61 protein-coding genes and 1 other RNA gene (2 of these 62 only partly in view) are annotated in these 53,913 nt (G+C 68.0%); 44 read left to right on the top strand and 18 right to left on the bottom strand.

What is annotated here, in order from left to right; genetic code table 11:
• The 4 genes from Q0044_RS01175 to Q0044_RS01160 form a co-directional block, all read left to right on the top strand.
• Positions 1-194: the 3' portion of a DUF6468 domain-containing protein gene (locus Q0044_RS01175; RefSeq protein ID WP_298158463.1), read on the top strand. 442 nt of this gene lie to the left of the window's left edge; only the last 194 of its 636 coding nucleotides appear in the window; its start codon lies off the left edge, out of view; the stop codon is at positions 192-194.
• Between the two features lie 21 nt (positions 195-215).
• Complete coding sequence (locus tag Q0044_RS01170) at positions 216-1,145, top strand: MotE family protein (RefSeq protein WP_298158461.1); 930 nt, start codon at positions 216-218, stop codon at positions 1,143-1,145.
• Between the two features lie 162 nt (positions 1,146-1,307).
• Positions 1,308-2,081 carry an SDR family oxidoreductase gene (locus Q0044_RS01165; RefSeq protein WP_298158459.1) on the top strand — a complete coding sequence of 258 codons (774 nt, stop codon included), beginning with the start codon at positions 1,308-1,310 and terminating at the stop codon, positions 2,079-2,081.
• 65 nt (positions 2,082-2,146) lie between these two features.
• On the top strand, positions 2,147-2,410 hold the full coding sequence (locus Q0044_RS01160) for a DUF3297 family protein (protein WP_298158457.1): 264 nt from the start codon (positions 2,147-2,149) through the stop codon (positions 2,408-2,410).
• Between the two features lie 192 nt (positions 2,411-2,602).
• Here the strand turns inward: Q0044_RS01160 and Q0044_RS01155 are convergent, their stop codons facing one another.
• The 7 genes from Q0044_RS01155 to lgt form a co-directional block, all read right to left on the bottom strand.
• On the bottom strand, positions 2,603-3,226 hold the full coding sequence (locus tag Q0044_RS01155; protein ID WP_298158455.1) for an IPTL-CTERM sorting domain-containing protein: 624 nt from the start codon (positions 3,224-3,226) through the stop codon (positions 2,603-2,605).
• Between the two features lie 174 nt (positions 3,227-3,400).
• Positions 3,401-3,682, bottom strand: coding sequence for a hypothetical protein (locus Q0044_RS01150; RefSeq protein ID WP_298158453.1), 282 nt, complete (start codon positions 3,680-3,682; stop codon positions 3,401-3,403).
• A gap of 77 nt (positions 3,683-3,759) precedes the next feature.
• Positions 3,760-4,761, bottom strand: coding sequence for an IPTL-CTERM sorting domain-containing protein (locus tag Q0044_RS01145; protein ID WP_298158451.1), 1,002 nt, complete (start codon positions 4,759-4,761; stop codon positions 3,760-3,762).
• A 101-nt stretch (positions 4,762-4,862) separates the two neighbouring features.
• Positions 4,863-5,699: a helix-turn-helix domain-containing protein gene (locus Q0044_RS01140; protein ID WP_298158449.1), complete on the bottom strand. Its 837-nt coding sequence runs from the start codon at positions 5,697-5,699 to the stop codon at positions 4,863-4,865.
• 373 nt (positions 5,700-6,072) lie between these two features.
• The gene (gene pgeF, locus Q0044_RS01135) at positions 6,073-6,846 is read right to left on the bottom strand and encodes a peptidoglycan editing factor PgeF (protein WP_298158447.1); all 774 of its coding nucleotides are present in this window, start codon (positions 6,844-6,846) and stop codon (positions 6,073-6,075) included.
• Positions 6,843-7,916: a class I SAM-dependent methyltransferase gene (locus Q0044_RS01130; protein ID WP_298158445.1), complete on the bottom strand. Its 1,074-nt coding sequence runs from the start codon at positions 7,914-7,916 to the stop codon at positions 6,843-6,845. Before Q0044_RS01130 ends, pgeF begins: the two co-directional genes overlap by 4 nt.
• 1 nt (position 7,917) lies before the next feature.
• Positions 7,918-8,793: a prolipoprotein diacylglyceryl transferase gene (gene lgt / locus Q0044_RS01125; RefSeq protein ID WP_298158443.1), complete on the bottom strand. Its 876-nt coding sequence runs from the start codon at positions 8,791-8,793 to the stop codon at positions 7,918-7,920.
• A gap of 173 nt (positions 8,794-8,966) precedes the next feature.
• On the opposite strand from lgt, the gene Q0044_RS01120 reads away from it, so the two are divergent.
• The 3 genes from Q0044_RS01120 to Q0044_RS01110 all read left to right on the top strand — a co-directional run bounded on the left by Q0044_RS01120 (position 8,967) and on the right by Q0044_RS01110 (position 10,589).
• Positions 8,967-9,254, top strand: a complete 288-nt coding sequence (locus tag Q0044_RS01120; RefSeq protein ID WP_298158441.1) for an accessory factor UbiK family protein — start codon at positions 8,967-8,969, stop codon at positions 9,252-9,254.
• 79 nt (positions 9,255-9,333) lie between these two features.
• Positions 9,334-9,837, top strand: a complete 504-nt coding sequence (locus tag Q0044_RS01115) for a type III secretion system chaperone family protein (RefSeq protein WP_298158440.1) — start codon at positions 9,334-9,336, stop codon at positions 9,835-9,837.
• Positions 9,838-9,845: 8 nt separating this feature from the next.
• A complete protein-coding gene (locus tag Q0044_RS01110) occupies positions 9,846-10,589 on the top strand; it encodes a pyrroline-5-carboxylate reductase family protein (RefSeq protein ID WP_298158438.1) in 744 nt (247 codons plus the stop codon).
• Here the strand turns inward: Q0044_RS01110 and Q0044_RS01105 are convergent.
• The 3 genes from Q0044_RS01105 to Q0044_RS01095 form a co-directional block, all read right to left on the bottom strand.
• Entirely contained in the window at positions 10,566-11,057 is a 492-nt protein-coding gene (locus Q0044_RS01105; protein ID WP_298158436.1) for a hypothetical protein, read from the bottom strand. The two genes, Q0044_RS01110 and Q0044_RS01105, sit on opposite strands and share 24 nt — an antisense overlap.
• A gap of 118 nt (positions 11,058-11,175) precedes the next feature.
• Entirely contained in the window at positions 11,176-12,519 is a 1,344-nt protein-coding gene (locus tag Q0044_RS01100; RefSeq protein WP_298158434.1) for an ATP-binding protein, read from the bottom strand.
• 1 nt (position 12,520) lies between these two features.
• Complete coding sequence (locus tag Q0044_RS01095; protein WP_298158432.1) at positions 12,521-13,240, bottom strand: response regulator; 720 nt, start codon at positions 13,238-13,240, stop codon at positions 12,521-12,523.
• Positions 13,241-13,322: 82 nt separating this feature from the next.
• On the opposite strand from Q0044_RS01095, the gene Q0044_RS01090 reads away from it, so the two are divergent.
• From Q0044_RS01090 to Q0044_RS01080, 3 genes are all read left to right on the top strand, one after another.
• Positions 13,323-14,201: a branched-chain amino acid aminotransferase gene (locus Q0044_RS01090; RefSeq protein ID WP_298158430.1), complete on the top strand. Its 879-nt coding sequence runs from the start codon at positions 13,323-13,325 to the stop codon at positions 14,199-14,201.
• Positions 14,202-14,352: 151 nt separating this feature from the next.
• Positions 14,353-15,624 (top strand): NupC/NupG family nucleoside CNT transporter, encoded by a 1,272-nt coding sequence (locus tag Q0044_RS01085; RefSeq protein ID WP_298158428.1) that lies wholly within the window; start codon positions 14,353-14,355, stop codon positions 15,622-15,624.
• 16 nt (positions 15,625-15,640) lie between these two features.
• Positions 15,641-16,261: a glutathione S-transferase family protein gene (locus Q0044_RS01080; protein WP_298158427.1), complete on the top strand. Its 621-nt coding sequence runs from the start codon at positions 15,641-15,643 to the stop codon at positions 16,259-16,261.
• 8 nt (positions 16,262-16,269) lie between these two features.
• Here the strand turns inward: Q0044_RS01080 and Q0044_RS01075 are convergent, their stop codons facing one another.
• Positions 16,270-16,704 (bottom strand): PaaI family thioesterase, encoded by a 435-nt coding sequence (locus Q0044_RS01075; protein WP_298158425.1) that lies wholly within the window; start codon positions 16,702-16,704, stop codon positions 16,270-16,272.
• Between the two features lie 47 nt (positions 16,705-16,751).
• Here Q0044_RS01075 and Q0044_RS01070 point away from each other — a divergent pair, with 47 nt between their 5' ends.
• The 10 genes from Q0044_RS01070 (at position 16,752) to flhA (ending at position 27,216) form a co-directional block, all read left to right on the top strand.
• A complete protein-coding gene (locus tag Q0044_RS01070) occupies positions 16,752-17,072 on the top strand; it encodes a DUF3253 domain-containing protein (protein WP_298158423.1) in 321 nt (106 codons plus the stop codon).
• Complete coding sequence (locus Q0044_RS01065; protein ID WP_298158421.1) at positions 17,056-17,652, top strand: uracil-DNA glycosylase family protein; 597 nt, start codon at positions 17,056-17,058, stop codon at positions 17,650-17,652. The genes Q0044_RS01070 and Q0044_RS01065 overlap by 17 nt, the downstream gene beginning before the upstream one ends.
• Positions 17,649-18,638, top strand: a complete 990-nt coding sequence (locus tag Q0044_RS01060) for an alpha/beta fold hydrolase (RefSeq protein ID WP_298158420.1) — start codon at positions 17,649-17,651, stop codon at positions 18,636-18,638. The genes Q0044_RS01065 and Q0044_RS01060 overlap by 4 nt, the downstream gene beginning before the upstream one ends.
• Before the next feature lie 470 nt (positions 18,639-19,108).
• On the top strand, positions 19,109-20,755 hold the full coding sequence (fliF, locus tag Q0044_RS01055) for a flagellar basal-body MS-ring/collar protein FliF (RefSeq protein WP_298158418.1): 1,647 nt from the start codon (positions 19,109-19,111) through the stop codon (positions 20,753-20,755).
• On the top strand, positions 20,755-21,792 hold the full coding sequence (fliG, locus tag Q0044_RS01050; RefSeq protein ID WP_298158416.1) for a flagellar motor switch protein FliG: 1,038 nt from the start codon (positions 20,755-20,757) through the stop codon (positions 21,790-21,792). Before fliF ends, fliG begins: the two co-directional genes overlap by 1 nt.
• Position 21,793: 1 nt before the next feature.
• Complete coding sequence (locus Q0044_RS01045) at positions 21,794-22,456, top strand: FliH/SctL family protein (protein WP_298158414.1); 663 nt, start codon at positions 21,794-21,796, stop codon at positions 22,454-22,456.
• The gene (gene fliN, locus Q0044_RS01040) at positions 22,456-22,785 is read left to right on the top strand and encodes a flagellar motor switch protein FliN (RefSeq protein WP_524536143.1); all 330 of its coding nucleotides are present in this window, start codon (positions 22,456-22,458) and stop codon (positions 22,783-22,785) included. The genes Q0044_RS01045 and fliN overlap by 1 nt, the downstream gene beginning before the upstream one ends.
• A 38-nt stretch (positions 22,786-22,823) precedes the next feature.
• Positions 22,824-24,218, top strand: coding sequence for a sigma-54-dependent transcriptional regulator FlbD (gene flbD, locus Q0044_RS01035; RefSeq protein WP_298158410.1), 1,395 nt, complete (start codon positions 22,824-22,826; stop codon positions 24,216-24,218).
• Positions 24,215-25,102 (top strand): class A beta-lactamase, encoded by an 888-nt coding sequence (gene bla / locus Q0044_RS01030; protein ID WP_298158408.1) that lies wholly within the window; start codon positions 24,215-24,217, stop codon positions 25,100-25,102. The genes flbD and bla overlap by 4 nt, the downstream gene beginning before the upstream one ends.
• 14 nt (positions 25,103-25,116) lie before the next feature.
• Entirely contained in the window at positions 25,117-27,216 is a 2,100-nt protein-coding gene (flhA, locus tag Q0044_RS01025) for a flagellar biosynthesis protein FlhA (RefSeq protein WP_298158505.1), read from the top strand.
• Here the strand turns inward: flhA and Q0044_RS01020 are convergent.
• On the bottom strand, positions 27,213-27,929 hold the full coding sequence (locus tag Q0044_RS01020) for a hypothetical protein (RefSeq protein WP_298158406.1): 717 nt from the start codon (positions 27,927-27,929) through the stop codon (positions 27,213-27,215). The two genes, flhA and Q0044_RS01020, sit on opposite strands and share 4 nt — an antisense overlap.
• 114 nt (positions 27,930-28,043) lie before the next feature.
• On the opposite strand from Q0044_RS01020, the gene Q0044_RS01015 reads away from it, so the two are divergent.
• From Q0044_RS01015 to Q0044_RS00995, 5 genes are read left to right on the top strand one after another with little or no spacing between them, the layout of a single operon-like run.
• The gene (locus Q0044_RS01015; protein WP_298158404.1) at positions 28,044-29,576 is read left to right on the top strand and encodes a sensor histidine kinase; all 1,533 of its coding nucleotides are present in this window, start codon (positions 28,044-28,046) and stop codon (positions 29,574-29,576) included.
• Positions 29,573-29,998, top strand: coding sequence for a response regulator (locus tag Q0044_RS01010; RefSeq protein ID WP_298158402.1), 426 nt, complete (start codon positions 29,573-29,575; stop codon positions 29,996-29,998). The genes Q0044_RS01015 and Q0044_RS01010 overlap by 4 nt, the downstream gene beginning before the upstream one ends.
• A complete protein-coding gene (locus tag Q0044_RS01005) occupies positions 29,995-31,035 on the top strand; it encodes a sensor histidine kinase (protein ID WP_298158401.1) in 1,041 nt (346 codons plus the stop codon). Before Q0044_RS01010 ends, Q0044_RS01005 begins: the two co-directional genes overlap by 4 nt.
• Positions 31,032-31,523, top strand: coding sequence for an NUDIX domain-containing protein (locus Q0044_RS01000; RefSeq protein WP_298158399.1), 492 nt, complete (start codon positions 31,032-31,034; stop codon positions 31,521-31,523). The genes Q0044_RS01005 and Q0044_RS01000 overlap by 4 nt, the downstream gene beginning before the upstream one ends.
• 45 nt (positions 31,524-31,568) lie before the next feature.
• Positions 31,569-31,748 (top strand): CsbD family protein, encoded by a 180-nt coding sequence (locus tag Q0044_RS00995; RefSeq protein ID WP_298158397.1) that lies wholly within the window; start codon positions 31,569-31,571, stop codon positions 31,746-31,748.
• 59 nt (positions 31,749-31,807) lie between these two features.
• On the opposite strand, the gene Q0044_RS00990 is transcribed toward Q0044_RS00995, so the two are convergent.
• From Q0044_RS00990 to Q0044_RS00980, 3 genes are all read right to left on the bottom strand, one after another.
• Complete coding sequence (locus tag Q0044_RS00990) at positions 31,808-32,296, bottom strand: hypothetical protein (protein WP_298158395.1); 489 nt, start codon at positions 32,294-32,296, stop codon at positions 31,808-31,810.
• Positions 32,297-32,363: 67 nt separating this feature from the next.
• Entirely contained in the window at positions 32,364-33,542 is a 1,179-nt protein-coding gene (locus Q0044_RS00985) for a vWA domain-containing protein (protein ID WP_298158393.1), read from the bottom strand.
• A 21-nt stretch (positions 33,543-33,563) separates the two neighbouring features.
• Positions 33,564-34,097: a GNAT family N-acetyltransferase gene (locus Q0044_RS00980; protein ID WP_298158391.1), complete on the bottom strand. Its 534-nt coding sequence runs from the start codon at positions 34,095-34,097 to the stop codon at positions 33,564-33,566.
• Between the two features lie 109 nt (positions 34,098-34,206).
• Here Q0044_RS00980 and Q0044_RS00975 point away from each other — a divergent pair, with 109 nt between their 5' ends.
• The 7 genes from Q0044_RS00975 to dxs all read left to right on the top strand — a co-directional run bounded on the left by Q0044_RS00975 (position 34,207) and on the right by dxs (position 39,823).
• On the top strand, positions 34,207-35,127 hold the full coding sequence (locus Q0044_RS00975; RefSeq protein WP_298158389.1) for a histone deacetylase family protein: 921 nt from the start codon (positions 34,207-34,209) through the stop codon (positions 35,125-35,127).
• Between the two features lie 92 nt (positions 35,128-35,219).
• Positions 35,220-35,807, top strand: coding sequence for a histidine phosphatase family protein (locus tag Q0044_RS00970; protein ID WP_298158387.1), 588 nt, complete (start codon positions 35,220-35,222; stop codon positions 35,805-35,807).
• 67 nt (positions 35,808-35,874) lie between these two features.
• A complete protein-coding gene (locus Q0044_RS00965; RefSeq protein WP_298158385.1) occupies positions 35,875-36,126 on the top strand; it encodes an exodeoxyribonuclease VII small subunit in 252 nt (83 codons plus the stop codon).
• Positions 36,126-36,491: a tRNA-binding protein gene (locus tag Q0044_RS00960; RefSeq protein WP_298158383.1), complete on the top strand. Its 366-nt coding sequence runs from the start codon at positions 36,126-36,128 to the stop codon at positions 36,489-36,491. The genes Q0044_RS00965 and Q0044_RS00960 overlap by 1 nt, the downstream gene beginning before the upstream one ends.
• The gene (locus Q0044_RS00955) at positions 36,491-37,399 is read left to right on the top strand and encodes a polyprenyl synthetase family protein (protein ID WP_298158381.1); all 909 of its coding nucleotides are present in this window, start codon (positions 36,491-36,493) and stop codon (positions 37,397-37,399) included. The genes Q0044_RS00960 and Q0044_RS00955 overlap by 1 nt, the downstream gene beginning before the upstream one ends.
• Positions 37,400-37,467: 68 nt before the next feature.
• Positions 37,468-37,890: an endonuclease domain-containing protein gene (locus Q0044_RS00950; RefSeq protein ID WP_298158379.1), complete on the top strand. Its 423-nt coding sequence runs from the start codon at positions 37,468-37,470 to the stop codon at positions 37,888-37,890.
• 16 nt (positions 37,891-37,906) lie between these two features.
• The gene (gene dxs / locus Q0044_RS00945) at positions 37,907-39,823 is read left to right on the top strand and encodes a 1-deoxy-D-xylulose-5-phosphate synthase (RefSeq protein ID WP_298158377.1); all 1,917 of its coding nucleotides are present in this window, start codon (positions 37,907-37,909) and stop codon (positions 39,821-39,823) included.
• Between the two features lie 148 nt (positions 39,824-39,971).
• On the opposite strand, the gene panD is transcribed toward dxs, so the two are convergent.
• Positions 39,972-40,328 carry an aspartate 1-decarboxylase gene (gene panD, locus Q0044_RS00940; protein WP_298158375.1) on the bottom strand — a complete coding sequence of 119 codons (357 nt, stop codon included), beginning with the start codon at positions 40,326-40,328 and terminating at the stop codon, positions 39,972-39,974.
• A 220-nt stretch (positions 40,329-40,548) separates the two neighbouring features.
• On the opposite strand from panD, the gene sppA reads away from it, so the two are divergent.
• From sppA to Q0044_RS00925, 3 genes are all read left to right on the top strand, one after another.
• Positions 40,549-42,324: a signal peptide peptidase SppA gene (sppA, locus tag Q0044_RS00935; protein ID WP_298158373.1), complete on the top strand. Its 1,776-nt coding sequence runs from the start codon at positions 40,549-40,551 to the stop codon at positions 42,322-42,324.
• Positions 42,325-42,442: 118 nt separating this feature from the next.
• A complete protein-coding gene (locus tag Q0044_RS00930; protein ID WP_298158371.1) occupies positions 42,443-42,760 on the top strand; it encodes a hypothetical protein in 318 nt (105 codons plus the stop codon).
• A 20-nt stretch (positions 42,761-42,780) separates the two neighbouring features.
• Positions 42,781-43,542, top strand: a complete 762-nt coding sequence (locus Q0044_RS00925; protein WP_298158369.1) for a peptidoglycan recognition protein family protein — start codon at positions 42,781-42,783, stop codon at positions 43,540-43,542.
• Here the strand turns inward: Q0044_RS00925 and Q0044_RS00920 are convergent.
• Both Q0044_RS00920 and Q0044_RS00915 read right to left on the bottom strand, forming a co-directional pair.
• Positions 43,539-43,838: a type II toxin-antitoxin system RelE/ParE family toxin gene (locus Q0044_RS00920; RefSeq protein WP_298158503.1), complete on the bottom strand. Its 300-nt coding sequence runs from the start codon at positions 43,836-43,838 to the stop codon at positions 43,539-43,541. The two genes, Q0044_RS00925 and Q0044_RS00920, sit on opposite strands and share 4 nt — an antisense overlap.
• The gene (locus tag Q0044_RS00915; RefSeq protein ID WP_298158367.1) at positions 43,835-44,020 is read right to left on the bottom strand and encodes a hypothetical protein; all 186 of its coding nucleotides are present in this window, start codon (positions 44,018-44,020) and stop codon (positions 43,835-43,837) included. Before Q0044_RS00915 ends, Q0044_RS00920 begins: the two co-directional genes overlap by 4 nt.
• Positions 44,021-44,097: 77 nt before the next feature.
• On the opposite strand from Q0044_RS00915, the gene rnpB reads away from it, so the two are divergent.
• From rnpB to Q0044_RS00870, 9 genes are all read left to right on the top strand, one after another.
• An RNA gene (gene rnpB, locus Q0044_RS00910) (RNase P RNA component class A) lies at positions 44,098-44,471 on the top strand.
• Between the two features lie 393 nt (positions 44,472-44,864).
• Positions 44,865-45,332, top strand: a complete 468-nt coding sequence (locus Q0044_RS00905; RefSeq protein WP_298158365.1) for a division/cell wall cluster transcriptional repressor MraZ — start codon at positions 44,865-44,867, stop codon at positions 45,330-45,332.
• Complete coding sequence (rsmH, locus tag Q0044_RS00900) at positions 45,329-46,279, top strand: 16S rRNA (cytosine(1402)-N(4))-methyltransferase RsmH (protein ID WP_298158363.1); 951 nt, start codon at positions 45,329-45,331, stop codon at positions 46,277-46,279. The genes Q0044_RS00905 and rsmH overlap by 4 nt, the downstream gene beginning before the upstream one ends.
• Positions 46,276-46,698, top strand: coding sequence for a cell division protein FtsL (gene ftsL / locus Q0044_RS00895; RefSeq protein WP_298158361.1), 423 nt, complete (start codon positions 46,276-46,278; stop codon positions 46,696-46,698). The genes rsmH and ftsL overlap by 4 nt, the downstream gene beginning before the upstream one ends.
• Positions 46,699-46,781: 83 nt before the next feature.
• Positions 46,782-48,431 (top strand): peptidoglycan D,D-transpeptidase FtsI family protein, encoded by a 1,650-nt coding sequence (locus Q0044_RS00890; RefSeq protein ID WP_298158501.1) that lies wholly within the window; start codon positions 46,782-46,784, stop codon positions 48,429-48,431.
• On the top strand, positions 48,428-49,879 hold the full coding sequence (locus Q0044_RS00885; RefSeq protein ID WP_298158359.1) for a UDP-N-acetylmuramoyl-L-alanyl-D-glutamate--2,6-diaminopimelate ligase: 1,452 nt from the start codon (positions 48,428-48,430) through the stop codon (positions 49,877-49,879). The genes Q0044_RS00890 and Q0044_RS00885 overlap by 4 nt, the downstream gene beginning before the upstream one ends.
• Positions 49,872-51,293, top strand: a complete 1,422-nt coding sequence (locus Q0044_RS00880) for a UDP-N-acetylmuramoyl-tripeptide--D-alanyl-D-alanine ligase (RefSeq protein WP_298158357.1) — start codon at positions 49,872-49,874, stop codon at positions 51,291-51,293. The genes Q0044_RS00885 and Q0044_RS00880 overlap by 8 nt, the downstream gene beginning before the upstream one ends.
• Before the next feature lie 37 nt (positions 51,294-51,330).
• Positions 51,331-52,440, top strand: a complete 1,110-nt coding sequence (mraY, locus tag Q0044_RS00875) for a phospho-N-acetylmuramoyl-pentapeptide-transferase (RefSeq protein ID WP_298158355.1) — start codon at positions 51,331-51,333, stop codon at positions 52,438-52,440.
• A gap of 4 nt (positions 52,441-52,444) precedes the next feature.
• Positions 52,445-53,913, top strand: partial view of a Mur ligase family protein gene (locus Q0044_RS00870; protein WP_298158353.1) — the 5' portion only. Its footprint extends 73 nt past the window's final position; 1,469 of the gene's 1,542 nt are visible here — the first part of the coding sequence; the start codon lies at positions 52,445-52,447; its stop codon lies beyond the right edge, outside the window.

Here is a 53,913-nt window from a genome sequence, read left to right as displayed (position 1 = left end):
CGGACGACCGCGCCTTCCGCATGGCCGCCCTGGCCGAGCGCATCCACGGCATGGCCGCTCCGGTCCCTGCCGCGGCGGGCGCGGGCAACGTCCAGGCCATCCTGCACGCCCTGACCGCTAACCAAGCCGCGAAGCAAACCCTCAACCGTGCGCGCGTAAATCTCGCCACCGACGACGACATGTTCGCCGCGTAATCTTCCGGATCTCCTGACCCCATGGCCAAGCTTCCCCGCCTCCTGCCCCTGATCGCCGTCGCCATCGGCGGGGTCGTGGCCGTGCGCGCCGTCGGCGCCGGGCCGGACCTGTTCCAGGGCGCGCGCGCCTGGGCCGAGGAAGCCACCGCTGCCGTGAGCGAGACTGTCGCAGCGCCCGCCGCCGCCCGCACGCCCCCGGCTGTCTGCGCCCTGACGCCGGAGCAACTGGCCCAGCAGGCCGGCATCTCGCCCGCCGAGCTGCGCATCATCCAGTCGCTCAGCGCCCGCCGCACCGAGCTGGACGCCCGTGACGCCGACTTCGCCACCACCCTGCCGCTGATGGTCGCCGCCGAACAGAAACTGGACGCCAAGATCACCGCCCTCAACGCCATCAAGGCCGAGGTCCAGGCCCTGCTGGGCCAGGTCGACGAGCGTGAGGCCGCCGAGACCGCCCGCCTGGTCGCCGTCTATTCCGCCATGCGCCCGCGCGAGGCCGCCGCCGTCTTCGCCACCCTCGACGACAGCGTCCGCCTGCCCATCGCCGCCGCCATGCGTCCGCGCGGCCTCTCGGCCATCCTGGCCCAGATGCCGCCCGCCGCCGCCCGCGAGCTGACCGAGAAGCTGGCTCGCCGCTTCCAGGCCCAGCAGCTGGCGGCCCGCGCCGCCGCCGCCTCGGCCCCGGCGACCCCCGCCCAGACCGCGGCGACGCCCCCGGCGCCGAACGCCCCGACCCAGACTGCTGCGCCCGCCGCCACGACCCCGCCGGCCGCCCAGCCGGCCGTCAACCGCGCCCCGGCCCGCACGCCGCCGCGGACCCCGGCGCGTCAGACGCCGCGCGCGACACCCCGGGCCGCAACGCCTCCCGCGCCGGCCGGACCCCAGCCCTACGCCCCGACCCCGGCCGCCTCCGGCGCCGCCAACCCGGCTGCGCCGCGCCAGTCGGTGCAGTAGTCCCGACTGCCGTGCGCCTTGGCGAAGGCCGGGCCGGGATCGCGGATTCTGACCCCCGGGATGTGGCACAGCGTCCCCTGATCGCCTGAGCGAGTTTTCCATCTGGACCCCGGCCTCCGCCGGGGTGCACGGTGGCGGAAACAACACCCAGGGAGGGGCTCTATGGCGTTCGATTTCACCGGCAAGACCGTGATGGTCTTCGGCGGCACGTCCGGCATCAATCTCGGCATCGCCAAGGCCTTCGCGAAGGCCGGCGCGAAACTCGGCGTCGCCAGCCGCAGCCAGGACAAGGTCGATGCGGCGGTGGCCAGCCTGTCCCATGACACGCCGGCGCTCGGCTACAGCCTCGACGTCCGCGACTTCGAGGCTGTCAAGGCCGCGATCGCCGACTTCCGCGACAAGCGCGGCACGATCGATGTGCTGGTCTCCGGCGCGGCGGGTAACTTCCCGGTCCCGGCCGCCGCCCTCAGCTCCAACGGCTTCCGGAGCGTCACAGACATCGACACCCTGGGCACCTTCCATGTGCTCCGCGCCGCCCACGAGCACCTGACCAAGCCGGGCGCCAGCATCATCAACATCACTGCGCCCCAGGCCTGGATCCCGATGGCCTTCCAGGTCCACGTCTGCGCGGCCAAGGCCGGGGTCGACATGATCACCAAGACCCTCGCCATCGAATGGGGCGGGGAGGGGGTGCGGGTGAACTCCGTCTCTCCGGGGCCGATCGACGGCACCGAGGGCATGGACCGCCTCGCTCCGACGCCGGAGGCCAAGGCCGCCGCCGCCCGCGCCGTGCCGCTCAACCGGCTGGGCACGGTCGACGATGTGGCCGACGTCTGCCTGTTCCTGGCGTCCGACTATGCCCGCTATGTCTCGGGCGTGGTCCTGCCCGCCGACGGCGGCTGGAGCGTCGGGCGCGGCTTCGCCGGCATGGGGTAGTCGAACGTTGTCGGATCGGGCGCGGGCCGCTATGGACCGCGCCTGTCACTTCCGAAGGCCCCGCCATGTCCGACACGCCCCCCGACCGCCTCTCGGTCAATCCGAACAACAAATACTACGACGCCGACGTGCTTCAGCGCGGCGTGGGCGTGAAGTTCAAGGGCGAGGAAAAGACCAACGTCGATGAATACTGCGTCTCCGAAGGCTGGGTCCGCCTCGCCGTCGGCAAGGCCGTCGACCGCAAGGGCAACGCCCTGACCGTCAAGCTCCAGGGCACGGTCGAACCCTATTTCCAGAGCGCCGCGGTTGAGGGCGAAGTGGAGGGGTAGGCCGTCTCGCCTGCCTTTCGGCATCTCCCGATCCCGGTTCCCTCGCGCTGAACGAGGGGTCGGATCGTCGCTTACGAAGCCGGTCGCTGGCGCCGGAAGCGGACGTGCTGAAGGTCTGGAACGGGTGGGTAACAGACAAACTAACGGCCTCGCTGTCACCAGCGAGGCCGTAAGGTTCATATGTCAATTCTGTCAGCCGAGCTGGCGACGCCGCTGAAGGTAAAGCGCGGTGCCGCCCGCGAGGATTGTCCCGAACACGATCATCGCCCACTCGGACAGAGTCGGTACAGGGGTGGGGGCAATAACAGTATAGCTTGGCAGGGTTGATGGCTCATCGATGCAGTCGGCGCCTGTATCTCGAGTACAGAACGGGTTAGCAGTATAGGTTCCGGGGGTCGAGGACGTCGTGACGCGCGTATTGGCGATTGTCACTACAATCGCTGCGTTTGCAGGTACGGACGCGCCGGGTGCCAGGCGTAATAAAACACTGTTCCCACCAAAGATTCTGCATCGGGAAAGGTTACTGCTGATATCGGTTCCGTTGGCACTTACAATGATGGACGTCGGGCACGCATTTTCGGTCCCGTCAACCATCACCAACCCCGGGAAGCCGGCGATCAATAGGGTGTTGTTGGTGGTGCCGTCCATTGCAGTCGCGATCGTATAATTGAGCGTGAGCGTCGTCGGCGACGAGGTGGCCGTGTTCGACAGGGTGACGCTGACGTTCGTCAACGTGCCCGCCTGGGCGCTGCCGGCAATGAACGCCAAGGCAATGGCGGCCCCTAAACCCGCCAATCGTCTCGAAAGTTCAAACATCTTTTGAATCCCCAAAGAAATGTCCTTTAGCTCTTAGCATCCAGCCTCCGTGCCTGACTGGCAACAGGGACGGCGGCAGATCGAGCGACTTCTTTTCGCCGCGCCGCTCATGACTGCTGTGGGGCGGGAGCGGACGGTGGCTCAAGGTGAATAGCGGACTTCTCTGGAGCAGAGTCAGTGAACTGGACGCGTATCGAGGATGTAAGGCTTCACCGCTGGCTGGCCTTCCGGGATCGCCTGACCGAAGAACGCGACGTAGCAATGGTGGGCGGAGATTTCCTCGCTCAGCCAGCAGTGCACGACGACGCCATCTTCCCAACTGCCGTCGGCCTGATTGGTCAGTCGAGCTGGCGTGCTGGGTTTTAGGTAGCGGTCCATACGCAACGTCTCGCCCGCGAGGCCCATGTCCGCAATGGTTCGGGATCGGTCATTGCCTGCCTGGCCGACAGAGGTCATCCGACGGATGCGCCGTCAGCGGACAGGCAAACGGCCCCGCCGTAGCCAGCGGAGCCGTCTTGCGGGATGCGCAGTCTTCAGCCGAACGGGTGGCGGCGATGGATGTAGATCGCTGCGCTGCCCGCCAGCATGATGCCCAACAGGATCATCGCCCATTCGCTCATGGTGGGTACGGCGAAAGCGGCCGCCGCCGCCGTGACGGAGATCTTGTAGAGGTTGGGAGATCCGCCGCCGACGCCTCCGCTGACGTACAGCGCGTTCGTTCCGTCGATCAGATAGATGCTCTCGACGCCGTTCACGGACAGGGCGGAATACTGGACAGGCGTCCCGCCGGCCGCGCCGACCGTATAGACCTTGCCCGAGCCCAGGGCGCCGCCATCCGAGATGAACAGGACGCCGGTCGAGGGCGATCGTTCCACGCCGCGCGTCGAGGTGATTCCGCCACCGCTGGCGAAGACCGTTCCCGAGCCGCAGGGCGCCGTGCAGTTTGCGGGATAGCGCATGACCCGCTGGTTGTCGGAATCGCCGACATACAGAAACCCGTCCGTGCCGATCTCAAGACCCGCTGGCGCATCCAGCCCGCTGCTGACGAAGGTTTCCGGGGAGCCCCCCGACAGGTTGGTTCGGCGTATGACGTCACCGTCATAGCCCGTGAAATAGACGTAGGAGTTCACGTTATCGACGGCGACGCCATAGACGCCGCCGCCGCCGGCGGTGTCCGCAAAATAGGCTTCTCCGCACCCTGCCTGGGTGGTGCAGTTCGCGGCGTATCTGTACACGCCGCCGTCCGTTCTGCCCGCCAGCAGGCTGCCGTCGGCCATCATCGCCAGTTCACGGAACCCTCCGCCCGAGCTGATCCGTACCGGAACGCCCGCGGGCGTGGGGAGGTAGTAGACCCCGGTGTCCGATGAGACGTAGGCCGGGCCGCCGTCGCTGAGAACGATCGTGTCGGTCGGTTGCGAAATCGCCGAAGAATACAGCGACGCCGTCTGGGCCGAGGCCGTGGCGGCCCATCCCCCCAGAACGGCCAGCGCTGCACCGCCCGCAAGGGCGACGTTCCGTAGAGACTTCGCGACCATCTTTGCCCCCGCACTCGAAGAGGGGTCACGCTTAATGGACGTCGAATATCCGGGGTATGGACACTTTTGGTGCACCTTCCCGGGCGACCGTCGCGGACGGCTCAGTCGTCCGACGGGCCTCCCAGAGCGGCGAGAAGGGCGCTGAACATGCCCACGAAATACAGTTCGTAGCCCGCGGCGAAGGCCGGCGTGAGCCTCAGCCGGGCCGAGTCCGGGCCCTCGGTAACCAGGCCCGCGTCCTGCAGTATCTTCAGGATCCGGCGCAGGTGTGTTCGCGACACGCCTAGCCTGGTCGAAAGCTGGCTGATGTTGATGTCGATCAGGCCTTCCGCCCGGGGACGCCCCGCCTCGAACGCCGCCTCGGCCAGAGCATAGGCGGTGAACAGACCCATCGACCGCCGTCCGACACCTCCGAGGGGCTCGACCAGTTGCTGATCCAGGGCCGGCGCCGCCAGATGCATCCGGGCGAGAAAGCCCACAATGCCGTCGAAGATCACCGGGTCGGCATAGGACTCGACGATGGTTTCGACGCGCGGATCGATCAGGGCGAGACTGCGCAGCTCGATCAGATAACAGGAGCGGAAGGCTTCGATCATGGTGGGCGCGGGGGCGTAGCGCCTTTGCCTGCCGCGCTGGAATTCATCCCTGGGGACAATCAGCCCGATCCTCTGCATCCGCGCCAGGATCGCGGTGGCCCGGCCCGCGCTGAACAGGTCTTTCGTCGCCTCCTGAAGTCCCCGGATGTACAGCCGGTCGATGGAATGCAGGTAGAGGGCCAGCACCCCCAGGGCATAGGTCGGAATATCGCCGATGCAGCGATAGAAGCGCGGGTCGTCGTCGAGCATGGCCAGCGGCGCGACGGTCGAATTGCGCACGGCGGCGGGAAAGCCGGGACGCGCCAGAAGTTCAGCTGGACCCGGCGACGGCAGTGAAGACATGGCGTGGCGTCCGCTCTGGCAGATGGGCGCAGGCCGATATCACAATGGTCGAGCTTGCGACAACGCCAGGCTTTGTCAGGTCGGTGCTACTGCAGCTGCTGAGCCCGGAAAGATCAGTGACCGCCGACTTCGCGAAGATCCAGATTGGCTGGTCGTTCCCGATCCACCCGCCCGAGGATTGCGAGATTGAGTATTTATTCCTGGGCTACCCTTGCGGCGGCGGCCGGCTATCCTCACCTGTACGGCAGTCCCGTCGATGCCGCGGGTCTGGATTGCACAGGGCCACGCAGTGCAATTCGAAGTTGCCGACAAGCCTCTGACTTTCCTCGAATTGCACTCAGTGGACTCGGTTTTTCCGAGTGCAATTCGGCGCTCAGTCCAGCCGGATCGCCGACATCAGCCGCCCGAAGTCCGGCTCGCCCCGCTGGAACGCCCGCCGGTTCGAATAGAAGGCGACCTCGTCCCTGCAGGTGTCGTGGCCCGTCCAGACCGCCTGTTCGACCCCCGCCTGCTCCAGCCGCCACAGGACGAAGCCGGGCAGGTCGAACATCCGCCTGTCCGACGCCGCGCCGTCGATGAAGAAGCGGCCCGAGCCCGGATCGTGGTGTTCGAACCGTTCCTTGAAATCGGCCCCGACCTCATAGCTGGCCTGCCCGATACAGGGACCGATCACGGCGATGATCCGGTCCGGCCGCGCGCCCAGCGATTCCATCGCGGTCACGGCGGAGTGCACGACCCCGCCCAGCGCCCCCTTCCAGCCGGCGTGGACCGCGCCCACGACGCGCGCCTCGGCATCCGCCAGCAGCACGGGCGCGCAGTCCGCCGTCAGCACCGCCGGGATCACCCCGACCGTCGCGGAGACCACGGCGTCGCCCTCCGGCCGATCCCCGGCCCAGGGCCCGGTCGCGACCCGCGTCAGGCTGGAATGGATCTGGTAGCAGGCGGCCAGATCGTCGGTCTGGCCACCCAGGGCCGCCGCGACGCGCCGCCGGTTCTCCTCGACCGCCGCCGGGTCGTCCGCCGACCCGAGGCCGGTGTTCAGCCCCTCGTAGAGCCCGGTCGAAACCCCGCCCTGCCGGGTGAAGAAGCCATGGCGTATGCCCGCCTTGTCCAAAAGCGGATGGGTGATCGGCGTCACCTCGGTCATGCCTCGAACCCCGGAACGGCCAGGCTGCGGGGCGAGAAGATCGCCGCCACCTTGAACAGCTCGCCCATCTGGTCCGGCGCGGTCAGGCGGGCCAACTGGCGGGCGATGACCGGTGCGGCCTCGGGCCTTCCAGTGGACAGTCGTTCGGCCCGCGCCTCGATCCCCAGCCGCCTCAGGAACTCGCCCTGTCCGATGCAGCCCGTGACGTCGGCCCCGGTCCGGATGGCCGCCTCCTGAACCGCCGGGAAGTCGGCCCACTGGGTCAGGTCCGCCTCGCCGGGCGTGGCCAGAACATCGACCTTCGCGTGTCGCCGCAAGCCCTGCAGCGTATCGCCCACGCCGGGCCGGTCCCGCCCATAGTCGATCAACAATGCCGCGCCCGAGGTCTCGTGCAGCAGGGCACCCAGGTCGCGTCCGAACGCCGCCTGCTGGTCCGACACCTCGATCACCTGGCCCGGCTCGACCTCGAACGGGGGCCGCTCGAACCCGCCCGTGATCCCCACCAGTCCGAAGGTCAGGCCGCCGTCGTCGGTGACCCCGACCCGTCGCTCTGCCCAGCCGCCGTCGGTCCGGACAAACTGCCGCGCCGGGAGACAGTCCAGCACCTCGTTGGCGATCAGGATGACCGGCGCGTCGGTATCGATCTGGTTCAGCGACCGGACCCAGCGGGGCGATACATCGGCCTGCGCCAGCCTGCGCGACTGCGCCTCTCGCAACGGGCCTGACGGCTCGATCAGCACCAGGTCGCAGGCCTCCAGGAAGCCCGGGGCGACCCGCGCGGCCCTCAACGCATCGTCCATCAGGGTTCCGTCGCCGGGCCCGACCTCGACCAGCCGGAACCGCTCGGGCGCGCCCAGCCTTTGCCAGGTCTCGACCGCCCACAGGCCGATCAGCTCCCCGAACATCTGGCTGATCAGCGGCGCGGTGATGAAGTCGCCGCCTTCGCCCAGGGCGGGCCGGGTCGCGTAGTAGCCGTCCTTCGGATCATGCAGGCAGCGCGTGACATAGTCGGCCACCGTCATCGGCCCGGTCAGGGCGATCTCACGCGCCAGTCGATCCCTCAGCGACATTTCAGCCTGCAGCGGCGACCGGCGGACGCTTCCAGGCCCGCTGGATCAGCCAGGCCCCGATCAGGATCATCGGGATCGACAGCATCATCCCCATGGTCAGGCCCAGCGGGAAATTCTCCATCCCGGCGTCGGGCTGGCGCACAGTCTCCAGCAGCGCCCGGGACACGCCGTATCCGACCATGAACAGGCCTGTGACATAGCCGGGCTTGGCCAGCAGCTTCCACTTCCAGACGGCGAGGCCGAGCACGGCGAACAGCAGGATCCCCTCGAGCCCCGCCTCATACAGCTGGCTCGGATGGCGCGGCTCGTTCCCGGCGGGGCAGAAACCGTACATCTGCTCGATGCGGGCGTTGCAGAACCGGATCGCCCACGGCACGTCCGTCGTGCGGCCCCACAGCTCCCCGTTCACGAAGTTCGCCAATCGCCCGAAGAACAGGCCGATCGGCGCCGCCGCCAGGGCCATGTCGCCGACGCTGAGGATGTTGACGCCCAGCCGCCGCGAGAACACGACGACCGCCAGGGTGCAGCCCAGCAGCCCGCCGTGGAATGACATTCCACCGGTCCACAGCTGCAGCAGCTCCAGCCGCTCAGCCCAGCTCTCGCCGGTGAACAGCTGCCCGAACATCTCGGGCTTGTAGAACAGGGCATAACCGAACCGGCCGCCGAGGATGATGCCGAGGGTGATCCACAGCACCAGGTCATCCAGCTGCGGGCCCGTGATCGGGGGCTTGCCGGGTGCCCACAGTCGCTCGGTCTTGACGATCCGCGCCGCATAGATCCAGCCCAGCACGATCCCGGCGACATAGGCCAGGGCGTACCAGCGGATGGGCAGGGGACCCAGATGGATCAGGACCGGGTCGAACTCGGGAAAGGGCAAGCCAGTCGCTCCTGCGGTGGTTTCAAAAGCCCCTTAGCAAGCGACGCTGCGTCGCGCGAGCGTGACACGTTTCGGCCCCGATTGCCCCCAATCAGGGGGTGTCTGGAAAGGTTTCATTCACCATATCAGGCAACCCTCCCTTAACGACGCCCGACACCGGGCCGGAGCCTCCGATGCAGACCCGCAATCCGATTCTCGACGAACTCGCCAGGATGTCGACCAGCGCCATGGGCCTGGCCCAGGCGGCCGGCGAAGAGGCGAAGACCGCCTTCCGCGCCCAGACCGATCGCATCGCCGCCGAGATGGATCTGGTCCGTCGCGACGAATTCGACGCCCTGAAAGCCGAGGTCGCCGCTCTTCGCGCCGAGCTGGCGACCCTGAAAGCCACCCCCGCCAAGGTCAACAAGCCTCAAAAGGGAACGTCCACGGATGGAACTCGTCTTCCGGACGCAGCCGGTTGAGCCGAATCTCCGAACACGCCTACCGTCTTTCAAACGGCGGCCTGAGTCGCCGCCCCTCCCGCGAGATCGAGTTCACCTGATGGATGCTGCCGGACCCCAAGAGGTCGACGTCCCCTACGATCCGCTGGATGTGGTCGAGCATGTGCTGAACGCCGAGAATCTTCCGTTCGACCGGACGGACGACGGTGATCTGGCCTTCGCCCTGGCCGGCGACTGGAAGGACTACGAGCTCTGGTTCGCCTGGCGTCCCGAAGGCGACTGTCTGCAACTGTGCTGCGCCCTCGATCTGCGCGCCACCAGGTCACGCCGCAACGCCGCCTATGAGCTGGTCTCCATGGTCAACCAGCGCACCTGGATGGGCCATTTCGAGGTCTGGTCCGAGGACGGCGAGATCGTCTTCCGCCACTCCCTGGCGCTTCCGCACGGCGAGCGTCCGACCCTGGCCCAGGCCGCGTCCATGATCGACGCCGCCGTCGAGGCCGCCGACCGCTACTATCCCGCCTTCGACTTCATGATCCGCGGCAACAAGAAGCCCCAGGACGCGATCGACAGCTGCCTGTTCGAGACCGTCGGCACAGCCTAGGCCGCCCGATGACGGTCGTTCTCCTTGGCCACGGCCGCCTCGGCTCCGCGATCGCCGAAGGCTGGCGGCTGACCGGGATCGTCCCCCGCCCAACCATCCTGACCCGCGCCGTCGCGCCGGTCTGCCCGCCCGAGACCCGGGCCCTGGTGATCGCCGTGAAGCCCGCCGCCTGGCGTGAGGCCGTCGGGCCATTGCTGACGACCTTGCCGGCGGGGGCCGTGATCGTCTCCGTCATGGCCGGCGTCCGCGCCGCCGACCTGTCCGCGGCCCTGCCCGGCCGGGCCGTAGCCCGGGTGATGCCGACAACTGCGGTGGCGCAAGGGCAGGGCGTTGCGGCGATCTGGTCCGATGGACCCGAAGCACGCGCCGAGGCCCACACCCTGTTCGACGCCATCGCCGACACGATCGATCTGCACGAAGAGTTCCTGATCGACGCCGCCACGGCCGTGGCCGGGTCGGCGCCGGCCTTCTTCTACGCCCTGGCCCAGGCGTTGGCGGCGGCGGGCGTGCAGGCAGGCCTCGCCCCCGAGGCCGCAGAGCGGCTGACTCGCGGCGCCCTGCGGTCCGCCGGCTCGGGCGCCGGCACGGATGCGTCACTCGAGGACCTGATCGCCCGGATCGCCTCGCCCGGCGGCACGACCCGCGCCGGGCTGGATGCGCTCCGGGACGCCGGGCTGGACGCTGCGGGCCGCGGGGCCGTTAACGCCGCCGTGGCCCGTGCGAAGGCTTTAGCGGGAGACCAGCCGGCCTGAGACCAGGTTTCTGGCCAGACGGTCGTAGGTGTGCTCGGCGTCCTGCCAGGTCGTGTAGCCGTGAACCTCGGCGATCGACGTGGAATAGTTGGAGTAGCGCACCGGCAGACGCTGACCATCGGCGGTGACGATCTCGCCTTCGACGGTCGCGCCGCCGATCGAGATACTGTCCATGATCGACAGGCCGGGCTTGTCGGCCGCCTGCTGCCAGGTGGGTCGGTTGGGCTTCAGGTCGGTCAGGACCAGGTTGACGGTGGCACCTTGCAGCGCGCCGTCGCGGGCCAGCCGGCGCTCGACGACCGACTGCAGTCGCTCCAGCTGGCGGTCCACATCGCGCTGGCCCAGCGTCTCGACCTCTTCGGTCAGGTCGCCGCCGACGGTCACTGTGACCTGCGGCGTCTGGGCCAAGGCCGGCGTCGCGAGAGCCGCGACTAGGGCAAGGGGGGCGAGAAAGGCGAAGTTGCGCATGACGATCTCCGGAAAATCCCTGTCAACGGGAAGATGGGCCGAGCGGGCCGTCTCCGCAATCCTCGACAGGATGCTTACTGAACTAAGACCCCGGCGTCTCGAAACGCCTGCGAGCGCCTTAGCCCGGCAGTCGGATCATCGCCCTGAGCCCCCCGAGATCGCTGCGCGCCAGGGTGATGTCCCCGCCGTGCCCGCGCGCCACGTCCCGCGCGATGGCCAGACCCAGTCCTACACCCTTGCGGTTCTGGTTGCGGCTCTCGTCCAGCCGGCTGAAAGGACGAAAGGCTTCCTCGTGCATGTCGTCCGGAATGCCCGGCCCGTCGTCCTCGACGGCAATCTCCAGGCCGCCTGACGGCAGGGCTCGCGCCGACAGGCGGACATGCTCCCCGTGAGATGCCGCATTGCCCGCCAGATTGGTCAGGGCCCGTTTGAAGGCCAGGGGTCGCAACGAGGCGGTCAGGTCGCTCGGCGCGGCGATCTCGACCTCCGCTCCCGCCCGCTTGACGTCCTCGCCCGCCGCCTTGAGCAGGGCCGAGACGTCGACCGGCTGCGGGGCCTCCCCGGCCTCGCCCTTCGCGAAGGCCAGATACTCGTCGATCATATGCTCCATCTCGTCGAGGTCCCCCTTCATGGCGCTCTGTCGCTTGAACTGAGGGGCCAGGGCCAGCTCGAGACGCAGCCGGGTCAGGGGTGTGCGCAGGTCATGGCTGACCGAGGCCAGCAGCGCCGTCCTCTGCTCGATATGCCGCTGGATCCGGTCGCGCATGGCGAGGAAGGCGACAGCCGCCTGCCTGACCTCTCGCGCGCCGTGCGGCTTGAATGCCTGGGAGGTTTCGCCCCGGCCGAAGGCTTCCGCCGCCTCCGCCAGCCGCTCGATGGCGCGGACCTGGTTGCGGATGAACAGGATGGCCACGCTCATCAGCAGAACGGTCGCCAGCATCAGCCACAGGACGAAGATATGCGCCTGGGTCGCTACGGCCCGCTCGCGCGGGGCGATGATCCGCAGCACCCCGTCGCGCTGCTGCACCTGGATATCGACATAGGCCGGGTAGCGGGTGGTATCGAACCAGAAGGCCTGGTCCAGCCGCGCCGCCAGCGCCGCCTCCAGCGTCCTGTCGACCACGCCGATCGGCCCGCGCCGTTGTTCTGCGGGAAGGGTCGCCCCGGGTCGCAGCGCGATCGACAGCTGCATCGACCGCTCGCCCCGGTCCGCGATGACCGCCAGGTTGGCCGCTGTCGGTTCCTCGCGATAGCTTTCGGCCGCCCAGGCCACGTCGCCCGCCAGCCCCTCGGACAGGCGCGCCGTCACCGTCTGCCAGTGCATGTCGAAGAAGGCCCAGGTCACCGCTCCCTGCATGATCAGGATCGGCAGGACGATGATCAGCAGCGACCGTCCCCACAACGACGTCGGCAACTGCCGCTTCAGAAACCGCGCCAGGACGGGGAAGGGCAGCAGCCGCATGTCAGTCGGGCGCCAGCATATAGCCGACGCCGCGGACAGTCTGGAGATAGCGCGGGTTCTTCGGATCGGCTTCGAGCTTGCGCCGCAGACGGGTCACCTGGACATCCACGGCGCGGCCGGTGATGTCGGCCGTGTCCGGCGACAGATCCATCCGCTCGACGGGCGCGTGGGCGTGCAGGGCCAGGGTCTTCAACAGTTGGGCCTCCGCCTCGGTCAGCCGCATCGGCGCGCCGTCACGGGTCAGCTCAAGCCGCTCCAGGTCGAACATCGCCGTACCGAGCCGGATCTCGCGCGGCATGATCGGTTTCACGCCCGTCCGCCTGAGGATCGCGTCGATGCGCAGCGCCAGCTCCTTCGGATCGAAAGGCTTGGACATATAGTCGTCGGCGCCGCGTGACAGGCCGTCGATCCGGTCCGACGCCTCGCCTCGCGCGGTCAGCAGCAGGACCGGCGTCTTCGACAACTGGGCCTTGGACCGGACCCATGTCGTCAGCTCCAGCCCGCTCTCGCCCGGCATCATGACGTCGAGAACGACCAGGTCGAACTCGATCAGCTCCATGAGGCGACGGGCCGCAGCCGCATGCGCGGCCCCGGTCACCCGATAGCCCTCGCGCGCCAGATACTCCTTCAGGAGCTCGCGAATCCGGTCGTCGTCATCGACGATCAGCAGGTGACGCCCCACGCCGGCGCCGGCCACAGGCCCCGAACGACTGCTGCTCATGCGAACATTCCCGCGCGCATGGCGTTGACCTTGAGCGCTTCGGGCGTTCTAACCGGCAAATCTGCGCAGGAGACGTTGTTCAATGGCCTTCATTCCTTTCGACGATCGTGACGGCTGGATCTGGATGAATGGTGAATTCGTTCCCTGGCGGGAAGCGAAAACGCACGTTTTGACCCATGCCCTTCACTACGGCTCGTCGGTGTTCGAGGGTGAGCGTATGTATGGCGGCGAAATCTTCAAGCTGACAGAGCATTCCGAGCGCCTGGCCCGGTCGGCGAACCTGCTGGATTTCGAACTGCCGTACAGCGTGGCCGAGATCGATCAGGCCTGCAAGGAAACCTGCGCAAAGATGGGGATGGAGGACGCCTATATCCGTCCCGTCGCCTTCCTCGGCCCGGAACAGGTCAGCGTCTCGGCCCTGAACAACAAGGTCCATGTCGCCATCGCCGTGTGGGACTGGCCGAGCTATTTCGACCCCGAGGTCAAGAAGAAGGGCATCAAGCTGGAGTGGGCCAAGTGGCGCCGCCCTGACCCGCTGACCGCCCCGACGACGGCCAAGGCCGCCGGCCTCTACATGATCTGCACCATGTCCAAGAACGCGGCCGAGAAGCGCGGTTTCGCGGACGCCATGATGCTGGACTGGCGCGGCTATGTCGCCGAGGCCACCGGAGCCAACGTCTTCTTCGTCCAGGACGGCGTGATCCACACCCCGGACGTGACCCACATCCTGAACGGCATCACCCGCCAGACGGTCATCGACATCGCCAAGGCCAAGGGTATCGAGGTCGTGGTGCGTCACATCCGTCCGGAAGAGCTTTCGACCTTCTCGGAATGCTTCCTGACCGGCTCGGCCGCCGAGGTCACGCCGGTCCAGTCGATCGGCGAATACACCTTCACGCCGGGCGACCTGTCGCTGACGCTGATGGATGACTACGGCAAGCTGGTTCGCGGCATCAGGTAAGCGGCTTCGACGCGCATCGAAGCAACGGCCCGGCGGCGACGCCGGGCCGTTTCGCGTTGTGGACTGCGACAAATAGGCTTGCGGCACGGCGCGCGCTGTCGTTCAAGCGACGACGGACCCGGCGACGCCGGTGTGGGGAAGATCGGTTTCCATGTTCAGCCTGCTGAATTTTCAGAGCGTGCTCGGGCTCGTCGTCATCGTCGCCGCCTGCTGGGGACTGTCGGAGAACAAGCGCGCCTTCCCGTGGAGGCTCACGCTCGGCGCCATCGGCGTCCAGGCCCTGCTGGTCCTCGGCCTGTTCGCCATACCGGGATCGCAGACCGTCCTGGCCGCCATCACCGGCGCCGTCGACGGCCTGGCCGTCGCTACCGCCGAGGGGACGAAGTTCGTGTTCGGCTACCTCGCCGGCGGAGACCAGCCCTATGCGGTGACGAACCCTGGCGGCCTGTTCACCTTCGCCTTCAACGTACTGCCCCTGATCCTGGTGATCTCGGCCCTGTCGGCCCTGCTGTGGCACTGGAAGGTGCTGAAATGGCTGACGCTGGCCTTCGGGCTGCTGTTCCAGAAGACCATGGGTCTGGGCGGAGCCTCGGCGCTCGCGGTCGCTGCCAACATCTTCCTCGGCATGATCGAGAGCCCGATCGTGATCCGCGCCTACCTCGACAAGCTCACCCGGTCCGAGATCTTCCTCATGATGGTCGTGGGCCTCGCGACCGTCGCCGGATCGACCATGGTCGCCTACGCCACCATCCTGTCCGCCACCCTGCCGAACGCCGCCGGTCACGTTCTGGTCGCCTCCATCGTCTCGGCGCCCGCGGGCGTGCTGCTGGCCCGCATCATCATTCCCGAGAAGCCGGGCGAGGGGGGAGCGGTGGCGGACTACGGCTCGGCCCTCAAATACGACTCCGCCATCGACGCGATCGTGAAGGGCACGGCCGACGGTCTGATGGTGGTGCTCAACATCTCCGCCGTGCTGATCGTCTTTGTGGCCCTGGTCGCCCTGGTGAACGTCATGCTCGGCGGCTTCTGGCTGTTCGGCGATCACATCACGGTCGAACGTCTGCTGGGCTGGCTCTTCATGCCTCTGGCCTGGCTGATCGGCATCGACTGGTCCGAAGCGGGCAAGGCGGGCTGGTTGCTGGGCGTCAAACTGACCCTGACCGAGTTCGTCGCCTTCATCCGACTGGGGGAGGTGCCGGTCGGGGAAATGAGCGAGCGCACCCGCATGCTGCTGACCTATGCCCTGTGCGGCTTCGCCAATATCGGCTCGGTCGGGATCACGGTCACCGGCCTGTCGGTCCTGATCCCCGAACGGCGCGAAGAGGTTCTGGGTCTGGTGTGGAAGGCGCTGTTCGCGGGCTTCCTGGCCACCCTGATGACCGCGGCGGTTGTCGGCGCGATGCCGGCCTCCATATTCCGCTGAACCGGAGCCCGCCCCGATGAAACTCTACGACAGCCACCGCGCTCCCAATCCCCGACGCGTCCGCTGGGTGATGGCCGAGAAGGGCATCGAGGACGTCGAGATCGTGCCCATCGACATCATGTCGGGCGAGCACAAGACGCCGGACTATCGCTCCAGGGTCGGCGTGCCCCATGTTCCGGCGCTGGAGCTGGACGACGGAACCACCATCTCGGAATCCGTCGCCATCGGCCGCTATCTGGAGTCGATGTATCCTGAGCCGAACCTGTTCGGCGTCGATGCGCGCGAACAGGCCATCGTCGAGATGTGGACCCGGCGCTGCGAATTCTACCTCGCCAATCCCATCATGCTGAACGTGCGCCTCACCCATCCGGCCCTGGCCGCACTGGAATCCGCCCAGCAGCCCCAGGTCGCCGACTACAACCGCGTCGCCGCAGAGCGTTTCATGCGCACCCTGGACCGGCATCTGGCCGACCATCCGTTCATCGCGCTGGACCGGTTCACCATCGCCGACATCGTCGGGGTCGTCGGTCTCGATTTCGCGCGGATGGTCAAATACCGGCCGCCGGAGGAACTCGTCCATCTGGCCCGCTGGCTGGAAGACTGCCGCGCCCGGCCGGCCGCCAAGGTCGGAATCTAGGCGGGGCTTCAGGTCCGCGGGGTGAACTTCCGGATGATGCCGGAATAGGTCATGAGCGTCCGGTCGCCGGTGCAGATCTGTCCACGCACGAAGATCAGCGACCCGCCTGCGCGCACCACCTCGCCTGTCGCCTCCACCAGTTCGCCGACATAGGCGCCGTCGATCAGGGTGGAATCCAGCTGAACGGTCACGCCGTTCATGCCCTCCATCTGCTGGTAGGCGGTCTGGAACAGGGCGATGTCGGCGAAGGTCATGAGGCAGCCGCCGTGCATCCGGTGGCCCGCATTCATGTGTTTGGGCTCGGCGCGGAAGGCGCAGCGCATACGGCCGTCAGGGTCCGGTTTGAAATAGAATGGGCCGACCGTCTGGTCGAAGGTGCCGTGTACGTCGTAGGTCTGCCAACCGGCGAACTCGCCTTCGGTGACTGTGATCTTGGCTACCATCCGTACCATGCCTTCTTTTTGATCTTGCAGTGCAGCATATAGGCCCGATGAGCGATCCAATCGAAGCGGCAATTTTCGAAACCCTGGCGAAAGCGGACCCCAAGGGCGTCGGCGGCAAGTCCGTCGAACCGGCGGACGTCGCCAAACACATCCAGGCCGAGCAGTGGCAGCGCGTCCTGCCCAAGGTCCGGGCCACGGCCCTGGGTCTCATGCGTCAGGGCAGGCTGACGATTACCAAGAAGGGCAAGGTCGTCGATCCGTCCAACTTCCGGGGCGTGACCCGTCTGCGCCTGCCGACCGAGGCGGAAACCGCCGCGGCCCTGGCCGCCTTGCCGCCCAAGCCCGAGGTCGATGACGACTTCGCCTGACCTCGAAGACGTCCTTTCGGACATCCGCGCCTGCCGGGCCTGTCTCGGCGAACTGCCGCATGAACCGCGCCCCGTGGTCCGGGTCTTTCCCGAGACCCGCCTGCTGATCTGCGGCCAGGCTCCGGGACGGCGGGTTCATGAGAGCGGGGTGCCCTTCACGGACCCGTCCGGCGACCGGCTGCGGGACTGGATGGGCCTGGACTATGAGACCTTCTACGCTGATCGCCGTATCGGGGTCGCGGCCCAGGCCTTCTGCTATCCCGGTACGGCGCCGAAGGGCGGCGACTATCCGCCGCCGCGTCGGTGCGCCGAGCTGTGGCGGACCCGGCTGCTGGAGGCGCTTCCCGGGATGGAGCTGACCCTGCTGGTCGGCGGCTATGCCCAGGCCTGGGCTCTGGGCGATCGGGCGAAGGCCAGTATGACCGACACCGTCCGCGCCTGGAGGGACCATGCGCCAGCCGTTCTGCCCATGCCCCATCCGTCGTGGCGGAACACCGGCTGGCTCCGGCGCAATCCGTGGTTCGAGGCTGAGGTCGTCCCGTATCTTCGCAAGAGGGTTCGGGGCATTCTGGGCTCATGATCCGCGCCCTGATCCTGACCGTGATGCTGCTGGGCCTCGCCGCCTGCGCCACACCCCATGTCCAGCCGCCGCTGACGCCACCCGCAGGGTTTGCGGGACCGCGCCTCGAACCCGGAGCCTTCGTCGTCGATGACGGGGGCCGGCTGCCCTACCTCCGCTGGGGGCCGCAAGACCCCGAGGCGATCGTCATCGGCCTGCACGGGATGAACGACCACGCCGCCGGCTTCCGGCTGGCCGGGCCCTGGTGGGCCGAGCACGGGATCGTCACCTACGCCTATGACCAGCGCGGCTTCGGAGACTCACCCGGTCGGGGCATCTGGGCCGGGGAGGCGAGGATGGCCGAGGATCTGCGCACCGTCGTCGCCCTGGTCCGCGCCCGTTATCCGAACGCCCGCATCGCCGTGGCCGGAGAGAGCATGGGCGGGGCGGTCGCCATCTCCGCCTTCGCCTCGGATCGGCCGCCGGCCGCTGACCAGCTGATCCTGCTGGCCCCCGCCGTCTGGGGCTGGTCGAGCCAGAGCCTGCCCAACCGCGCCAGCCTGTGGGCGGCCGCCCGTCTGATGGGATCGCGCTCGATCACGCCCCCCGACTGGGCCCTCCGCCGCTATCTGGCGACCGATAATCTGATGGAGCTGACGGCCAACGGAAACGACCCGGGCTTCATCCGCTCGACCCGGTTCGATTCCCTGTATGGCCTCGTCGATCTGATGGAGAGCGCCACCCTCAAGCTGGGGCAGGTGAGGGGGCCGACCATCCTCATGTACGGTGCCCACGACGAGGTCATCGAGAAGGGGCCGATGCGCCGCGCCCTGATCCGCGCCGGCGATCCGCCCAATCTGCGCACCGCCTGGTATCCCGACGGCTGGCATCTGCTGAACCGCGACTGGCAGGCCGAGGTGATGTTCCGCGATGTCGAGGCGATCCTGCGGGATCCGGATGCGCCGCTTCCGTCCGGTGCGGGGTCGGTGGTCGAGGCCCTCCGTTAATACCAGTCTTGTGGCGCGCCCCCTCAAGGCGTGGCCTCTCTCTGCTTGAGCGCTTCGTCCGTCGGTCCGGACGAAAGATACCCTGACGAAGCGGACAAAACGGACGAACCGCCCGCTGTTCGCACGCTCCGCGAACCGGGGCAGCAGTATAGGCCCGCCGGATATGAAAGCGCATTCGAGGGGCGAAACAGGCCGCAAATACAGGCGCAGTCGTGTTTCCGGGCGCCGCACAGATTTTTATCTGCGACATCGCACGCGCCCTCATTCAGGCCCCAGGCTTGGGCCAGAGCCTGAGCTACACTTCATGTGCGATCCGTGAGGCGTGGCCGCCGGACACGAAAGAATGGCCATTAACCCCGAAAATTGGCCCGCTAACCCCGACACTTAAACCGCCGTTAACCACGCGGGCGGCAGTTTCTGCCTAGCGGGGGCAGTCGGCTCCCCCGCCTTATAGTTTTGGGCGGGGACGCGTGGGCGGCTTCACGGCGGCATTGCAGAGATTCGGGATCGGGCGACTGGCCATGATCCTCGGCGTCGGGGCCGGCGTCGCCGCCATCCTCGTCGCCGTGATGATGCGCGTCGGTCAGGCGCCGGACGCCCTGCTGTACTCCAACCTCGACCTGCGGGAGGCCGGCGAGATCACCGCCTCTCTGGAGCAGGCGGGGATCAAATACTCCACCCGCGGCGACGGCTCGACCATCATGGTCAACCGCGACGACGTCGGGACGGCTCGCCTGATGCTGGCGGGCAAGGGCCTCGTGACCTCGGGCTCGGTCGGTTACGAGCTGTTCGACAACCAGTCCGTCCTCGGCCAGACCGAATTCCAGCAGCAGATTTCGGAACAGCGCGCCCTGCAGGGCGAACTGGCCCGCACGATCATGTCGATGCGCGGCATCTCCTCCGCCCGCGTCCAGATCGCCCTGCCGCGCCGCGAACTGTTCGCCCAGGACGCCGCCGAGCCGACCGCCGCCGTCGTCGTGGGCCTCGGCGGCCGCGCCCTCAGCGCCGATCAGGTCCGCGCCATCCGCAACGTCATCGCCTCGTCGGTGCCGAACCTGAAGCCGGGCAAGGTCACCGTCGTCGACGAGAGCAACCAGACGCTCGCCGCCGCCGACGACGAGGAGGGCTTCTCCTCCGCCACCGCCGAAGCCGCCAAGACCAATACCGAGGCCCAGCTTCAGGCCCGCATCAAGGACCTGGTCGAGGGTGTCGTCGGTCCGGGCGCCGCGCGGGTCCAGGTCACCGCCGACATCGACATGACCCGTTCCACCACCCAGGAGCAGAAATACGACCCCGACGGCCAGGTCGTCCGCTCGACCTCGTCCAACGGCTCCCAGTCACAGGATACCGAGGGCACGCCCGACGGCGGCGCCACGGCGGCCAACAATATCCCCGGCGGCGCGGCCCCGGCGGTCACCCCTGCGGGCTCGACCGAGAGCGTCACGGGTGAGACCACCAACTACGAGATCTCCAACACGACCACGACCACGACCAAGGAACCGGGCGAGGTGCGCAAGCTGTCGGTCGCGGTGGCCGTGGACGGAAAGCTGACGCCCGCCGCGGAGCCGGGCGGTGAGCCGACCTACGCCGCCCGCACGCCGGAAGAGATCACCCAGATCGAAGATCTGGTGAAGGCGGCCATGGGCTATGACCAGTCGCGCGGCGACCAGGTGAGGGTCACCAACGTCCGCTTCAATCGCGACGCCCTGATCTCGGCCGGCGGCACCGACGGCGGCTCGCCTCTGCTGAACTTCACCAAGAACGACATCATGCGCGGGGTCGAGCTGCTGGTGCTGCTGATCACCGGCCTGCTGCTGATCTTCTTCGTGCTGCGCCCCCTGCTGAAGTCCGCCAGCGGCCCCGGCGGCATGCCCGCCATGGCCGGCGGGGGCGGCGGCGGGGGCGGCGGCCAGATGGGTGTCACCTCGCTGCAGACCAGCCTCGTCGGCGGCCCGGCCGGTCAGCTGATGCCCCCGTCCGAAATCGATCAGAGGCTCGACATCGCCCGGATCGAGGGTCAGGTGAAGGCGTCGTCGGTCAAGAAGGTCGCGGATTTCGTCGACAAGCACCCGGATGAGTCGACCTCCATCCTGCGCGGCTGGGTACACGAAGGCTGATGGCGGCACGGATGGCCAGCAAGAAAGGGTCCGTGGATGACGCCAAGAAACTGACCGGTCCGGAAAAGGCGGCGGTCATCCTTCTGGCGCTCGGCGAGGAGCATACCCGCCTGTGGCAGGGGCTGGATGACGAGGAGGTCAAGGAGATCTCCCAGGCCATGGCCGGTCTTGGCACGGTCAGCGCCTCGGTGGTCGAGGAGCTGATGGTCGAGTTCGTGTCGGGCATGAGCGGCTCCGGCGCCGTGATGGGCTCGTTCGAACAGACCCAGCGCCTGCTGGCCGCCTTCCTTCCGCCGGAACGTGTCGATGGCCTGATGGAGGAAATCCGCGGTCCGGCCGGCCGGACCATGTGGGACAAGCTGGGCAATGTGAACGAGGCCGTCCTCGCCAACTATCTGAAGAACGAATACCCCCAGACGGTCGCCGTGGTCCTGTCCAAGGTGAAGCCCGATCACGCCGCCCGCGTGCTGACCAGCCTGCCCGAAGATTTCGCCCTGGAATGCGTCCAGCGGATGCTGCGCATGGAGCCGGTCCAGCGAGAGATCCTCGACAAGATCGAACAGACCCTGCGCACCGAGTTCATGTCGAACCTGGCGCGCACCTCCAAGCGTGACAGCCATGAGGCGATGGCCGACATCTTCAACTCGTTCGACCGCCAGACAGAGGCCCGGTTCATCGGCGCCCTGGAAGAACGGAACCGCGAAAGCGCCGAACGTATCCGCGCCCTGATGTTCGTCTTCGAGGACCTGAACAAGCTGGACCCCGGCGGGGTCCAGACCCTGTTGCGGTCGGTCGAGAAGGATTCCCTGGCCCTGGCGCTCAAGGGCGCGTCCGAGGCCCTGCGGGAAATGTTCTTCACCAACATGTCGGAGCGGGCGTCCAAGATCATGCGCGAGGACATGGAGTCGATGGGGCCCGTCAGGCTCAAGGACGTCGACACCGCCCAGATGGCCATGGTCCAGGTCGCCAAGGACCTGGCCGCGCGCGGCGAGATCATGCTGGCCGGGGCCTCCGGCGACGATGAGCTGATCTACTGACATGACCGATCACGCTCCGATCAACAGCCGTCCCTTCGTCTTCGACACCGAGTTCGACGGCGAGGGCTCGGTCGTGCGCGCCTCGACCTTCCGCCCGACCAAGCGCGCCTATATGCCGTCCGAGGTCGAGGCCCTGGTGGCCCAGGCCCGGTTCGAGGCGCGCGAGGAAGCCCTGGCGGAGGCCTCGAGCATCGAGGCCATGGGCGTGGCCGCCATCGGCCAGGCGCTCGGCCAGGCCATCCCCGCCCTGACCCAGGTCGCCCACACCCACCGCGAACAGTCGGCGGCCCTGGCCCTGGCCGCGGCCCGCGTCATCGCCGCCGCCTCGCTGGAACGCCTGCCGATCGGCCCGCTGCAGTCGGCTCTGGAGACCCTGGGTCAGGAGATCGACGGATCGCCGCGTCTGGTGGTGCGCGCCTCGGGGCTGGAGCCGGGCGTCCAGGAGAAGATCCAGGCGATCTGCGTCGACGCCGGTTTCTCCGGCGTGGTCGCCTTCCGCGAAGACCTGTCCCTGCCGCTCGCCGCCTTCCAGCTGGAATGGGCCGATGGCCGGGCCGATTTCGATCCAGCCGCCGCCGCCGACCGGATCGCCACCGCCCTGACCTCGGCCCTGGCCGCCGAGGCCGGGCACGCTGAACCCCTGATCAACGGAAGTGAACTGTGATGGCCGACGACCTCGCCCTCGAAGAGTTCCCGGAGTCCACGGCCCTGGCCACGATGGACGAGTTCGGGGACAAGTCCGCCGCCGACCTGTCGACCGTGTTCGATGTGCCGGTGAACATCTCCGCCGTCCTCGGCAAGGCCCACATGACGGTGGCCCAGCTGCTGAAGCTCAACCGCGGCTCGGTTCTGGAGCTGGACCGCAAGGTGGGCGAGGCCATCGATATCTTCGTCAACAACCGGCTGGTCGCCCGCGGGGAGATCGTCGTCGTCGAGGATCGCCTGGGCGTGACCATGACGGAAATCATCAAGACAGAGGATTCGGCGGCCTGACGGCGGCCGGTCCCGGTACGGATTAGAGGAGAAGACCCATGCGGCTTCTGGTGGTCGGACGGCTTTCGGGCCAGCTCGCGGCGGCGGTGAAGATGGCGATGGCGCACGGCGCCAAGGTCAGTCACGTCGAACGCACGGATCAGGCGACGGAACAGCTCCGGCGGGGGCAGGGGGCCGACCTGCTGATGGTCGACTACAACCTCGACATCGGGGCCCTGATCGCCGCCAATGACGCCGAGCGGATCTTCGTCCCCGTCGTCGCCTGCGGCGTCGACAACGATGCGGAAAAGGCCGCCGCCGCCATCCGCGCCGGGGCCAAGGAGTTCATCCCGCTTCCGCCCGACGCCGACCTGATCGCCGCCGTCCTGGCCGCCGTCGCCGACGACGAGCGTCCGCTGATCTCGGCTGATCCGTCGATGCAGGCCGTGATCAAGCTGGCCGACCAGGTCGCCCGCTCGGAAGCCTCGATCCTGATCACCGGCGAAAGCGGCGTCGGTAAAGAGGTCATGGCGCGCTATCTGCACCAGCATTCCAAGCGCGCCGAGCGGCCGTTCATCAGCGTCAACTGCGCCGCCATCCCGGACAACCTGCTGGAATCCGAGCTGTTCGGGCACGAGAAGGGGGCCTTCACCGGCGCCGTGGCCCGCCGCATCGGCAAGTTCGAGGAGGCCGACGGCGGCACCCTGCTGCTGGACGAAATCTCGGAGATGGACGCCCGGCTTCAGGCCAAGCTGCTGCGCGCCATCCAGGAGCGGGTCATCGACCGCGTCGGCGGGACCAAGCCCGTGCCGGTCAACATCCGCATCATCGCCACCTCCAACCGCGATCTCGCCAAGGCGGTGGCCGAGGGGGTGTTCCGCGAGGACCTGCTGTACCGGCTGAACGTCGTGAACCTGCGCCTGCCCAGCTTGCGCGAACGGCCCGGCGATGTGGCGGTGCTCGCCGATCACTTCGTCAAGAAATACGCCGCCGCCAACGGCGTGCCGGTGCGGCCCCTGTCACAGGACGCCCGTCGCGCGCTGGCCGCCCACCGCTGGCCGGGCAATGTGCGGGAGCTCGAGAACGCCATGCACCGCGCGGTCCTGCTGGCCGTCGGCGCCGAGATTGACGCCGAGGCCATCCGTCTGCCGGACGGCCAGCCCCTGACCGGCGCAATCGCAGGGTCGGACGCGGGTCCCGCCGCCCGCGCCGCCCAGACCGCCGACGCCGTCTCCCGCGCCTATGTCGGCCAGACGGTGGCCCAGATGGAAAAGACCCTGATCCTCGACACCCTGAGCCACTGCCTGGGCAACCGGACGCACGCGGCCAACATCCTGGGAATCTCGATCCGGACCCTGCGCAACAAGCTCAACGAATACGCCGACGAGGGCACGCAGATCATGGCGCCCCAGACCGGCATCGCCACGGCCGCCTACGGCGCGAACGCGGCGTGACGGATCGCAGGACGGTTCTGGCGGGATTTGGCGCGCTCGGCCTGATCGGCTGCGCGCCGAAGGGCGAGGCCGCGGCTCCGGTCGCGCCGCCCGCGCCGGAAGCCCTCGACCTGTCCGCCCTCGAGCAGGCCCACGGCGGCCGGTTCGGCCTGTTCGCCCACGATCTCGGTACAGGCCGCCAGCTGACCGCGCGCGGCGACGAACGGTTCATCTATTGCTCGACCTTCAAGATGTATCTGGCCGCCGCGACCCTGTTGCGGGTCCAGGCCGGCGAGGAACAGCTCGATCGCCTCATCCCGGTCACCCGCGCCGACATGACCAACAACGCTCCGGTCACCGAGCCCGCTATCGGTTCGAGCCTGACCGTCGAGCAGTTGATGAAGGGTACGGTCGAGGTGTCCGACAATCCGGCCGCCAACCTGCTGCTGAAGGCCCTGGGCGGCCTCGGGGCCATGCAGGCCTTCTATCGCGGCATCGGCGACGCCTCGACCCGCGTCGATCGCTTCGAGCCCGAGATGAACCGCCTCGACGGCGACAAGGACACCATCACCCCGGCGCAGTCGGCGGCCAACATCCATCGCCTGTTCATCGACCCGGCCTCGCCCCTGTCTCAGGACTCCAAGACGATCCTGCTGGGCTGGATGTTCGCCTCGCCCACCGGCGTCGACCGCATCAAGGCGGGCGTCCCGGCCGGCTGGCGGGTGGCGCACAAGACCGGCACCGGCGGCTACGGCCCGACCAATGACATCGGCATTCTTTATCCGCCCTCGGGCGCGCCGGTGATCCTCGCCGCCTACTACCACGCCGCCTTCGACCGTCCGGAGAATGAGGCCGTGATCGCAGAAGCGACCCGTCTGGCCCTGACCGCCCTCGGTCGCGCATGACCGACACCCCGGTCATGATGAAGGACGGCCTGGCCCGTCCGACCGGCGGCGACATCCGCGGCTGGCTGATGCGCGGCGAGGTCGGCATGGCCGTCGGCGTGATCGGCGTCATCCTGCTGCTGATCCTGCCGGTCCCGAAGTTCCTGCTGGACCTGCTTCTGGCCATCAGCCTCGTCTCGTCGGTGCTGATCCTGATGACGGCGCTGATGATGAAGCGTCCGCTCGACTTCGCCATCTTCCCGACGGTGCTGCTGATCTCGACCCTGTTCCGCCTCGGGCTGAACCTGGCCTCGACGCGCCTGGTCCTGACCCACGGCCACGAGGGCCACGACGCGGCCGGTCAGGTCATCAATGCCTTCGGTGCCCTGATGATGGGCGGGGACTTCATCATCGGCATCATCATCTTCGCCATCATTCTGGTGGTGAACTTCGTCGTCATCACCAAGGGCTCGACCCGGATCGCCGAGGTCTCGGCCCGCTTCACCCTGGACTCCATGCCGGGCAAGCAGATGGCCATCGACGCCGACCTGTCGTCCGGCCTGATCACCGAGGACCAGGCCAAGCTCCGCCGCAAGGAGCTGGAGCAGGAGTCGACCTTCTTCGGGGCCATGGACGGTGCGTCCAAATTCGTGCGGGGTGACGCTGTCGCCGGGCTGATCATCGTCGCCATCAACGCCATCGGCGGTATCCTGATCGGCACGATCCAGCACGGCCTGCCCATCGGCGAGGCGGCCAACACCTATATCCAGCTGACCATCGGCGACGGTCTGGTGACCCAGGTTCCGGCCATCATCATCTCGATCGCCGCAGGCTTCCTCGTGTCCAAGGCGGGCGTCGAGGGTTCGGCCGACAAGGCCCTGGTCGCCCAGCTCGCCACCAACCCGATCAGCCTCGGCATGGTCGCCGCTGCATCCGGCCTTCTGGCCCTGATCCCCGGCATGCCGATCCTGCCTTTCGGCGGCCTGGCCATCGGCGCCGGCTACATGGCGTGGCATCACGGGCGAGCCAAGCTGAAGCCCCAGCCGACCGAGGCCGAACTGGCGGCCGCCGCCAATGCCGGCAAGCCGAAGGACGATGCGGAAGAGCCGATCGGCACGGCCCTGACCATCGACGAGGTCAAGATCGAGCTCGGCTATTCCCTGCTGACCCTGATCAACGACCTCGAAGGCCGCCGCCTGACGGATCAGGTTCGCGCCCTGCGCCGCGCGATGGCCCAGGAGTTCGGCTTCGTCATGCCGTCGGTGCGGATCCTCGACAACATGCGCCTGCCGACCCAGGGCTACGCCATCCGCATCAAGGAGATGGAGGCCGGCGCCGGCGAGGTCCGCCTCGGTTCGCTGATGGCGATGGACCCGGCCGGTCGTCAGGTCGAACTGCCCGGCGAGCACACCAAGGAGCCCGCCTTCGGCCTGCCCGCCACCTGGATCGACGAGAGCCTGCGCGAGGAAGCGACCTTCCGCGGCTACACCATCGTCGACCCCTCGACGGTGCTGACCACCCACCTGACCGAGATCCTCAAGGAGAATATGGCGGACCTGCTGACCTATGCGGAGGTGCAGAAGCTGCTGAAGGAATTGGGGCCGGAAGAGAAGAAGCTGGTCGACGAACTGGTGCCCTCGGTGGTCACCGTCACGACGCTGCAGCGGGTGCTTCAGGCCTTGCTGCGCGAGAAGGTCTCGATCCGCGATCTGGGCGCCATCCTGGAAGGCCTGGCCGAGGCCGCGCCGCACTCGTCATCGGTCACGACCCTGGTCGAGCACGTCCGCACCCGACTGGCGCGTCAGCTGTGCTGGCAGCACAAGGCCGAGGACGGCGCCCTGCCGATCATCACCCTGTCGCCCGACTGGGAGGCCGCCTTCGCCGAGGCCCTTGTCGGTCAGGGCGAGGACAAGCAACTGGCCATGGCGCCGTCGCGACTCCAGGACTTCATCCGCGCCGTACGCGACGTGTTCGAACGCGCGGCCATGGCCGGCGAGAGCGCGGTGCTTCTGACCGGCCCGCAGATCCGCCCGTACGTCCGCTCGATCATCGAACGCTTCCGGGGGCAGACGGTGGTGATGAGCCAGAACGAGGTCCACCCCAAGGCGCGTTTGCGGACGCTCGGGTCGGTCTAGTCGACCCGGATAAACCCGCCCGCCGACGCCGCGCGCGCCGCCTCGTTGGTCGGTCGCGCCACCAGGCCGGACTGGGTGATCCAGACCTCATAAGTCGCGCCGTCGGCCATCGGCATATAGGCGGCGGACCCGTAGAGGGTGTCCACGGCGTCGACGTAGCGGCGATACCGCCGCGCCACGTCCCAGACGTTCAGGGTCCACGGCACATAGGCCAGAGCGCCGGTCTTCACATCGCCGCCCGACAGGGCGTGGACGCTGCGGGCGCCGGTCCGTTCCTGTTCGATGTTCCGGTAGCGGCCCGAAAGGCGGTCCAGCCGGTACTGGGAATCCAGACCGACCACATTGGCCCACGGTTTCCATTTCAGGACCTGGGCCTCCATCCGCCATTCATCGCCGTTGACGGGATAGACGGCGGTGCGGGCTGGAAGGTCGCCGGCCGCCGGCTGCGTCACCACGACCTCGAAATACTGGGGCGCCAGCTGGCGGATCGACAATGTTGCGACGGGGCGTTCGTGGGTCAGACGCGCGTAGGTCTGGACGTTCTGGCCCAACAGGGCCGCTCCGAGCGCCATCGCCGTCAGGGCGGCGCCTCCTGCCGTGCCGAAAAGTCCACCGAAGAACTTTCCCCGGAACAGTGAAGCCAGTCCAGCGAACAGAATAAGGACGCCGATGATGGCCAGGGCCGTCGGCGCGATCCACCACCACCACAACATGATACCCACTCCCGAAACGGCAAAGCTTGTTAACGCAACACTGTGGTCCTGCACAGCTTAAGCCGCGAATGACTTCACTGGACACGCGAATGTGCGACGCTAAAGCTTTCGGTGATGTCGACGATCTTTCCTGAAACCCTCGTGCAGTTCGGCCGGTTCCTGCGCGCGGGAACCCTTGGGCGCTCCATCTTCCTGCTTCTGGCCGGCGCCATCGCCCTGTTGCTGCTGGTCAATCTCTCCACCTTCGTCCTGATCCAGCGCACGGCGGCCTTCAACGAGCAGGTGGACGCGACCTGGCAGCTGCGTCGTTCGGCACGGACGGTTCTGCTGAACATCAAGGACGCAGAGACGGCCCAGCGCGGCTATCTGCTGACGGGTCAGACCAGCTTCCTGTTGACCTACGACCAGAGCGCCGAGGCCGCGCCACGGTTGCTGGATCGGCTGGCCGAGCTCGCCGGCGACGACGAGGTCGGCCAGGCCTCCGTAGAGGCCCTGAGCCGACTGTCGCGCGACAAGTTCCTCGAGATGTCCCGGGTCATCGACCTGTCGCGGACCGGACAGAACGGGCAGGCGATCAGTCAGGTCCGTTCCGGCCGCGGCAAGGCCCTGATGGAGCAGATGGACGCCGAAATCTCGACCCTCGATTCCCAGCTCGGCGCCCGCGTTTCAGCCGAGCGGGCGAGGTCCGAAGGCTCGGCGGTCATCACTATCATCGTCAACGCCATTGCAGGCCTGCTGATCCTCCTCCTCGGCGCGATCGTCGCGATGCTGGTGCGTCGGTACCTGATGGACCTGGCGAGGGCGCGCGCCGATCTCGATCGGGTCAACGCCGGGCTCGAAGAGACGATCAAGGCCCGCACCGCCGCCCTGACCCGCGCCAATGAGGAGGTCCAGCGCTTCGCCTATATCGTCAGCCATGACCTGCGTTCGCCGCTCGTCAACGTCATGGGCTACACGGCCGAACTGGAGCAGGCCGGCCGGACCATCGATCTGCAGCTGACCAAGGTCGAGACCGTCGCGCCCGATCTCATCGAAAGAGACGCCATCATCGCCGCGCGGGAGGATGTCCCGGAGGCCATCGGCTTCATCCGCGCCTCGACCGAAAAGATGGACCGTCTGATCAACGCCATTCTGAAGCTCTCGCGCGACGGCCGACGTCGGCTCGCCCCGGAAACGCTCGACATCGGCGAGATGGCCCGCGCCGCCGCCGACAGCATTCGTCACCAGCTCGAGGAGACGGACACCGCATTCATCGTGGGTGAAATGGTCCCCTTCGAAAGCGACCGCCTGTCGATCGAACAGATCATCGGCAATCTGATCGAGAACGCAGTCAAATACTCGGACCCGTCGCGCCGCAACCGCATCCAGGTCAGCGGCCAGGACCTGCCCGGCGGCTGGGTCGAGTTCGCCATCGCTGACCAGGGGCGCGGCATTGCCCCCAAGGACCATGAACGCATCTTCGAACTTTTCCGCCGGTCCGGCCGTCAGGACCGCCCGGGCGAGGGGCTCGGCCTCGCGTTCGTCAGGAACAGCGTTCGTCGTCTGGGCGGCTCGATCGACGTCGAGTCGGCCCTTGGCCAAGGCTCGACTTTCCGCCTGAAATTCCCCAAACGCCTCATCCTCGACGACGCCGGAGAGACCCTGTGAGCAACCCCGTAAAGATTGTCATGGTCGAGGACGATCATGGCCACGCCAGGCTGATCGAGAAGAACATTCGGCGGGCCAATATCTCCAACGAGATCGTCCACTTCGACCATGGCCAGCCGGCGCTGGATTATCTGTTCTCGGAAGAGATCAGGGCCAACGGGCCGATGCTGATCCTGCTGGATCTGAACCTGCCGGATATGCAGGGCACGGACATCCTGGCCGAGGTGAAGCGGGACGAACGTCTGAAGCGCGCGCCTGTCGTGGTCCTGACCACCACCGACGACAAGACCGAGATCCAGCGCTGCTACGATCTGGGCTGCAACGTCTACATCACCAAGCCGGTCGATTATGAGAGCTTCGCCGGCGCGATCCGCCAGCTGGGGCTGTTCCTGTCCGTCATGCAGGCGCCCGAGATCGAATGACGCCCGAAAAGCCGCCCATCCGGCTGCTCTACATCGACGACGACCGCGGCCTGTCGCGGCTCGTGCAGAAGGAGCTCGGCCGTCACGGTTACGAGGTCACGCTCGCCGCCGACGGGGACGAGGGCGTGGCCGCGCTGGACGCCGCTGACTTCGATATCTGCGCTCTGGACCACTACATGCCCGGCCGCGACGGTCTCGAGGTTCTGCCCGACATCCTGCATCGCCCCGCGCCCCCGCCGGTCGTCTATGTGACGGGCGCACAGGAAGGCCGGATCGCGGTCGCTGCCCTGCGCGCCGGGGCCGCCGACTATGTCATCAAGGACGTGTCCGAGGACTTCACCGCCCTGCTGCGTTCAGCCCTGGAAGACGCGCTTCTGCGCCGTCGTCTGGAACGGGAGAACGAGGAGGCCCAGGAACAGGTCCGTCTCGCCCGCGACCGGGCCGAGGCGATGTTGCGGGAGGTCAATCACCGCGTCGGCAACTCGCTGCAACTCGTCTCGACCTTCATGTCGCTGCAGCTGCGCCACATGGCCGACGAGGGCGCCCGCGACGCCCTGCGCGAGGCCCAGGCCCGGATCGAGGCCGTCGCCCACGTCCACCGCCGGCTCTACACTTCGGGGGACATGGAGACGGTCGACATGCAGGCCTATCTCGACGGTCTCGTTGGTGAACTGACCAAGTCGCTGGGATCGGATGCGTCCTCGCCCAACATCACGCTCCGGGCCGAGCCGATGCGGGTCTCGACCGATCAGGCCGTGTCGCTGGGCGTCATCGTCACCGAGCTCGTCACCAATGCCGTGAAATACGCCTATTCGGCCGGCGAGGCGGGCGAGATCCGGGTGATCCTGTGCCCGGACGAGACCGGCCGCGCCCTCCTGACGGTCGAGGACGACGGCCCGGGCCTGGGGGACGGAAAGCCGAAGGGCACGGGCCTGGGCGGCAAGATCATCACGGCCATGGCCTCTGGGCTGCGGTCGGCCGTCGAGTTCGACGGCGCCCACAAGGGCGTCCGCGCGCGCCTGGCCTTCGACCTTTGAAGCCCTCGCTTCAGTTCGGGGTGGCGGAGCCCGGCGCCGACTATCTCCACCGCCCCGCGACCTTCGGCCTGGTCTTCCGCGATGAGAAGATCGCCTGCGTCCGCGTGACCCGGGACACCCCGTACCATGACCTGCCCGGCGGCGCCGTGGACGGGGTCGAGACCGAGGAACAGGCCCTGGTCCGCGAGTTCGTGGAAGAGGCGGGCATGACCGTCCGCCCGATCGAGCGGATCGCCGAGGCCGGTCAGTACTTCCGCAAGTCGGACGGCCAGCCGGTCAACAACGTCGGCGGCTTCTGGATCGCGGAGATGATTGCGCTCGATACGGCGTTGAAGGTCGAGGAGGACCACGAACTGGTCTGGCTCCATCCCCGAACGGCCCTGGCAGAACTCCGCCACGACGCCCATGCCTGGGCTGTGGCCGCCTGGCTGAGGCGCAGGGCCCAAGCGGCACCATACGGAACGCGGGCCGCCCTGAACCGCTCCTGAATTTGGCGTCGTCACAGGGACGACGCCAAATTCAGGAGCCTCCCCATGGCTGATCACGATCGCATCGAAGGCGCCGCCAAGAACATCGGCGGCAAGATCAAGGAAGGCGTCGGCAAGGTCACCGGCGACGAAAAACTGAAGGCCGAAGGCCGGGCCGGACAGGTCGAGGGCAAGGTCCAGAACACCGTCGGCGGCATCAAGGACGCCGTCAACGAAAAGCACTGAGCCCGTTGCGATCCATGCATTGAAAGGCCGCCCTTCGGGGCGGCCTTTTTGCGGCGGGCCTAGTCCCGGCCGCCGAGGCGGAAGGACAGACCGCCCTCGCTCTCGCCCTGTGGACGGCAGTCGGTGACGAAGGCCACCGAACCGCCCTGACGTTGGGGACGCGACCGGCAGTCGGGGACCGTCGGGATCACGGTCGCCGCCGCCTGGCGCTCGGGCAGGCCGCACTGGACCGGATAGGCGCCGTCATCGGCGGGGGTGGCCAGGCATGGCACCGGCTCGCCGGCAGGTCTCAGCCCGGCCGGCAACCGGTCGCCCAGCGCCGCGGCCAGTTCGACCCGCACCCGCGTCTGACAGACGTCCACCGGTTCGCGGCTCACCAGCGGGCTGCATTGCGACCGCTCCCAGGCGAACGGATCGGCCAGGGCCCAGGCCGGCAGGTCGCTGGCCGGCGCGGCGATTTCGGCCGGCCCGGCCTCTGCGGCAGGGGCCGGCGTCTCCCACACGACCGTCTGCTGCAGGACCATGGCCATGGCGAAGGCGGTCAGCATCGAAATCTCTCCTGCACTCCGGTCATGCTCGCATGAAACGCGCCTTCCCGCAGGTCACGCCTGCGTGTCAGCGCGTCAGGGCGCGCATCGCCCGGTCCAGCCCGTCGAGCGTCAGCGGGAACATCCGCTCGTCCATGACCTCGCTGAGCAGCTTCACCGAGGCCGTATAGCTCCAGTACCGCTCGGCCACAGGGTTCAGCCAGACCGACTTGTCCCACTGCAGCCGCGCGCGGCGCATCCAGACGGCGCCCGCCTCCTCGTTCCAGTGCTCGACCGATCCGCCGGGCATGGTGACCTCATAGGGGCTCATGGTCGCGTCGCCGACGAAGATGGCCCGCCAGTCGCCGGGGTATTTGTTGAGCAGGTCCCAGGTCGGGATCTTTTCGGCGTGGCGACGCCGGTTGTCCTTCCACACCCCCTCGTAGAGGCAGTTGTGGAAGTAGAAGAACTCCAGATTCTTGAACTCGGTCTTGGCCGCGCTGAACAGCTCCTCGCAGAGCTTGATGTGGCCGTCCATCGAGCCGCCGACGTCGAGGAACAGCAGCACCTTGATGGTGTTGCGCCGCTCCGGCCGCATGCGGATGTCGAGCCAGCCCTGACGCGCCGTGCCGTCGATCGTGCCGTCGATGTCCAGTTCCTCGGCCGCGCCCTCGCGCGCGAACCGGCGCAGACGACGCAGTGCCACCTTGATGTTGCGGGTCCCCAGTTCGACCGTGTCGTCCAGGTTCCTGTACTCGCGCTTCTCCCAGACCTTGACGGCCCGGCCGTGTTTGGCCGGCCCGCCGATGCGCACGCCCTCGGGATTGTAGCCGCCGTGCCCGAAGGGACTGGTCCCGCCGGTGCCGATCCACTTGTTCCCGCCTTCGTGGCGCTTCTGCTGCTCCTCCATCCGCTGCTTGAGCGTTTCCATGAGCTTCTCGAAGCCGCCGAGCGCCTCGATCTCGGCCTTCTCCTCGTCGGTCAGGAATTTCTGGTTGAGCAGCTTCAGCCAGTCCTCGGGCACGTCGAGCGAGGGTTCCTCGCCCGCGCCGATCGTCTCGATGCCCTTGAACACCGTGCCGAAGACCTGGTCGAACCGGTCGTAGTGTTTCTCGTCCTTGACCAGCACGGAGCGCGACAGGTGGTAGAAATCCTCGACCCGACCGCCGGCCACGTCCTTGTCCATGGCCTCCATCAGATGGAGCCATTCCTTGGTCGAGACGGGGACCTTCGCCTGGCGAAGAGCGGAGAAGAAGGGGAGGAGCATGGTTGAAACCCTGGACCGCGCTCAGCCGCGCCGCAAGATGAACTCGTGGTCGCGCCAGGCGCCGACCGGATACTGGTACTCGCCGGCCTTCGCGAAGCCGTAGGCCCCGTACAGCTTCTGGGCCTTCAGGTTCCCGCTCCAGACGCCGATCCACAGCGGGCCGTCGGTGTTGGCCTCCATCCAGTCCAGCGACAGTCTCAGCAGCTCTGTGCCGAGGCCCAGGCCTTGAGCCGACTTGCCGACATAGAGGCGGCGAAGCTCCATGTTTCCGGGCGAGCTTTCCGGATGGGGCAGGGTGTTCGGGCCGGTATTGGCGAAGGCCAGCAACTCGCCGTCCCGCTCCGCCACCCACCAGGCCGCGCCGGGTTCCGAAAGCTTCTTCGTGGTCGCTTCTGTCGAGAAGCTGGCGTCCAGAAAGGCTGTGAGGTCCGCAGCGGGGTAAGGGATGGCGAACCCGTCCTCGGCCACGAAGGTATCGATGAAGGTCTGGCGACCGAGGGCGCCGAGCGCTGCGGCGTCTTCCGGGCGAGGGGGGCGGATCACGGTGTCGGTCATTCCCCGCTTTCGCCCAAGCCCCTCCGTGTCTCAACATCTTTTCGGCCATCACCGTCTTCAGGCCCATGCACGGATGTTGTTTTGCCTGATGCACTAGTAGGCTGGGGCGATGTCCGTCGCCCTGTTCACACATACCGACATGATCGCCCACGCCCCCGGCGCAGGGCATCCGGAGCGGCCCGAACGTCTCGCCGCCGTCCTCGCCGCGCTCGACGACGCCGACCTGAAACTCGACCACCGCGAAGCGACCGAAGCCGCCGTCGTCGACCTGGAGCGGATCCATCCCGCCGACTACGTCGCCGGCATGATCGCAGCGTCGCCGGCCAGCGGCCTGGCCCGTCTCGACGCCGACACTGTCCTTTCGCCCGGCAGCGTCCGCGCCGCCCGTCTCGCAGCAGGGGCCGCCATCGACGCGGTCCGCGCCGTCGCGGCGGGAGATGCACTGCGCGCCTTCGCCGCCGTCCGCCCGCCCGGCCACCACGCCGAGCCGAACCAGGCCATGGGCTTCTGCCTGTTCTCCAATGTCGCCGTCGCCGCGCGCGTGGCCCAGTCACTGGGCCTGGCGAAGGTCGCCGTCGTCGATTTCGACGTGCACCACGGCAACGGCACCCAGGCGGCGTTCGAGGCGGACCCGACCCTGTTCCTCGCCTCCATCCACCAGATGCCCCTCTATCCCGGCACCGGTGCCATGTCCGAAACCGGCGTAGGCAATATCGTCAATGCGCCGGTCGAGCCGCATGCCGCCCGCGAATCATGGCGCGCCACCTTCTCGGGCGGGCTGATGCCCGCGCTCGACGAGTTCGCGCCCGACCTGATCATCATCTCCGCCGGCTTCGACGCCCACCGGCGCGATCCGCTCGCCCACCAGAGCCTTGAGGCCGGGGATTTCGCCTGGGCGACCCGCGCGGTGCTGGAGGTCGCGCGGCGACATTGCGGCGGCAAGGTTGTCTCTTCGCTGGAGGGCGGTTACGACCTCGAAGGACTGGGCCAATCGGCCCTCGCCCATGTGCGGGCCCTGGGGGAGGCGTAAGGAAGGTCCATGTCGGCACAGCGTTACCCTGGGCCGTCTTTCCTTTCATCCGCAGCATGACGTCAGACAGTGTCGAACAAGATGCCGGCCAGATGCTGAAGCCCTCGCGCCCCGGCTCGATCACCCTCGCCCGTCACGGCGAGCCGGCCCTGTCGCGCAAATGCATGCTGACGTCGGACCAGTACCGCGACTGGTGGGCGAAGTATGAGCTCGGCGGCCTGCTGGCCGGCCAGACCCCGCCGCCTGAACTGTTGGCCACGGCCGCCGGCGCCGGCGTGATCTTCGCCTCGACCCGCCAGCGCGCGCAGGAAACCGCCTCCGCCGTCTCGGCCGGTCGTGAGGTCGTCTCTGACGTGATGTTCATCGAGGCGCCCCTGCCGCCGCCGCACTTCCCGTCGTGGTTCAGGCTGCCGCCGAAATACTGGGGCGCCGTCGCCCGCTTCTGGTGGCACGCCTTCGACCACCACGAGGGTCAGGAGACCCGCGCCGAGGCGGAGGCCCGGGCCGAACAGGCGGCGCAGAAGCTCATCGCCCGTGCCGAGACCGGCGAGGACGTGCTGGTTCTGGCCCACGGCTATTTCAACCATATGGTCGGCAGCAGGCTGAAGGCTGACGGCTGGACGCTGGTTCACAACCAGGGCTTCAGATACTGGTCGCAACGGCGCTACGAGCGCGTCTGAACGCCGTTTACCCTGCAACGCCGGTTCCCCGTTGAAGCGAAAGCGGCTCGCCTCTAGGGTCTTCCGGATGTCAGACGCCGCCCCCTCCATCCCGACCGACCTCAGCTTCGAAGACGCCCTGTCGCGTCTGGAGACCATCGTGTCGCGCCTCGAGTCCGGCCAGGCCCCGCTGGAGGAATCCATCACCCTCTACGAGGAGGGCGCGCGCCTGAAAGCCCATTGCGAGGCTCGCCTCAAGGCCGCCCAGCTGCGCGTCGAGAAGATCGTCGTCGGCTCAGATGGCCAGGCGAAGGGCGTCGAGCCGGCCGAGTTCGGATGATGGAGATCGCGATCGCCTCTCCCCTGGCCGACCGCATCGCCTTCGACGACTTCCTCAAGGTCGATATCCGGGTGGGCGAGGTCGTGCGCGCCGAGCCGTTTCCGGAGGCTCGCAAGCCTGCGTTCAAACTGACCATCGATTTCGGTCCGCAGATCGGCGTCAAACGCTCGTCTGCGCAGATCACCCGCCACTACACCCCGGACCAGCTGACCGGCCGCAAGGTCGCGGCGGTCGTCAATTTCGCCCCGCGCCAGATCGGTCCCTTCATGTCCGAGGTCCTGACCCTGGGCTTCCCCGACGCGGACGGGGAGGTCGTTCTGGTCGGGGTCGATCGCGACGCGCCGAACGGCGGAAGGCTGTTCTGATGCGTCTGGCCGCCAACGCACCGGTCCAGCCCGTCGCCGAGCGGGTTGCCGAGGTCGCCGACCTCGTCACCGTCGCCCTGGACGAACTGCTGCCGCGGGCCGACGGACCCGAGGCCCGTCTGACCGAAGCCATGCGGTATGCGGCCCTGGGGCCGGGCAAGCGTCTGCGACCCTATTTCGCCATGGAGGCTTCGCGCCTGTTCGACATCGAGGAACGGCCGGTGCTGCGCGCTGCCTGTGCGCTCGAATGCGTCCACGCCTATTCGCTGGTCCACGACGACCTGCCGGCGATGGACGACGACGACATGCGTCGGGGCCGACCGACCGTCCATATCGCCTATGACGAGGCGACGGCCATCCTTGCCGGTGATGCGCTCCAGACCGCGGCCTTCGACATCATCCTGCACCCCGACACCCACGAGGACGCCGCCGTTCGTTGCGCCCTGGCGGCGCGTCTGTCCCTGGCGTCAGGCGCGCGCGGCATGGCCGGAGGGCAGATGATCGACCTGCTCGGCGTACGTGACGACCTCGAGGGCGTCGCCCGGATGCAGCGGCTGAAGACCGGGGCCCTGTTCACCTATGCCTTCGAAATCCCCCTGATCGTCGCCGGCGCCAGTGATGACCAGTGTCAGGCCCTGACCGCCTTCGCCCATGACATCGGCCTGGCCTATCAGATCGTCGACGACCTGCTGGACGTCGACGGCGATGAGACCGTCCTCGGCAAGGCGGCCAACGGCAAGGACGCCGCCCAGGGCAAGACCAATTTCGTCACCCTTCTGGGTGTCGATCAGGCGCGGCATCGCGTCGCGCAGCTGGCCGATCAGGCCCGCAGCCACCTCGACCTGTTCGGTCCCGACGCCGAAAACCTCAAGGGGAGTGTGGACTTCGTGCTAAACCGTCGATCGTAGCGCGATCCTTCTCCCCTCGGGGGAGAAGGTGGCTCGCGAAGCGAGACGGATGAGGGGGCTGCCTGATCATGTGGCAAACGTCGGGCCAGACAAGCAGGTCGCGCAGGCTCCGTTCCGACATGACGCGCACAGAAAGCGTGTTCTGGCATCACGTCCGCGACCGCCGTTTCGAAGGCCTGAAGTTTCGTCGCCAATCGCCGATTGCTGGATCAGTTTGTGACTTCGTGTGCCTTGAGCTGCGATTGGTCGTCGAGCTGGACGGCGGCGTCCATCGGTTGCGGGAAGCAGAGGATGGACTACGAGATCAGAAACTGGAGCGGGCCGGTTTCATAGTGATCCGTTCGGGCAACGAAGCTTTCCTGTCGAACCCGAACGTGCTCTTCGATGCGATCCGATCCCACGCAGCGGCGTTGGGGAAACGGACCCCTCATCCGAGCGGCTCCGCCGCCCACCTTCTCCCCCAAGGGGAGAAGGGCCATACTGCGATCTGAAGTCCTAGAGTTCCAGATGCCTGACACTCCCCTGCTCGACAAAGTCCACGTCCCTGCCGACATGCGCGGGTTCGACGCCGCACAGCTGCGTCAGCTGGCGGACGAACTTCGGGCCGAGACCATAGATGCGGTCTCCACCACCGGGGGCCATCTCGGCGCCGGTCTCGGCGTGGTCGAGCTGACCGTCGCGCTCCACCACGTGTTCGACACGCCCAGGGACATCCTGATCTGGGACGTCGGCCACCAGTGCTACCCGCACAAGATCCTGACCGGGCGCCGCGACCGAATCCGCACCCTGCGCATGGGCGGCGGCCTGTCGGGCTTCACCAAACGGTCCGAGAGCGAATACGACCCGTTCGGCGCGGCCCACGCCTCGACCTCGATCTCGGCCGCGCTCGGCTTCGCCGCCGCCCGCGACCAGAAGGGCGAAAAGAACAAGGTCGTGGCCGTGATCGGCGACGGCTCCATGTCCGCAGGCATGGCCTATGAGGCGATGAACAATGCGGCGGAGACGACCGGTCAGCTGACGGTCATCCTCAACGACAACGACATGTCGATCGCCCCGCCCGTGGGCGGCATGAGCGCCTATCTGGCCAAACAGGTCTCGGGCGGCGCCTACCGGAACTTCCGCGAGTTCGGCAAGAAGGTCGCCGAACACATGCCCCGCCCGTTCCGCAATGCGGCGCGCAAGGCCGAGGAATACGCCCGCGGCATGATCGTCGGGGGCACCTTCTTCGAGGAGCTGGGCTTCTACTATATCGGCCCCGTCGACGGGCACGACATGGAAAACCTCGTCCCGATCCTGAAGAACGCCGCCGCCATCACCGACCGGCCCGTCGTGGTCCACGTCGTGACCCAGAAGGGCAAGGGCTATGCGCCGGCGGAGTCCAGCGCCGACAAGCTGCATGCGGTGGTCAAGTTCGACGTCGTCTCGGGCAAGCAGAACAAGTCGGTCTCCAACGCGCCTTCCTACACCAAGGTGTTCGGGACCGAGCTGATCAAGCGGGCCGAACGCGATCCGTCCATCGTCGCCATCACCGCCGCCATGCCGTCCGGCACTGGTCTGGACCTGTTCGGCAAGGCCTTCCCGGATCGCACCTATGACGTCGGCATCGCCGAGCAGCACGCGGTGACCTTCGCCGCCGGTCTGGCCGCCGACGGCATGAAGCCCTTCTGCGCCATCTATTCGACCTTCCTTCAGCGCGGGTACGACCAGGTCGTCCACGATGTGGCGATCCAGAAACTGCCGGTCCGCTTCGCCATGGACCGCGCCGGTCTGGTCGGCGCCGACGGCTCGACCCACGCCGGTTCTTTCGACATCGGCTATATGGGGGCGCTGCCCGGCATGGTGCTGATGGCCGCCGCCGACGAGGCGGATCTGGCCGCCATGATCGCCACGGCCTGCGAGATCGACGACCGCCCGTCCGCCTTCCGCTACCCGCGCGGCGACGGCATCGGCGTAGAGATTCCCGAACTGTCGGCCCCTCTGGAGATCGGCAAGGGCCGTATCGTCCGCGAGGGTACGGCCGTCGCCCTCCTGTCGTTCGGCACGCGCCTGCAGGAATCGCTCAAGGCCGCCGACATCCTCGCGGCCCACGGCGTCTCGGCGACGGTCGCCGATGCCCGCTTCGCCAAGCCGCTGGATCACGACCTGATCACCCGCCTGGCGCGCGATCACGAGGCCCTGATCACGGTCGAGGAAGGCGCCATGGGCGGCTTCGGCGCCTTCGTGCTTCAGTATCTGGCGGGCGAGGGCGCGCTGGATGCGGGCCTGAAGATCCGCACCCTGCATCTGCCCGACGTCTTCCAGGACCAGGACAGCCCGGCAGCTCAGTACGCTGAGGCGGGGCTGGACGCAGAGCATATCGCCGCGTCGGCGTTGAAGGCGCTGGGGGTGGCGAAATCGTCCCTCTCCCAGCGGGAGAGGGCTTGAGCGCACGATCGCATAGCGATCGTTCTGGCGCGAAAGGGTGAGGGGTTACGGTGCGAACCGGTGAGGGCGTAATCCCTCACCCTTTCGGCCAAGTCGCATCGCTTCGCTCTGCGGGCCTCAACCCCTCTCCCTCTGGGAGAGGGAAGGTTCAGGCCGCGGCCTTCACCACATTGGCGTCATCCAGCAGCACCACGGTCGGCGACCACTGGCGGGCTTCTTCGGCCGGGAGCTGGCCGTAGGTCACGATGATGACCTTGTCGTTCTTCTGAACCAGACGCGCAGCCGCGCCGTTGACGCCGATGACCTTCGACCCGCGCGGGGCCTCGATCGCATAGGTCGTGAACCGCGCGCCGTTGGTGATGTTCAGCACATCGACCTGCTCGTGCGGGAAGATGCCGGCGGCATCCAGCAGATCGCCGTCGATGGCGATCGAGCCTTCATAGTCCAGATCGGCCTGGGTCACCGTCGCGCGGTGCAGCTTGGCCTTCATCAGGGTGACCAGCATGGCAGGTGCGGTCCAGTCATGACGCGGGGCGATAGGCCCCCGCTCGCAGACGGCGATATAGGGATTTCCGGTTCCGTCTTCAATCGCAATGCTGCGGGCGCGAGATGATCGCTCCTGACGGGATTCCCCTGTTACCCGACGTTCATTTGACCGCAACGCCCCGGCGCCTATGTTCAGGCCCAGGCCGCCCGTGGCCGATTGACCGGACGCCTCGCCTCCCATGAAGCAGTTTTTCCTGACGGTGCTCGGTGTCTTCACCGGCCTGATCCTGTTCGTCGTCGTCGTGCCGATCGTGTTGATCATCGCGGCGGCGGCGTCCTCCAGCGAGCCGGTCACGCCCGCCAACGCCGTCCTGGAGCTGGACCTGCGTGAGGGCATCACCGATCAGGTTTCGAACAATCCGTTCGCCGCTTTCGGGGGCTCGGGCCTTTCGGTCGTCGGCATCGTCGACACCCTGGCCCAGGCCGAGAAGGATGATCACGTCAAGGTCCTGCTGGTCCGCCTGCCGGAAGCCGGACTGGCCCCCGCCGCCGCCGATGAGATCCGTCAGGCCGTCCGCCGCTTCCGCGCCTCGGGCAAGCCGGTCATCGCCCATTCCCAGGGCTTCCAGCCCGTCGGCACGGTGATCTCCAGCTATATGGTCGGCGCCGCCGCCTCCGAGCTGTGGATGCAGAACACCGCCAACTTCCAGGCGACGGGCTTTTCGGCCGACAGCGTCTTCCTCGGACGCGCCTTCGAGAAATACGGCGTCCGGCCCGAGTTCGAGCAGCGCTACGAGTACAAGAACGCGGTCAATGAGTACACGCAGTCGGACTATACCGGCCCGCATCGCGAGGCGATGACGGCCTGGATGACGTCAATCTACGACTCGGCCCTGGCCAACGCCGCCTTTGACCGCAAGGTCGAGGCGCCGGCGCTGAAGACCACGATCGAGGCCGGTCCCTATTCGGCCGCCCAGGCGCTGCAGCTGAAGCTGATCGACAAGATCGGCCAGGTCGAGGAGGCCGAGGCCGAGGCGAAACGTCGCGCCGGCAAAGGCTCCGACATTCTCGAATTCTCCGACTACGCCGCCTCCCAGGGCGAGCGGATGGGAACCGGTCGCGACGCTATCGCCATCGTCGGCGGCGAGGGTGCGATCATGACCGGCTCGGGCGGAAGCGGTGGTTTCGGCGGCGGGTCCTCGATCGCGTCCGACGCCACGGCCGAGGCCATCTACGACGCCATAGAGGACAGCTCGGTCAAGGCCATCGTCTTCCGGGTTTCCTCCCCCGGCGGTTCGCCGGAGGCCTCGGAACAGATCCTGGCCGCCGTCCGTGCGGCCAAGGCGGCGAACAAGCCTGTCGTCGTCTCCATGGGCGACTATGCGGCGTCCGGCGGCTACTGGATCAGTTCCGAAGCGAACTGGATCGTGGCCCAGCCGTCGACCCTGACGGGCTCCATCGGCGTGTTCGGCGGCAAGTTCGTGGTGTCGGAGGCGCTCGGCCGCTTCGGCGTCGACCTGCGCGGCCTGTCGGTGGGCGGCCAGTATTCCGAGGCCTTCAGCCCCTCGTCGAGCTGGACCGAAGCCCAGCGCGCCGCCTTCTCCGCCTCGATGGACCGGACCTACGAGGAGTTCGTCCAGCGTGTGTCGACCGGTCGCCGGCTCCCCATCGCCCGCGTGCGCGAGATCGCCCGCGGTCGGGTCTGGACCGGGGCGCAAGGCAAGACCCTCGGTCTCGTCGACCAATTGGGCGGCCTGACCGAAGCCATCGGCAAGGCGCGCGAGCTGGCCAATATTCCCGAGAACCAGTCCGTTCGCTTCAAACGCTTCCCCGAACCCCAGTCGCCCTGGGAAGCCCTGTCCTCGGCCTTCGGCGTCCAGTCCGAGGCGGCCCGGGCCCTGGTGACCCTCGGCGGGGTCATGGCGGATCCCCGGGCCCAGGCGATGCTGTCGCGGGTCCAGACCGAACGGATGCGGGGGCAGGGGGCTTCGGTTCTCGCCGACCAGCCGCTGTAGATCGTCAGGGTGCGGCGATTAACACTCGCCTGTGAAGCGGCCGGTCATTGACGGTTCACCTCTGTGGTCCGACATTAGGGCCTGAGGCGTTCCATGGAACGCTCGACAAGGGACAGAGATGACGCAGGATCCGTTCGCCAGCCTCGGCTTCCAGAATCGCCGACGCCCCCAAGGGCTGCTCGCGCCGGTCATGTGGCTGTGCGGGTTGATCGCGACCGTGGCGGCCCTGACCGTCGGGGCGCTGCTGGCTGTCTTCACGGCCGCAGCCGTCGCCGTGATCGCCCTCTGCGCCAGCATTTTGATCTTCTTCGCCGGACTGGCGATGCGGGCCCGTCGCCGCGTCACGGTTCGCGCCCGTCGCAATGACGATGTGATCGAGGCCGAGAAGGTCGGCGACACATGGGTCGCCTACGGCTGGGAACGTCCGCATCGCTGAGCATTGGCGACAGGCCGCCCATGCTTGAGATCGCGGAAGCCCCGTCGCCCAATTTCGACCAGCGTCGCGGCCCGCCCGACATGGTCCTGCTCCACTACACCGGCATGCAGACCGCCGAGGCCGCCATCGCGCGCCTGCGCGATCCCGAGGCGAAGGTTTCGGCCCACTATGCCGTCGATGAGAACGGTTCTGTCCTGCGCCTCGTGCCCGAAGAGCGTCGGGCCTGGCACGCCGGCAGGTCCTGGTGGAAGGGCGAGACCGACATCAACGCCGTCTCCATCGGCATCGAGATCGTCAATCCGGGCCACGAGTTCGGCTATCGCGACTTCCCCGATGTCCAGGTCGCCTCGGTCATCCAGCTGATCGACGAGATCAGGGCGCGGTGGGCCATCGAGGACGCCCGCATCCTCGGCCATTCCGACGTCGCCCCGACCCGCAAACAGGATCCCGGCGAACGCTTCCCCTGGAAGACCCTCGCCGCACACCGCCAGGGCCTGTGGTTCGAACCGGCTCCGGAGCGCATCGCCGCTCTCGGCGTGCCTCTCGGCATGGGAGACGAGGGCCTCGGCGTCCATGTGCTTCAGGCAGGCCTCCACCGGCTCGGCTACGAGCCTCTTCCCGACGGCCGGTACAGCGACGAGACCCGCATCACCGTCGAGGCCTTCCAGCGCCACTGGCGGCCCTCGAAGGTCGACGGCATCGCCGACGGCGAGACCCGCGCGACCCTCATGGGCGTGCTTCAGCTGGCGACGGCCGAGAGCGTGACGGGCGTGCTGAATTAGAGCGTGGACCGGTCCTGAAATGGCCCGAAGACCCGGAGAACGCTCACCGTGCGGACCGCGACGTCGATCCTGTAGATGATCGTATAGCCGTCGACTCGTCGTTCTCGGGCACCGTCATGATCGCTGCCCGGCCAGCGGTGGTGATCGGTACGCAACCCTTTGATCGCGGCCTCGATGGCCAGCAGGGTGCGCCTGGCGGCCACGCCCGCGCCCGGCTGCGTCAACCATTCGTATGCACGGACGAGATCTCGCGCCGCCGCGCTGGACTGGACGACTCGAAAGCGTTGGCCGTTCAGGGAATGCGCACCGGCTTGCCGGCCACGAGGTCAGCCAGCCAACCATCGAGGTCTTCATCGGGAATGATGCGTCCGGCCGCGATGTCGGCCTCGGCCTCGGCGATGCGCGCGCGTTCCCAGGCCAGACGCGCCTCGCGGCTGTCGAAGATCGGATCCTGCTGCTTTTCGGCGGGCGAAGACATGCCCGAGCCTACCATGATCCGGCGCCGTCCGCATCGTACGGTTGACCCGTTGTTCGCCAAGGCGCATCACGCCTCCGCCAGACGGCCGGGCGGTCGCGGCGGGACTTGTTCCCGTCGAGGAAAGTCCGGGCTCCACGGTGAAAAGGCGGCGGGTAACGCCCGCCCGGGGCGACCCGAGGGACAGCGCCACAGAAAGCAAACCTCCTGCGTTTCGGCGCGGGTAAGGGTGAAAGGGTGGGGTAAGAGCCCACCGCGTCTCTGGTAACAGCGACGGCATGGCAAGCCCCGCCTGGAGCAAGACCGAATAGGGACGTCGCGCGGGTTCGCCCGCAGGGTTCACCGCCCGAGGCGTCCGGGTAGGTCGCGAGAACCGCCCAGCGATGGGCGGTCCAGAGGAATGATCGTCACCGCTTCGGCGGGACAGAACCCGGCTTACAGGCCGTCTGGCATTTTCTCTTTTTGGTGGGCTACCGCTCGCGACGCGGTCGCTCGCTGCTTGAGCCCAAAGGTCTCCTCCCTGTTCGCCGCTTGGTGAATGGGGAGGTGGCGCGGCGCACCTTCGCGCCGCGACGGAGGGGTCCAGACCCCGCATTAACCCCTTCGACCAAACCACGGCGCACAATCCCCAGCCTGTTAATACTTGCGATGTTCTATGTATGTTCTGATTTGTGCTGTCGCGACCCTGCAACATCCCCAACTTGGTTAAATATCGTCAACCAATCCCATTGAGACCCAGTTCGTCCCATGCTATCCCATAACCACGATGTGGGGATTGGCGGCGCCGGCGATTCAGGCGCGGGGATGAACTCTTGGGGGCGGGCCGACAGGCTCGATTGGGACGGGCGTGTTTCTCGGAACGAGTGAGAAGCAGCTGGACGGCAAGCGCCGTCTCCTGATCCCTCAGGAGTTTCGCACCGCCGAGAACGGCGCCGACCTGGGCGTCTTCTGTTTCTTCTCGGTCGAGTCCGACTGTCTCGAGGCCGGCGGCGACAAGCTGATGGCCGAATACGTCGCCATGATCGAGGCCCTGCCGTTCGGCGACGACTGGCGCACGGCGCTCGAGGAAACCGTCTACGGCGGCCAGAAACAACTGGCCTACGACGGCGGCGGCCGCATCACCCTGCCCGAAAGTCTGTGCCAGGAGGCCGGTCTCGGCGAGGACGTCGTCATCGTCGGCCTGGGGCCGCGCTTCCAGATCTGGGACCGCGCCCGCTGGAATGCCCGCAAGGATGATCGCCGCGCACTGGCGCGCAAGGCCATGCGCGAGCGCGGCGACACCGCGCGCCGCCGCATGCCGGGGAACGACGCATGAGCGGCCCCCACGCCCCCGTCCTGCTCGATGAAGTCCTCGAGGCCCTGGCCCCGAAGGCCGGCGACGTGGTGATCGACGCCACCTTCGGCGCCGGCGGCTATACCCGCGCCATCCTCGCGACCGGCGCCCGGGTCGTCGCCCTTGATCGCGATCCGACGGTCCAGCGCCACGCCGACGCCGTGGCCAACGACTTCCCGGGCCGGTTCCAGCTGGTCCGTACCGCCTTCTCGGGCCTGTCCGACGCCTTTGCCGAGACCGGCGAAGCGCGGCTCGACGGCGCGGTGTTCGACATCGGCGTCTCGTCCATGCAGCTGGATGAGGCCGATCGCGGCTTCTCCTTCATGCGCGACGGTCCGCTCGACATGCGTATGTCGGGCGAGGGCGAGAGCGCCGCTGACATCGTCAACGGCTGGGACCACGGCCCCCTGGCCCACATCCTGAAACAGTATGGCGACGAGCGTCAGTCCGGCCGCATCGCGACCGCCATCCTGCGTCGTCGCACGACCCAGGCGTTCGCCCGCACGCTCGACCTCGCCGACGTCGTCGAAAAGGCCTTGGGCGGCCGTCGCGGAGCCCCGACCCATCCGGCGACCCGCACCTTCCAGGCCCTGCGCATCGCCGTGAACGACGAACTGGGCGAGCTGACGGCCGGGCTCGAGGCCGCCGAACGCACCCTGGCGCCTGGCGGGCGTCTGGCTGTGGTCACCTTCCATTCGCTCGAAGACCGGATCGTGAAAGCCTTCCTGACCGAGCGTAGCGGCAACGCCCCCGGCGGATCGCGCCATGCGCCGGTCGCCGTCGAGACCCGCAAGCCCAGCTTCACGCTCCAGTTCAAGGGCGCGCGCGAGGCGGGCGAGGCCGAGCTGGCCGCCAACCCGCGCTCCCGCTCAGCCAAGCTGCGCGCCGCCGTCCGCACCGAGGCTCCTGCCTGGAAGGCTGCGGCATGACCCGCGATCTGGTTCAGCGCCTGTTCAGCTGGAAGATCCGCGGCATTCGCTGGATCGAGATTATCGGCGTCATCTGCGTCGCCGCCATGGTCTTCTCCGTCTACCTCGCCAAGGCCGCCGCAGCCCGCGAGAGCGCCGCCATCGGTCAGCTGGAACGCCAGATCGCCGAGAACAGCCAGCGCGTCCGCCTTCTTCGCGCCGAGGCGGCCCGTCTGGAACAGCCCGGCCGTCTGGAGGCCCTGTCGCGCAGCGCAGCCCTGGCCCCGGTGAAGGCCGAACGGCAGGTCGATGAGGCCGCTCTCTCGAACCTGAAACCGGTCCAGGCTCCGCCGCCGGTCACCCCCGCCGTCGCCGCGCCTGTCGCCGGGGCCGATGCCCCCGCGCAGGTCGCCGCCGTTACCGGCGAGGTCGTGCGATGACCGTCCACGACCCGCGCGTCTTCCGTCCCGCGCCGGGCGTCGCCCGCCCCCTGACCTCGACCGTATCGCCCTGGCTGCGCTGGATGGGCGAGGCCGTCTGGTTCGTTGAACACGCCTTTGAACGCGCCCGCGCCGACGCCCGTCCGGAAGAAGACACCCGTGTCCGCATCTTCCTGATCCGGATGGTGTTCATCGCCGTGTTCAGCCTGCTGGCCCTCGGCGCAGCCAATGCCGCCCTGCTGGCACCCCGGGGAGGGCACGGCGCCTCCGCCGTCGCGGGCGCCCTGCAGCGCGCCGATCTGACCGATCGCAACGGCTCCCTTCTGGCCACCAACATCACCCACTACGGCCTCTACATCGATCCCTCCGAGGTCTGGGACAGGGACGCCGCCTTCCGCCAGATCCGTCGCGCCCTGCCGGGCATCTCCGCGACCCGCCTGCGTCGTGTCCTCGACGGCGACCGTCGCCTGATCGCCCAGCCCGGCCTGACCCCGGCCGAGCGTCAGGCCGTCCACGCCCTGGCCCTCGGCGGGGTTTCGTTCGAACCTGAAGATCGTCGCGTCTATCCGCTGAACAGCTCCGCCGCCCACCTCATCGGCACGGCCGACTCGGGAGGGCAGGGTGTGTCGGGCGCCGAGCTGGCCTTCAATGACGCCATCCGCGAAGCCGGCGCGAAGGGTGAAGACTTCGCCCTGTCCGTCGATCTGCGTGTCCAGGGCGTGCTCGAGAACGAACTCGGCGCCGTCGCTTCCGAAGTCGGCGCCAAGGGCGCCGTCGGGGTCGTCGCCGACGCCCGGACCGGCGAGATCCTGGGCATGGCCTCATGGCCTGGCTACGACGCCAACCGGAGGGGTCAGGCCTCGGACAATGCGGCGCTGAACCGCGTCACCTCGGCCCACTACGAGATGGGTTCGGTGTTCAAGACCTTCACCATCGCCGCCGCCATCGACACCGGCCTGGCCGACCTCGACACCATGATCGATGCGTCCCAAGCCTACATGATCGGCAACAGGCGGATCCAGGACTTCCACGCGACCAACAAGATCCTGACCCTGGAAGAGGTCTATCTGCACTCCTCCAACATCGGCACGTCGCGGCTTGCGGTCCAGATGGGGGCCGACACGATGAGGTCCTACTTCACCAAGCTGGGCCTGCTGGACGCCGCTCCGATCGAGCTTAAGGAAAGCGCCCGTCCCCGTCGTCCGCACGACTGGTCGGACTCGACCCGCGCCTCCATGTCGTTCGGCTACGGCATCATGATCACCCCGCTGCAGATGACGGCGGCGACCGTCGCCCTGGTCAACGGCGGCATCTATCGTCCACTGTCGCTGCGTCGCGGCGGTGCGGGCTCCGAAGGCCATCGTGTCGTCAGCGCCGAGACCTCGGCCGCGATGCGGGAGCTGATGCGCGCCAACGTCCTGCGCGGTTCGGGCGGTCAGGCGGACGCCGAAGGCCTGCGGGTCGGGGGCAAGACGGGGTCCGCCAACAAGCTCGTCAATGGCCGCTATGACCCCAGCCACGGCGTGGGCTCCTTCGCGGCCGTCTTCCCGGCCGACGGTCCGGACGATACGCAGCGCTATGTCATTTTCGTCCTGATCGACGAGCCCAGCCAGGGATCGCGCCTCGGCGGCGCCGTCGCCGCGCCGGTCGTCGGCCGCGTCGCCGACCGCATCGCCGGCTTCCTCGGCGTCCGGCGCCGCATCGATCCGCCCGCTCCGGTGGTCGCCCGATGAGCGCGATCCGTCTCTCCGACCTTCTGCGCCGCGACGTCGCCGCCGATCCGGTGATCACCGGCGTGACCGCCGACAGCCGCAAGGTCGCGCCGGGCTCCCTGTTCGTCGCCCTGCCCGGAAACGCCGCCGACGGCCGCGCCTTCATCCCCCAGGCCCTGTCCCAGGGTGCCGCGGCTGTCCTCGCCCCCCAGGACACGCCTGAGCATCTCGCGCCGCTTCTGGTCCGCTCCGGCGACGTCCGCCGCGCCTATGCGCTCGCGGCGCGCGGCTTCTACGGGGCCCAGCCCGCCACCTGCGTCGCCGTCACCGGCACCAATGGCAAGACGTCGGTCGCCGCCTTCTGCCGCCAGATCTGGGCCGCCCTCGGCATCAAGGCCGCCAGCATGGGCACCCTCGGCGTCGTGGCCCAGTCCGGCGCCCGCACCGAAGCCCTGACCCCGCCGGGCCTGACCAGCCCCGACGCCGGCGACGCCGCCCGGCTGCTGGCGACCCTGGCCGAAGGCGGGGTGACCCATCTGGCGCTGGAGGCCTCGTCCCACGGTATCGACCAGCGCCGCCTCGACGGCGTGACGCTGAAGGCCGCGGCCTTCACCAACCTGACCCAGGATCATCTCGACTATCACGGCGACATGGACGCCTACCGGTCCGCCAAGCTGCGCCTGTTCGAGACCCTCCTGCCGCGCGGCCGGACCGCCGTCCTGAACGCCGATTCCGACGCCTACAACGCCTTCGCCGCCGCCTCGATCATGTCCGGCCTCGGCGTCATGGGCGTGGGCGAGCGGGGCAGGGACCTGTCCCTGGTCGAGCGCCGCGCCGTGCCGGAGGGCCAGCGCCTGGTCCTCGACGTGCGCGGCGATCGCCACGACGTCCTCCTGCCCCTGGCCGGCGCCTTCCAGGCCTCCAACGCCCTGGTCGCCGCGGGCCTGTGCATCGCCGCCGGCGAGGACGCCGGCCGGGTTCTGCACGCCCTCGAGAAGATCACCGGGGCCGCCGGCCGCCTGCAACGCGTCTCCGGCGGGCGAGGTGAGGCCTATGTCGACTACGCCCACACGCCTGACGGCCTTGAGACCGTCCTCAAGGCCCTGCGCCCCCACGCGACCGGCCGCCTGATCGTCGTCTTCGGCGCCGGCGGCGATCGCGACAAGGGCAAGCGCCCGCTGATGGGCGAGATCGCCGGTCGTCTGGCCGACGTCGCCATCGTCACTGACGACAATCCCCGCTCCGAGGACCCTGCCGTCATCCGCGCCGAGGTCCGCGCCGGCTGCCCCGACGCCAGGGAGATCGGCGACCGTCGCGCCGCCATCCGCGAGGCCACGGCCATGATGCGCGACGGAGATGTGGTCGTCGTCGCCGGAAAAGGGCATGAACAGGGTCAGATCGTAGGCGGGACGACTCATCCCTTCGACGACGCCACCGAACTCGCCGAGGCCCTGCGCTTAGATGCCTGACACGACACTGCCCCTCTGGACCGCACAGGAAATTGCGGCGGCGACCGGAGGGCGGATCGAGGGCGGAGACTTCACCGCCGACGGCCTGACCTACAACAGTCGCGAGATCGGACCCGGCGAGCTGTTCCTGGCGCTGAAGGGTGCGCGCGACGGCCATGACTTCGCCGCCTCCGCCTTCGCCGCCGGAGCCTCCGGTGCCCTGGTCGAACGGGCTGTGGACGGCGGTCCCTGCGTCGTCGTTCCGGACACACTGCACGGGCTGGAGGCCCTGGGCGCCGCCGCCCGTGACCGTGCGCCCCACGTTCGCCGCGGCGCCGTCACCGGCAGCGTCGGCAAGACCAGCGTGACCCAGGCGATCAAGGCCGGCCTCGACCTCGCCGGTCCGGCCCATGCCTCGATCAAGAGCTACAACAACCATATCGGCGTGCCCCTGACGCTAGCCCGGATGCATCCGTCGGTCGCGCGGGCCGTGTTCGAGATCGGCATGAACGCACCCGGCGAGATCGCGCCCCTGTCGAGGATGGTCCAGCCGCACGCCGCATGCGTGACCACCGTCGGGCCCGTCCACATCGAAGCATTCGCCGACGGCGAGGCCGGGGTCGCGGCTGAGAAGGCCGCCATCTTCCAGGGTCTGGGCCCGGGCGGTCTGGCGGTCATCAATGGCGATAACGTATGGGAACCCATGCTGCGTCAGGCGGCGCTGCGCATGGGCGCCCGTGTGGCGGCCTTTGGGTCCGAACCCGCGCACGACGCCCGTCTGATCGACTTCATCCCCAATCCGGACGGCGCCGTCGTCACCGCCGAGGTCTATGGCCACCGCCACGTCTTCCCGCTGAAGCAGTCAGGCTTCCACTGGGGCCTGAACAGCCTGGCCGTCATCCTGATGCTCGACGCGCTCGATGTGCCGGTCGAGACCGCACTTGCCGCCCTGGCCGATTTCGAACCGCTCAAGGGCCGGGGCGAGACCCGCAGCGTCCGCATCCCCGGCGGCGAATTCACCCTGATCGACGAGAGCTACAACGCCAATCCTCTGTCGATGACGGCCGGGTTCCGCTCGCTCGGCGCCAAACCGGTCCAGCCGGGCGGCCGCCGCATCGTCGTCCTGACCGACATGCTCGAACTGGGCGACCAGTCCGAAGCGCTTCACGCCGGCCTCGCCGCCCCGATCGACCTGGCCGGCCTCGACGTCGTCCACGTCGCCGGACCTGAGATGCGCCATCTGTACGAGGCCCTGCCGCCCGCCCGTCGTGGCGTCTGGGCCCAGAGCGCCGCCGATCTCGCCGCCCAGGCCGCCGATCTGGTGGGCCCGAAGGACATCGTCATGGTGAAGGGCTCGAACGGCTCGAAAGCGTCGCTTGTCGCGGCGGCGTTGGCGCGGCTAGACACATCCACAGGGGAGGCGCCCCTCAAGTAGGGGAGCGCCGCGCGCGACCCGATAGGGGCCAACAACAATGTTCTATCTGCTCTATCTCTACTACGCCGACGTGGCGAACGAGTATCCGCTGCTCAATCTGGTCCAGTACCAGACGGTGCGGGTCGCCCTCGCCATGGCCACGGCCATGATCGTCGCCGTCGCCATGGGCAGCCGCTTCATCGCCTGGATGCGGGTGAAACAGGGCAAGGGCCAGCCGATCCGCGCCGACGGCCCCGTCAGCCATCTGTCCAAGGTCGGTACCCCGACCATGGGCGGGCTGATGATCCTCGCGGGCATCGCGGTCGCCGTCTTCCTGTGGGGCGACCTGACCAACCCCTATATCTGGATCGTGTCCGGCGTGACCGCGGCCTTCGGCGTCCTCGGCTTCATCGACGACTATGCCAAGGTCACGAAACAGACCTCGGCGGGCCTGACCTCGAAGCAGAAGCTGGCGGCCCAGATCGTCGTGTCGGTGATCGCCGGCGTTCTGGTCGTGCTCTGGATGACCCAGTCGCCCACCTCGCCGGGGCTTGAGACCTCGATCGCCTTCCCCTTCTTCAAGGACGTCCTGCTGAACATCGGCTGGTTCTACGTCGCCTTCGCCGCCTTCACCCTGGTCGGCTTCTCCAATGCGGTGAACCTGACCGACGGCCTGGACGGCCTGGCCATCGTGCCCGTGATGATGTCGGCGGCGGCCTTCGGGGTGATCTCCTACCTTGTCGGCAACTTCATCTTCGCCGAATACCTGGGGGTCCACCATGTGCCGGGCTCGGGCGAGCTGGCCATCTTCTGCGCCGCCATCATCGGCGGGGGCGTGGGCTTCCTCTGGTACAACGCCCCGCCGGCCAAGATCTTCATGGGCGACACCGGGTCGCTGGCGCTGGGCGGCGCGCTCGGCGCCATCGCCGTCGCCACCAAGCACGAGCTGGTCCTGGGCATCGTCGGCGGCCTGTTCGTCATCGAGGCCGCCTCGGTCATGATCCAGGTCGCCTGGTTCAAGGCCACCGGGAAGCGCATCTTCCTGATGGCCCCGATCCACCACCATTTCGAGAAGATGGGCTGGCCGGAATCGACCGTGGTGATCCGCTTCTGGATCGTCGCCGCCATGCTGGCCCTGATCGGCCTCAGCACCCTCAAGCTGCGCTAGACCCGTGACCCCGGTCCCCGGCTTCGAAGGCCAACGCGTCGCGGTCTTCGGCCTCGGCCGGTCGGGCATCACCGCCGCCCGCGCCCTCAAGGCCGGCGGGGCCGAGCCCGTCCTGTGGGACGACGGCGTCTCCGGTCGCATGCAGGCCGAGGCCGAAGGGTTCGAACTCGAGGACCTGACCGCTGCCGACTGGTCCGGGTTCGCCGCCCTGGTCCTTTCGCCCGGCGCCCCCCTGACCCACCCGAAGCCTCACTGGACCGTCGACAGGGCCCGCGCCGCCAACGTCCCCGTCATCGGCGACATCGAACTGTTCGCCCGCGCGCTCGCCGCCACGCCCGCCTCCCTGCGGCCGAAGGTGATCGCCATCACCGGCACCAACGGCAAGTCCACCACCACGGCCCTGATCGGCTGGGTCCTGAAACAGGCGGGGCTGAAGGTCGCGGTCGGCGGCAATATCGGTATCGGCGTCCTCGCCCTGCCGGCCCCGACCGAGGTTCAGGCCTATGTCATTGAGGTCTCCAGCTACCAGCTCGACCTGACCACCTCCTTCGCCCCCGACGTCGCCATCCTGACCAACATCAGCCCCGACCACCTCGACCGCCACGGCGGCATGGAAGGCTATGTCGCGGCCAAGAGACGGATGTTCCAGCGGATGGATGGCATCTGCGACGATCAAGGCGACCCCAGGCTCGCACTCGTCGGGATCGACGAGGAGCCCGGACTCGAAATCTATCGCGATCTGCAATCGCGCGGATGGGTGGCCCAATTCGTTACCACGCGGCCTTCTCCCCTCGGGGGAGAAGGTGGCTCGCGGAGCGAGACGGATGAGGGGGTTCTGTCCGCATCCGAGCTCTCAGCCGCGAGTTCGCTGACCCACCCCCCTCATCCGAGCCCTCCGGGCCCACCTTCTCCCCCGAGGGGAGAAGGATACAGCGCCAGCGACCGAATCCTCAGGTTCGACGGAGTCGCCATCGCCGACCTTGCTCCGGCCCGTTCCCTGCCCGGCCGCCACAACGCCCAGAATGCCGCCTTCGCCTACGCCGCCGCCCGCGCTGTCGGCGTCTCGCACGCCGCCGCCGTCGAGGGCCTGATGACCTTCCCCGGCCTCGCCCATCGCATGGAGACGGTCGGTCGCCTCGGCGCCGTCCGCTTCGTCAACGACTCCAAGGCCACCAATGCCGACGCCGCGCGTCAGGCCCTGATGTCGTGGCCGACCAGTTTCTGGATCGCCGGCGGCCGCGCCAAGGACGGCGGCATCGTCGAGCTCGCCGACCTCTTCCCGCGTGTCGCCAAAGCCTATCTGATCGGGGAGGCCGCCGCCGATTTCGCCGCCACCCTCGGCGACACGCCCCACGTCATCGCGAAGGACATGGCCACGGCCGTCGCCCTCGCCGCCGAAGACGCCGCGAAAGCCGGCGGCGATCAGGTCGTCCTGCTCAGCCCCGCCTGCGCCAGCTTCGACCAGTTCCCCGA

It is taken from the genome of Brevundimonas sp. (assembly GCF_027484365.1).
Taxonomy (GTDB): Bacteria; Pseudomonadota; Alphaproteobacteria; order Caulobacterales; family Caulobacteraceae; genus Brevundimonas.
This window is presented reverse-complemented; position numbering and strand designations above follow the sequence as displayed.

What these genes read in the sequence shown, in the direction of transcription:
- Q0044_RS01170 (WP_298158461.1), top strand. Translation starts at nt 216, where the DNA reads ATGGCCAAGCTTCCCCGCCTCCTGCCCCTGATCGCCGTCGCCATCGGC.
- Q0044_RS01165 (WP_298158459.1), top strand. Translation starts at nt 1,308, where the DNA reads ATGGCGTTCGATTTCACCGGCAAGACCGTGATGGTCTTCGGCGGCACG.
- Q0044_RS01160 (WP_298158457.1), top strand. Translation starts at nt 2,147, where the DNA reads ATGTCCGACACGCCCCCCGACCGCCTCTCGGTCAATCCGAACAACAAA.
- Q0044_RS01155 (WP_298158455.1), bottom strand. Translation starts at nt 3,226, where the DNA reads ATGTTTGAACTTTCGAGACGATTGGCGGGTTTAGGGGCCGCCATTGCC.
- Q0044_RS01150 (WP_298158453.1), bottom strand. Translation starts at nt 3,682, where the DNA reads ATGACCTCTGTCGGCCAGGCAGGCAATGACCGATCCCGAACCATTGCG.
- Q0044_RS01145 (WP_298158451.1), bottom strand. Translation starts at nt 4,761, where the DNA reads ATGGTCGCGAAGTCTCTACGGAACGTCGCCCTTGCGGGCGGTGCAGCG.
- Q0044_RS01140 (WP_298158449.1), bottom strand. Translation starts at nt 5,699, where the DNA reads ATGTCTTCACTGCCGTCGCCGGGTCCAGCTGAACTTCTGGCGCGTCCC.
- pgeF (WP_298158447.1), bottom strand. Translation starts at nt 6,846, where the DNA reads ATGACCGAGGTGACGCCGATCACCCATCCGCTTTTGGACAAGGCGGGC.
- Q0044_RS01130 (WP_298158445.1), bottom strand. Translation starts at nt 7,916, where the DNA reads ATGTCGCTGAGGGATCGACTGGCGCGTGAGATCGCCCTGACCGGGCCG.
- Q0044_RS01120 (WP_298158441.1), top strand. Translation starts at nt 8,967, where the DNA reads ATGCAGACCCGCAATCCGATTCTCGACGAACTCGCCAGGATGTCGACC.
- Q0044_RS01115 (WP_298158440.1), top strand. Translation starts at nt 9,334, where the DNA reads ATGGATGCTGCCGGACCCCAAGAGGTCGACGTCCCCTACGATCCGCTG.
- Q0044_RS01110 (WP_298158438.1), top strand. Translation starts at nt 9,846, where the DNA reads ATGACGGTCGTTCTCCTTGGCCACGGCCGCCTCGGCTCCGCGATCGCC.
- Q0044_RS01105 (WP_298158436.1), bottom strand. Translation starts at nt 11,057, where the DNA reads ATGCGCAACTTCGCCTTTCTCGCCCCCCTTGCCCTAGTCGCGGCTCTC.
- Q0044_RS01100 (WP_298158434.1), bottom strand. Translation starts at nt 12,519, where the DNA reads ATGCGGCTGCTGCCCTTCCCCGTCCTGGCGCGGTTTCTGAAGCGGCAG.
- Q0044_RS01095 (WP_298158432.1), bottom strand. Translation starts at nt 13,240, where the DNA reads ATGAGCAGCAGTCGTTCGGGGCCTGTGGCCGGCGCCGGCGTGGGGCGT.
- Q0044_RS01090 (WP_298158430.1), top strand. Translation starts at nt 13,323, where the DNA reads ATGGCCTTCATTCCTTTCGACGATCGTGACGGCTGGATCTGGATGAAT.
- Q0044_RS01085 (WP_298158428.1), top strand. Translation starts at nt 14,353, where the DNA reads ATGTTCAGCCTGCTGAATTTTCAGAGCGTGCTCGGGCTCGTCGTCATC.
- Q0044_RS01080 (WP_298158427.1), top strand. Translation starts at nt 15,641, where the DNA reads ATGAAACTCTACGACAGCCACCGCGCTCCCAATCCCCGACGCGTCCGC.
- Q0044_RS01075 (WP_298158425.1), bottom strand. Translation starts at nt 16,704, where the DNA reads ATGGTAGCCAAGATCACAGTCACCGAAGGCGAGTTCGCCGGTTGGCAG.
- Q0044_RS01070 (WP_298158423.1), top strand. Translation starts at nt 16,752, where the DNA reads ATGAGCGATCCAATCGAAGCGGCAATTTTCGAAACCCTGGCGAAAGCG.
- Q0044_RS01065 (WP_298158421.1), top strand. Translation starts at nt 17,056, where the DNA reads ATGACGACTTCGCCTGACCTCGAAGACGTCCTTTCGGACATCCGCGCC.
- Q0044_RS01060 (WP_298158420.1), top strand. Translation starts at nt 17,649, where the DNA reads ATGATCCGCGCCCTGATCCTGACCGTGATGCTGCTGGGCCTCGCCGCC.
- fliG (WP_298158416.1), top strand. Translation starts at nt 20,755, where the DNA reads ATGGCGGCACGGATGGCCAGCAAGAAAGGGTCCGTGGATGACGCCAAG.
- Q0044_RS01045 (WP_298158414.1), top strand. Translation starts at nt 21,794, where the DNA reads ATGACCGATCACGCTCCGATCAACAGCCGTCCCTTCGTCTTCGACACC.
- fliN (WP_524536143.1), top strand. Translation starts at nt 22,456, where the DNA reads ATGGCCGACGACCTCGCCCTCGAAGAGTTCCCGGAGTCCACGGCCCTG.
- flbD (WP_298158410.1), top strand. Translation starts at nt 22,824, where the DNA reads ATGCGGCTTCTGGTGGTCGGACGGCTTTCGGGCCAGCTCGCGGCGGCG.
- flhA (WP_298158505.1), top strand. Translation starts at nt 25,117, where the DNA reads ATGATGAAGGACGGCCTGGCCCGTCCGACCGGCGGCGACATCCGCGGC.
- Q0044_RS01020 (WP_298158406.1), bottom strand. Translation starts at nt 27,929, where the DNA reads ATGTTGTGGTGGTGGTGGATCGCGCCGACGGCCCTGGCCATCATCGGC.
- Q0044_RS01015 (WP_298158404.1), top strand. Translation starts at nt 28,044, where the DNA reads ATGTCGACGATCTTTCCTGAAACCCTCGTGCAGTTCGGCCGGTTCCTG.
- Q0044_RS01005 (WP_298158401.1), top strand. Translation starts at nt 29,995, where the DNA reads ATGACGCCCGAAAAGCCGCCCATCCGGCTGCTCTACATCGACGACGAC.
- Q0044_RS00995 (WP_298158397.1), top strand. Translation starts at nt 31,569, where the DNA reads ATGGCTGATCACGATCGCATCGAAGGCGCCGCCAAGAACATCGGCGGC.
- Q0044_RS00990 (WP_298158395.1), bottom strand. Translation starts at nt 32,296, where the DNA reads ATGCTGACCGCCTTCGCCATGGCCATGGTCCTGCAGCAGACGGTCGTG.
- Q0044_RS00985 (WP_298158393.1), bottom strand. Translation starts at nt 33,542, where the DNA reads ATGCTCCTCCCCTTCTTCTCCGCTCTTCGCCAGGCGAAGGTCCCCGTC.
- Q0044_RS00980 (WP_298158391.1), bottom strand. Translation starts at nt 34,097, where the DNA reads ATGACCGACACCGTGATCCGCCCCCCTCGCCCGGAAGACGCCGCAGCG.
- Q0044_RS00975 (WP_298158389.1), top strand. Translation starts at nt 34,207, where the DNA reads ATGTCCGTCGCCCTGTTCACACATACCGACATGATCGCCCACGCCCCC.
- Q0044_RS00970 (WP_298158387.1), top strand. Translation starts at nt 35,220, where the DNA reads ATGCTGAAGCCCTCGCGCCCCGGCTCGATCACCCTCGCCCGTCACGGC.
- Q0044_RS00965 (WP_298158385.1), top strand. Translation starts at nt 35,875, where the DNA reads ATGTCAGACGCCGCCCCCTCCATCCCGACCGACCTCAGCTTCGAAGAC.
- Q0044_RS00960 (WP_298158383.1), top strand. Translation starts at nt 36,126, where the DNA reads ATGGAGATCGCGATCGCCTCTCCCCTGGCCGACCGCATCGCCTTCGAC.
- Q0044_RS00955 (WP_298158381.1), top strand. Translation starts at nt 36,491, where the DNA reads ATGCGTCTGGCCGCCAACGCACCGGTCCAGCCCGTCGCCGAGCGGGTT.
- Q0044_RS00950 (WP_298158379.1), top strand. Translation starts at nt 37,468, where the DNA reads ATGTGGCAAACGTCGGGCCAGACAAGCAGGTCGCGCAGGCTCCGTTCC.
- dxs (WP_298158377.1), top strand. Translation starts at nt 37,907, where the DNA reads ATGCCTGACACTCCCCTGCTCGACAAAGTCCACGTCCCTGCCGACATG.
- panD (WP_298158375.1), bottom strand. Translation starts at nt 40,328, where the DNA reads ATGCTGGTCACCCTGATGAAGGCCAAGCTGCACCGCGCGACGGTGACC.
- sppA (WP_298158373.1), top strand. Translation starts at nt 40,549, where the DNA reads ATGAAGCAGTTTTTCCTGACGGTGCTCGGTGTCTTCACCGGCCTGATC.
- Q0044_RS00930 (WP_298158371.1), top strand. Translation starts at nt 42,443, where the DNA reads ATGACGCAGGATCCGTTCGCCAGCCTCGGCTTCCAGAATCGCCGACGC.
- Q0044_RS00925 (WP_298158369.1), top strand. Translation starts at nt 42,781, where the DNA reads ATGCTTGAGATCGCGGAAGCCCCGTCGCCCAATTTCGACCAGCGTCGC.
- Q0044_RS00915 (WP_298158367.1), bottom strand. Translation starts at nt 44,020, where the DNA reads ATGTCTTCGCCCGCCGAAAAGCAGCAGGATCCGATCTTCGACAGCCGC.
- rsmH (WP_298158363.1), top strand. Translation starts at nt 45,329, where the DNA reads ATGAGCGGCCCCCACGCCCCCGTCCTGCTCGATGAAGTCCTCGAGGCC.
- ftsL (WP_298158361.1), top strand. Translation starts at nt 46,276, where the DNA reads ATGACCCGCGATCTGGTTCAGCGCCTGTTCAGCTGGAAGATCCGCGGC.
- Q0044_RS00890 (WP_298158501.1), top strand. Translation starts at nt 46,782, where the DNA reads ATGGGCGAGGCCGTCTGGTTCGTTGAACACGCCTTTGAACGCGCCCGC.
- Q0044_RS00885 (WP_298158359.1), top strand. Translation starts at nt 48,428, where the DNA reads ATGAGCGCGATCCGTCTCTCCGACCTTCTGCGCCGCGACGTCGCCGCC.
- Q0044_RS00880 (WP_298158357.1), top strand. Translation starts at nt 49,872, where the DNA reads ATGCCTGACACGACACTGCCCCTCTGGACCGCACAGGAAATTGCGGCG.
- mraY (WP_298158355.1), top strand. Translation starts at nt 51,331, where the DNA reads ATGTTCTATCTGCTCTATCTCTACTACGCCGACGTGGCGAACGAGTAT.